The sequence below is a fragment of the Staphylococcus sp. CWZ226 genome (genome assembly GCF_018986355.1).
Taxonomy (GTDB): Bacteria; Bacillota; Bacilli; order Staphylococcales; family Staphylococcaceae; genus Staphylococcus; species Staphylococcus simulans.
Genome location: NZ_JAHMSB010000003.1, coordinates 115,344 through 173,014, shown reverse-complemented (window position 1 = coordinate 173,014; position 57,671 = coordinate 115,344). Strand labels below are relative to the sequence as shown.

The window sequence follows — 57,671 nt, the reverse complement described above, 5'->3', positions numbered from 1 at the left end:
CGACACAGTATATAGAGAAAATCCAGATTTACCTGCAGGTACACAAAATGAAATTCAAGCAGGTAGCGTTGGCACATCACAAACAACAACAACTTACCAAGTAAATGGTCAAACAGGTGCGTTAGAAAATCCAACGTCAGAAACAACAATTCTATCTGGTGCACAAACACGCATTATTGAAGTAGGTGTCGGCACAACTGTTACGACAACAGATGTGATTGAACCTAAGGCAAACTATGTCGCAAATCCAGATGCAGACCCAGGCACAGGTGATCAAACAGTCATCACACCAGGTAAGCCAGGTGAATCGACAACAACGAAAGCACCAGGTCAAGAGCCTGTCACTGAAACAACAACACCAGCTGTTGATGAAGTGATTGGTGTAGACAATGTGGATACGACAACACAAACAATTCCGTACGAAACCATCATCCGTTATAATCCGGATTTACCTGTCGGTACAGTGAATCAAGTGGTACAAGAAGGTCAAGACGGTACGACAACAACGACAACGACATATGATGTAGACAGCACAACAGGTACATTGTCTAATCCGCAAGTAACACAAAGCACAACAGCACCTATCAATAAAATTGTAGAATATGGTCCGGTTGAAGGTACGATTGTGTATCAACCAGATGCGAATCTGCCATATGGTGAAACAGAAACAATTCCAGGTACGCCAGGCGACCCGAATGATCCGAATAACCTACCGACTGAAACAGTAGTGAAAGTGGGTAACCAAGTTACAACAACGGATGCGTTGCCATATGACACCCAATATGTTCCAACAACTGAACCAGTAGGCTATGAAAATGTGAAAGTCGCAGGTCAAGATGGTACATCTACAACGACAACAGTGTATGATGTGGATCCAACAACAGGTACATTAAGCAATCCAGCAGTGACGACAAATACAACACCAGCTGTCACACAAGTTGTTGAAAAAGGCACAACTCAAGTCACAACAAGTGCTGTACCATATGAAACGGTTTATGTAGAAAATCCTAATTTACCTGAAGGTGCACAAAATGTGCTTCAAGAAGGTTCAGCAGGTCAAACACAAACAACGACAGTTTATTCACTCAATGCGGAAACAGGTGCTTTAGAAAACCCGGTTTCTTCTACAGTGACAACACAAGAAGCAATCAATCGTATTATTGAAGTCGGTACAGGCGTAACGACAACAACGACAACACCGATTGCGCCGACTACGTCATACGAAGCTAATCCAGATTATACGCAACCTGTCGGAACACAAACTGTGACAGTCCCTGGTCAAGCAGGCGAATCAACGACAACGAAAGCACCAGGACAAGAAGCGGTTACGGAAACAACGATTCCTGCAGTGAATGAAATTATTGGTGTGAATAACGTAGAACGTACAGAAACAACCATTCCATACGAAACAATCGTACGTTATAACCCAAGCCTTCCTGTAGGTACAACAGATTATGTCGCACAAGAAGGTACGAACGGTACAACGACAACAACAACAACGTATGAGGTAGATAATCAAACAGGTGCGTTAACAAATCCACAAACACAAACGACAACAGTAGATGCGGTGAATCGTATTGTGGAATATGGACCGGTAGAAGGCGGCATCATTTATCAACCAGATGCGACGTTGCCTGCAGGTCAAACATCTACAACACCAGGTACACCTGGAGATCCAAACGACCCAGATAACTTACCGACAGATACTATTGTGAAAGTCGGCAATACAACAACAGAAACAACTCAAGTACCTTATGAAACGAAATATGTAGGTGTTGATGCACCAACAACTTATACGAATGTACAAACACCAGGTCAAACAGGTACAGAAACAACAACAACAACGTATAGCGTGAATCCTTCAACGGGTGCTTTAAGTAACCCGCAAATCACAACAACATCAACACCAGCTGTTGATGAAGTGATTGAAAAAGGTACGACACAAGTCACAACAGCTGACGTTCCTTACAATGTGGTTTACAAAGATAATCCTAATCTACCTCAAGGTACAGAAAATGTACTGCAAACAGGTATCACAGGACAAACGCAAACAACAGTAACTTATACGGTGAATCCGCAAACAGGCGAGCTAGAAAATCCATTATCAACAGATCAAGTGCTAGTAGAAAAACAAGACTTGATTATTGAAGTGGGTGTCGGCACAACATCAACGACAACAACAGAAATTCCGCCAGAAACAACGTACGTTGCGAACCCTGATTCAGACGCAGGTACAGGTGATACACAAGTGGTGACACCAGGCGTACCGGGCGAGTCAACGACAACGAAAACACCTGGACAAGAAGCGGTGACAGAAGTTACTACACCAGCGGTTAATGAAGTGATTGGTGTAGACAATGTGGATACGACAACGCCAACGATTCCGTATGAAACAATCATCCGTTACAATCCAGACTTACCTGTCGGTACAACAGATTATGTTGCGCAAGAAGGTCAAAATGGAGTCACTACAACGACAACAACGTATGAGGTGGACAGTCAAACAGGCGCGTTGACGAATCCTCAGACTGAAACACAAACAACAAATCCAGTGCAACGTATTGTGGAATATGGACCAGTAGAAGGCGGTGTGGTCTACCAACCAGATTCAAGTGTGCCATATGGCGAAACAGTAACTGTTCCAGGTACACCAGGTGACCCGAATGATCCAAATAATCCACCGACAGAGACGGTCGTTAAAGTTGGTAATATGACAACAGATACAACACCAGTTGCGTATGACACGCAATATGTACCGACAACTCAACCGGTGGGCTACGAAAATATTACGACACCAGGTCAAGACGGAGTAGTAACGACAACAACGATTTATCAAGTGGACAAGACAACAGGTACATTGATTAATCCAGAAGTAACATCAATCAAGACACCACCTGTCACACAAATTGTGGAAAAAGGTACAACACAAACATCAACGAACGATGTACCATACGAAACTGTGTATATCGAGAATCCTAACTTGCCTCAAGGCACACAAAACGAGTTACAGGCAGGTGTTACAGGTCAAACGACAACGATTGTGACGTATACGTTGAACCCACAAACAGGTGCGTTAGAAAATCCGACAGAAGTGACAACTACTGATATTGCGAAACAAGACAGAATCATTGAAGTCGGTAGCGGTACAACAACATCTACGACAACACCGATTGCGCCGCAAACTTCATATGAAGCGAACCCAGATGTATCACAACCAATTGGTACTCAAACAGTGATTACAGAAGGGCAACCAGGTGAATCTACAACAACGAAAGAACCGGGTCAAGAAGCGGTAACAGAAGTGACAACACCAGCAGTGAATGAGGTTATCGGTGTCAACAACGTAGAACAAACAACAGAAACGATTCCGTATGACACGATTGTCAGATATAATCCGAATCTGCCAGTCGGCACAACGGACCATGTCGCACAAGAAGGTCAAAACGGTGTTACTACGAAGACAACAACGTATGAAGTAGATGCGACAACGGGTGCGTTGATTAACCCGATAACGAATACTGAGACAACCAACCCAGTGCAACGTATTGTGGAATATGGACCAGCTGCAGGCCAAGTGGTTTTCCAACCAGACCCGAACTTACCAGCAGGTGAAACAAGAACAGTGGAAGGTCAACCAGGAGATCCGAATGACCCAGATAATCCACCGACAAACACAGTCGTTTATGTAGGTAATGTCGTAACTGATTCAACATCAGTACCATACGATACGCAGTATATCAGTACAGATGAGCCTATCGGTTATGAAAGTGTCGTAACACCAGGTCAAGACGGTACGACAACTACAACGACAACGTATGAAGTGGATCCGACGACAGGTGCATTGGTGAATCCAGCAACATCAACTGAAACAACATCACCAACACCGCAAATTGTCGCAAAAGGTACAACTCAAACAACAACGAATGACGTACCATTCGAAACAATTTACCAAGAAAATCCTAACTTACCGCAAGGTACTCAAAATGAAGTACAAGCAGGTATCACAGGTCAAACTGAAACAACAACGACGTACACAGTTAATCAAGAAACTGGTGCACTTGAAAATCCATCAACTGTCACAACAACTGTGACACCGGCACAAAATAGAGTGATTGAAATCGGAGTCGGCACAACCGCAACGACAACAACAGAAATACCGCCGTCAACTTCATATGAAGCGAATCCGGATCCATCACAACCAATCGGTACACAGACAGTGACAACAGAAGGACAACCAGGTATTGAAACAACAACGAAAGTACCAGGGCAACCTGCGACATCAGAAATTACAACACCACCAGTCAATGAAGTGGTAGGTGTGAACAACGTTGAACAAACAACAACACCTATACCATTTGAAACAATTATCAGATACAATCCTGATTTACCAGTCGGTACAGTTAATCATGTGGCACAAGAAGGTCAAAACGGCGTAACTACAACGACGACAACGTACGAAGTAGACAAAACAACAGGCGCTTTATTGAATCCGACAACAACAGAATCTGTCACAACACCGCCAGTTGACCGTGTGATTGAATATGGACCTGTCGCACCATCTACAACGTACCGTCCAAATCCAGACTTGCCAGTTGGCGAGACACAAGTGATAGAAGAAGGTACGCCAGGAGATCCGAATGACCCGAATAATCTGCCGAAAGACAGAGTGATCAGTGTCGGCACAAAAGTGGTCACAACGACAGATATCCCATATGACACAATCTACCAAGATAACCCGAACTTACCAGCAGGTACAGAATATGAAGTACAGCCAGGTAAAACAGGTCAAACACAAACAACAACAGTTTACGGCGTAGATCCGAAAACAGGTGAACTCATCAATCCAGATACAACAACAATTACACTGGTTGAAAAGGTAGACAGAATTGTTGAAAGAGGAACTGGCACAGTACCAGTTGACCCAGAAGATCCGGGTACAACACCAGAAGAACCAGAACAACCTGAAGATCCGGGCACAACACCAGAAGAACCAGAACAACCTGAAGATCCGGGCACAACACCAGAGGAACCAGAACAACCTGAAGATCCGGGCACAACACCAGAAGATCCAGGTACAACACCGGAAGAGCCACAAGAGCCGGAAAATCCTGAGAAACCAACACCAGAAGTTCCAGAAACGCCAGGCACACCAGAACAGCCTGAAAATCCAACGCAACCAGAAAAACCAGAAGAGCCTGAAACAGAAGTGCCAAATGAACCAAGCGAACCAAATCAACCAGAACAACCAATAACACCAAGTACACCTGAGACACCAACACAACCAGAAAAACCATCACAACCGACATCACCAGAAGTTACTGTGCCATCTGAAGATAAAGATGGAGTAACGCCACCACATGTACCATCTGAACCTGAAACTAATGATGGTACAACAGTAACGACTGAAGGTGAACAAGATGTACCAGCTCAGTCAGAAGCTGAAGGTAAACAACCAACAAAAGCAGATAAGCAACAAACTGCTAAAGATAAAGACTTGCCTGATACAGGTCAAGATGATGTGAAGAAAACATTATTCGGCACATTGTTCGCTGGTTTAGGTGCTTGGTTACTCTTTGGTAAACGTCGTAAGAAAGATAATGAAGAGAAATAAGTATTAAATTTAAAAACTGAATAAGTAAGATGAGACGTCCTTTGAAAGTTCGAGGGGCGTCTTTTTTATGGTTTTTTATTTCTGAAATGGTAAAGGTGAGATTGTGTTAATTGTATGTAAAGAATGTTAAGTGAGTGTTGATTTTATAATTAGTTTATTAATGGTATGTAATTCTAAAATTAGGATTGTTAAATAATAATTTTAATTACGAATATTGATTGAATACTTTTTACTTAGTGGATTATACTGTTACTAAATTGGAACATAATATCTAATTAGAATATTTGCGATGTGTGATGAAATGGCAGAAATCTTTTCGGATGGAAGCGATAAACAAAAAAACATTTGGATATTTGGCAGATATTCTAAAGTATTATTTCTTGGCATCATAGTGAGAGATAATCGTTAAAGATAAAGGAGAAGATAGCTATGCAAATACCATTTAGTCCGCCTAAAATTTCTGAAGAGGCCATCGAAAGTGTTGTGGAAACTTTAAGATGCGGTTGGATTACGACAGGGCCTAAAACGAAAGCATTTGAGGAAGCGTTAACTGACTATATGGGGACAGAAGGCACAGTCGCAATGAACTCAGCAACGGCTGCTTTAGAAATGACATTACGTTTATTAGGTATCGGCGAAGGGGACGAAGTCATCACTTCTGCTTATACATACACCGCTTCAGCCTCAGTCATCGCCCATGTCGGCGCTAAAATTGTATTAGTAGACACGCAAAAAGACTCCTTAGAAATGGATTACACACAACTCGAAGATAAAATCACAGAAAACACAAAAGCCATTATTCCTGTGGATATTGCAGGTCAATTATGCGATTACGATCGATTATTTGAAATTGCACGTCGTAAACAAGCACTTTTCCACACGGAAAATCCTGTGCACGCTTTATTAAATCGTATAGCGATTATTAATGATGGTGCCCATTCATTCGGCGCGACCAAAGGGGAAAACAAAAGCGGCAGCTTCGCAGACTTTACCACATTCTCTTTCCATGCGGTAAAAAATCTGACGACTGCTGAAGGTGGGGCAGTTACATGGACGAAAGATTACGAAGCACATGGTTTTGATTTACAGAAACTATACAAAACTTCTATTCTGCACGGTCAAAGTAAAGATGCCTTATCTAAAATGCAGAAAGGGAACTGGGAATATGACATCTCAGAGTTAGGTTACAAATTCAATATGACAGATATCAATGCGGCCATTGGTTTGGATCAACTCAATCATTATGATGAAAACTTAGCACGCCGTAAAGAAGTGGTACGTTTATATGATGAAAATTTAAACTCAGATGTTATCAAGACGCTAAAACACTTTGATAATGATAAAGAATCCAGCTGTCACTTATATATCACGTGGATTAAAGGGGCAACAGAAGAACAACGTAATGCGATTATTGAACATTTGGCGGATGAAGGTATTGCGACAAATGTGCATTATAAACCGTTACCAATGTTTTCAGCGTACCAAGAATACGGCTTTGACATTAAAGATTTCCCGAATGCGTATGCGCATTATGTGAACGAATTGACATTACCGCTCTATCCGCAATTAACAGATGAACAAGTAGAATACATTATTAAACAAGTGAATGAAGCAGTCGGCGGGGTGCTGGTATGAAGAAGGTCTTAATTCTAGGTGTGGCACCTGTACAAGCTGAAGCTATAGAGAAATTAAAAGAGATGGGTTACGAAACACATGCGTTGGCCATGAAAAAAGATGGTCCTGGTGCTGACAGTGCAGATTATTTTGAAGAGATTAATATTATAGATGAAGCGGCAGTCACCGCTTATATCAAACAACATCATATTGATGCTGTTTATTCAGTAGGCTCAGATTTGGCTATGCCAGTTGCGAATAAAATCTCAGAAGTCTTAGATTTACCACACTTTGTCAGTTATGACACAGCATATGCATGTAATCACAAAGATGTAATGCGTGCACAAACCAAAGGGATTACAGGTTCTGTCCCTTTTGAAATCACAAAAGATGTGAACCATCAAACAGAAATTGACTACCCAGTCTTTGTGAAACCGACAGATGGTCAAGGACAACGTGGCATTACTTTAGTGACACAAGCTGCTGATTTACCAGAAGCGATTGCTTATGCGGTGGATCAGTCTAGAGAAGGCGCAGCAATTATTGAACGCTATATCGATGGTTATGAAATTTCAGTGAATGGCTATGTTGTAGATGGCGAACTGCAATTTACCTTGGTATCGATGCGCGAAACATGGCCTGAACACCCAGGTTTAATCCATAAACATATTATCGACCCTGATTATGATTATCCTATGGCTTCTATTGAAGCAGCGATTGCAGCACACTTAGAGACCCTGAAAATTCAAAACGGTCCTGTGTATGCGCAAGTAAAAGTAATGAATCACGAAGCATTTATTATTGAAATTACGCCACGCTTTGATGGTTGTCATATGCATAAATTGATTCAATATTATAATCATGATGACTTATTAGAGAAAACGTTCAAGCATCTTCTAGAAGAACAAGCCCCTACATTTACGGAAGCGACAACGACACAACCAGTAGTCTTAGAATTTATGTGTGAGACACCGAAACAACCGATTGATTATTATCAATTCAAAGTACCAGATCATACTTTAGAAAGCTATCGTTATTACCAACAAGGAGAATTCATCAGACCTGTTAACGGTGTGTATGACAAAGTGGGCTTTTATATTTATCCGCTGATGAAGGAGGAAGATTAAATGGCCTTTAGAATTACAGGCGGCACAGGATTGCTTGGTCGCTATCTGACTGCTTTATTAGAAGATAAAGCTATTGATTATACAGTTTTATCACGTCGTCAAAATACAGAAGATGCGCATCAAGTCCAAACCGATTACAGCGAGGCTTCTTTGGAGATGATATTTCAAGAAGATGATGTCATTGTTCATCTGGCAGGTAATAGAGGACCAAAGAAAGACATCAGCAGTTATACAGAAGAAGTACAGATGGCACAACATGTGTTTGAAGCGGCGCTTGAACAAAAATGTAAAAAAGTAATCGTGGCTTCTTCTATTTCTGTATATGATGATACTTCTACATTGCCTTGGCAGGAAGAAGACGCAGTGAGTGATGTGCCGAAGTCTTTATATGGTTTGAATAAACGTTATATTGAACAGCTGGCTGCGTATTATCGTAAGCATTATCAGTTGGATATAGTGTGTTTACGTTTCTCTCATTTATTTGGCGCACATGAGAAAAATAACTATATGATTAATTATTTTATGCGCTTAGCTTTGTTAGGGAAGCCCTTAACAGTAATGGGTGAGAGTGATGTATCACGTGAATTTTTATATGCGAAAGATGCGGCAAATGCGATTTGGCAAGCGTCACAGCATCCAAACACTTCCTTAATTCAAAACATTAAAGGCAGTGAAACGTTAACGAACCTAGAAGTGGCGCAACATATCAATCAAGTGTTCGGCAATCCGACTGACATTCAACGTCAAGATGAAGATGTGCCGGATTATTTTGAACCTTCTTATATGGATGGTGCACGAGCACAACAAGAAATTGATTTTGTCCCACAATATCAGTTTATAGATGCATTACAAGAAATTTATCGAGAAATGGAGGGGCTGCGTGATGAGTTACCGGAAAAATATTAAGCGTTTGTTAGATGTGTTGTTATTTGTAGCGTTGTTGCCGGTGTTATTAATTGTAGCTTTGCCTGTTAGTATAATGATTAAGAGAGAAGATAAAGGCAGTATCTTATATAATGGACAACGTTTAGGTGTCGGTATGTTGCCTTTTGAAATGCATAAGTTTCGTACAATGAAAGAAAACGCACAAGACATTCGTAATGCGGATGGCAGTACGTTCAATAGTGATCAAGACCCGCGTGTGACAAATATCGGTCGTGTGTTACGTCAAACAAGTATTGATGAATTACCGCAATTGCTGAACGTATTAAAAGGTGACATGAGCTTTGTTGGACCGCGTCCGAGTCCGCTTGGCAATACACATCGTTATCCTGATTACTATAAAACAAAGTTTCATGTGAAACCTGGTATTACGGGTTTAACACAAGCTTTGTTGCGAAATAGTGCTTCGATGGAAGAACGTATGCGTTTAGATGCTTTCTATGCGGCGAATGTCAGCTTTAAAATGGATGCATTTGTGATTTATAAAACGATTTCAACGGTGTTATTACGAAAAAATATTAATCAGAAGTAAGAGAGGAATAGCACTTATGAAGAAAGAACTGATTTTGTTGACGAATTACTTTCCTTACTATAAAGGAGAGGAATATTTAGAAGAAGAAATCAAATATTTGGCAGAAGCCTTTGATCACATTGTGATTGTTCCGACGATGGTCAGCCAGAAGATGAAAGTGACAAGAGAAGTACCGGATGTTGCGACAGTCATCGACTTGCCTTTCCCGCAAGGACTAAAAGATAAGGCCATCAACTTCTTAAAGACAGGGCCAAATATTTTATTGAGTCAACCGCGTTTACGCAGTATCGGTGAAAATGCAGGTTCCTTAAATCCTTATAAGTGGATGTACAACTTGTATTTTGAATCGAGAACAGATGCGATTTATCAAGACTTAGTACGCTCACATTTATTACCGGAAAATGATGGCTATACGCAGCTTTATATTTACAGCTATTGGTTTTATATCACTGCGAACCTCGGCAGAAAACTAAAATATGATTATTATGGTGATGATTCTATCCCATTTATTTCTAGAGGACATGGTTATGATGTCAATGATTATATTAAACCGTTTAGCTTCTTGCCGATGCGTCAAACGATGTTGAAACATGTGGATGCGTTATATCCAGTATCTGATACGAGCTCGAACTATTTAAGTAACAAGTTCCCGAAATATGCGAATAAAATTGAAACCAGACGTCTCGGTGTAGGTGAAGGCAATTATCAAGTTTCATTACGTCAGCCGCCTTTATTTGTCAGCTGTTCAACGATTCGTAAATTAAAGCGTTTAGATGTCATTATTGATGCGTTAGCACAATTGAATGAACAAGGTTATGATTTCAAATGGGTACATATCGGTGATGGTCCAGATGCGCAAAAAATTGAAGCATTGGCAAAAGAGAAATTAAAGCCGTCTCAATATGAATTGATTGGACGTTTGCCGAACAAAGACGTCAGAAAATGGTATCATGAGCATAACCCGACGTTATTTTTAAACACTTCTGAATCAGAGGGTGTACCAGTCTCTGTCATGGAAGCGATGGCGAATGCGATTCCTGTTGTAGCTTCAGATGTCGGAGGTACAGCTGAAATTGTACAAACAGATGTAAATGGTACTTTAATCAGTGACGCACTTAAGCCAGAAGAGGCAGCACGTGCGATTGAATATTTCATAAATCTTTCAGATGAAGCTTATCAAGGCTATGCGAAAGGTGCTTACCAAACTTGGCAGACGCTCTGTGATTCTGAAAGTCTTTATACTGAATTTGCGCATGAACTTGCACAACCTTAAGCGTTCAACTCAGTATATTGCTAGACACCTATGACACAACCAGACGAAAGCGTGTAATACGCAAGAAACGACAAATAAGTAACGAATGAGTAAGTAGGTGGAAGTTTGACCAAGTTATTAAGATGGTGTGTGCTGATGATTGCGGTGATATTGCTTACTATCGGCATTATCTTTTCGAATATTACCTTGTTATTTAGTGCACTCTTATTATTTTTCCTGAACAATCTGATATATGGACTAGAAGCGTTCAACCAGCGGGTCATCTTCTTTATGTTCAATGTGACTTTCTTTGTCTTTTTAATGGGCAGAATGGTTGTCAGCAAACTGTTCCATTATCATGAAAAGGATTTTAAACTGCTGGGAACGTATTTTACAGATCAAGCCACAATATTTAATATTTTAATCTTATTAAGTTTAAGTTTGTTTTGTCTCTTTTTAGGATTTGCGATGTTAGATCGCACGGTTCAACAAGGATTTAAACAGTTTCAGCCTATTGAGACGACATATAAACAAAATATCCGAATCATCAGTTTAGGTGTCTTTACGATTGCGATTATTTTTAAGCTGATGTATTTGGCAGAAGCGGTTCAAGCTTCACAATCACAAGGGTATTATGCCTATTTTTCTAGTTTTAAATCGAATTTACCAGGTGTGTTTGTGTTGATTAGTCGAATGTTCCCAGTCGCATTCTTTGTATATCTCGCAACATTGCCTGCACAAAAGAAAGCATGGCTGCCGATACTTGCTTATTTATTTGTAGATGGGCTTTCTGTATTAACCGGATCTCGTTCTGACTTTATGTTAGATGTGCTCATCTTGTTTATTTATTTCTGTTATCGCAATATTTTAGCGAAGCAGACAGGTACGCAAGCATGGTTCGGTAAAAAGACAATTATTGCGGGCATTATTTCAGCACCGATTTTATTAGCGTTGATGAATTTTGTCGGTAATAACCGAGGCGGAGAAAAGACTGACGGTGGTTTCTTTGATGCATTGTTATCATTTTTCTTCTCACAAGGTATCAGTGTCAATGTCATTGGTTATACCATCGAGAAGGCGAAAGAAATCCCGGATAAAATCTATTCTATTGGACCGTTAACAGAGTATGCCGTTTACAATATTTGGGGCAATTTAACTGGAGGGCAAGGCGGATGGTCTGGCCAATCGGTTGAACGTGCTTTAGAAGGTTATCAATACTCGCATACAATGTCTTATGTCATTATGAAAGACTTATATCTTAAAGGTGTGGGTTATGGTTCAAGTTTCGTTGCTGAAACTTATCATGATTTCGGTTATGTCGGCATGATGTTCGGCAGTATTGTCATTGGTTTACTAATTGCGTTATTTACGAGAATGTTGACCGCAAAACATATTTTAGTGATTGCGGCAGCTTTAATCATGGCACGAATGATGTTGTTTATTCCACGTGCTAGTACAATCGCGTTTATTATTGATACTTTTTCACCAGCGAATATTTTCACAGTGCTTGTGATTTTCGGATTAGAACGTGTGATGCGTTCTTACTTTGAACGCAAGCGCAACCAACATAAACAGGAGTTATGAGTATGAATCAAAGAAGAGCTGGCGCCATCTTATCCTACATATCCATATTTGGTAATATTCTAGTGGCGATTTTATATACACCGTTCTTCATCAGAACGCTCGGCACTTCTGAATATGGGTTGTATAATTTGGTTTTATCCTTTTTAGTTTATTTGAACATTATGGATTTAGCGTTCGGTAACACGATCGCCAAATATTTATCACAAAACAGAGTCAAAGGTTCAAAGGCACAAGAGGCACGTATCTTAGGTAATATCTTAAATATTTACTTTTTGTGTTCCTTATTAGTCGGTCTGATGGGCTTGGTTTTGTATTTGAATGCTGAAGCGGTATTCGGCAATGCATTAGCACCTCAACAATTATCAGAACTGAAATTGATGTTGATTTTTATCATTATCAATATCATGATTTCATTTTATCCAGGTATTTTTAACGGTATTTTACAAGCGTATGAATACTTTGTGATTGCGAAGAGTATGTTGCTGATCCGAGTGATTATGCCTTCTATCATTGCGACACCGTTCTTATTGATGGGATTTGGCGCAGTTACGATTATATTGATTACGTTAATTGTCAATTTTGCGTGTCTGTTCTTAGGCATGATTTTATGTCGACGTCATGTATCGATACGCTTTGATTGGAAAGGTGCATTATCGTTTAATCATTTAAAACAACAGAAACAATTGAACGTGTATTTAGGTTTAGTTTTGTTTTCTATTGCTATTGAACAATTGACGTTAAATTCTGGTCAAATGATTTTAGGTGCGATTAACGGAACGGTTGCGGTTGCGATTTATGTCATCGCTGTACAGTTCGTAAAAATCTTCCAACAGTTTGCGACTTCTATTAATAATGTGACCTTCCCAGGATTCTCAATGTTAGTGGTAGAAGGTGCAAGTAATGAACGTTTACTTCAACAGATGGTACGCATCAGTCGTATTCAATTGATTGTATTATCGTTTATCTTATCCGGTTTTGTGATTTTCGGTGAGAACTTTATTGTGATTTGGGCAGGACAAGATTTCAGACCTGCGTACCTTATGACAGTAATTTTAATGTTTACGATTACTTTCCAACTATCACAGTTGCCGGCAGTCAGCATTATTCAAGCACATAATCGCCAAACGTTTCGTTTTATGGCTTTAGCAATTACCTTAGTATTAGCCATGATCAGTGCGGTCATTTTAGCGCCGAAGTATAGTGGTTACGGTGTTTCACTTTCTATCGCAGCGTTCAGCTTTATCGGCTATACACTGATTATGAATGTATATTATCACCGTAAAATCGGTTTGAATATGTATCGTTTCTGGTTTGAGATGAGTAAAATATGGTTGCCGATGATAATCACTACAGTCGTTTACTATTTTATTTATCAATGGATTGCGCAACTCTTAGGTAAAGGGTTAGTCGTGCTAGGTATAAATATTATCGTTTATGTTATTTTGTATTCTGTCGTGTTGTGGACAGTCATTATGAACCAAAGCGAGCGACAAATGGGTATGCAAGTAATACAGCGCTTTAAACGTGCGTAAATATAACTGTGAAAATGTTAAAAAGAATAAATACAAACAAAGACGCTATTCAGTCAGAAAAACCTGAACAGCGTCTTTGTTTACTTTTTAAGTAAAGTGAGACATACATCTATTAAATGCAGGTGATACACACTATAAATCAGGCCAGAAATAAAGACAGCCAATGTTACAGCGAAGAGTGCAGTTTGAATCCATGAGCGCTTCATAATCGTAATAGCTTTAGTTTTAGCATTCCAAATAAAGTTGAAGCGATTGAAATAAATCATGAACAGCACAATTAAGGTATAAAAGATAGATGATATCAATACCATTTGAATTAAGCCGGGTAATATCATGCGATCGGATAATTGTATAAGACTTTGAATTTTAGAGATAAAATCTTGTGGTTTCGTTTCTCCGAATAAATCGAACCACCAATCTGTAAATTTGATTAAGAAACTGCCGAGAAACATAAGTAATAATAATGTACATGCATTCAAAGTAGTCAGCCAAGCACGACGACCTGGCACAGCAGTGAATGTTAAACGGTGCATTAAAATAGCGTGAACTACTAATAAAGCGATACCTATACCAGAGGCAAGCACACCATATTCTATTGCGAAAAATGTGTGGTACATATTCGTCTTTAAGGCATTAGGTTTTCCTAGAAATAGTAACAATAAGCCAATGATGAAGCCATTGATAAAGAGTGTATAAAAAACAAACGTACTCAAACAAACTAAAATACGTCGATTACGACGAATCAATATTAAATCTAATAGGGTAAATAACAGTCCAATTGTTAGATACAAGATGATTTGAGTCATGATGATAAGTGTTCTCCTTCTTAAAGGTGATAAATCACGTTGTGTTAATAATTAATAATTTTACTATTGAAGTCATAAATTGTCAGTAAAAAAATGAAGTGAGTGAAAATATTATTAAATGACGTATGTTTGACGAGGTATAAAATGGTATGTTTTCTAATTATAGATTATGATGACAATCATATAATTAAAGTGTATTATATGCTTAACACAACAAGGAGAACAACATCATGAGGATTATTAAGGAACACCCATATTGTTTTGTATATGGATTATTAGTGCTTTTTTATTTTGTATTTGCGGCGATTGTTCCGCTTGCGCAAGATGACTGGGGCTGGTATATACATGGCTACAACCAATGGTTCAATGAACATTTTAAAAATTTAAACGGTCGATATTTCGGTAATATTTTAGAAATTTTAGCAGTGAGAAGCCTATTATTACGCATGGTAGTGTATGCACTAGTTTCATTCTCCATACTTTGGATAGTATTGAAATTCGCAGATAAAACTAAAAGTACAGCTTATATATTAATCGCGTTTATAATGTTACTGCTAATGCCCGCTTCAATCTTCAAACAAACTTATGCGTGGTATGCAGGATTTAATAACTATGTCACAAGTGCCTTATGTGCATTAGTAGTTTTATTATTTGTTTTAAAAACACTGCATAATCAAGAAAGAAAAACACAATGGTCACAACGTATTGAATTAGTATGTTTCTATATCGCATGTATTGCCGGACAGTTATTTATGGAGAACGTCACACTTTATAATATTGCGATTACCGGTTTAGGCTTACTTGTATATTTAGTAATTTATCACAAAATTAATTTGAAATTATTGATAGGATTCTGTTTAACATGGATAGGTGCGATTATTATGTTTACAAATCCAAACTACTTGAATATTTTAGCGGGTAATAGTTCATATCAACAAGTCGGTTCTAATACCTCGATGTATGATAAAGTCATTCAAACGTTATTAAAAATCATTCCGTATTATGGCTACTTCCAATGCGCCATATTTTTAAGTGTTTTAGCTGTGGTTTTACTCATTGTTTTATATCGCAGTCCGAAATTTTTAAGTTTGTCACTAGTGTATAAAGTGATAATAACAGCAGCTTTAGCATTCTTTACTGTTTATAAATACTTTATCTATGAACCTTTTGATTTAGATGCGATGAAACACATTCCATGGATTGCTGGTCTGAATTTCTTAGCGTGTTTGATCTATTTCTGTGCAGTCGCAGTAGGTCTCTATTTTATTGGTTTATCTAAGAAGTCATTATTGACGACATACTTTAATTTAGCTTCGATTGTGATTGCGACCATGCCTTTATTAGTCGTTGCGCCTGTCGGACCAAGAAATTTCTACTTTATGTATGTGTTATGGTTGGTTATTTTATTAATTGTACTTAAACAGTTGCCTTTACCTGAAAGACGTACGAGTCTCATTGCGGGTAGTATCGCACTAGTCGCAGTAATCGTGTTTATGAGTGCTTTTTCATTTATGAGTTATGCGAATACACAACGGATTGCGAAAATAAAAGAAGAAGCAGCACATGCATCTAAAGATGACGTTATTATTGTAGAAATGTTGCCATTTGATGTGTATACCCAACATTCCTCACCATGGTCGGTAAGAACACAGAGAGTATTTAAACAATATTTTGGTATACCTCAAGAAGCACGATTAAAATTCGTACCTTATGGTCAAAAATATTTACAACCGAAAGTACAGAAGAAAAATAAATAAAATCACAAAAAAATCAGAACAACTTCCAATTGTGAAGCTGTTCTGATTTTTTTAGTTTTAAAGTATTTTCCATCGCTATTCTGACTTAACTTTAATGTTGAGTAATTGATTGAACATCTTGTCCAGCGAATCAGGATTATCAATCGCATTTGAATAGTCGGCACAAAGTTTATGTTCATCGTAAGTCCAATCACCGATAGCGGTAATTGCTGATTCAAAGACACGAGCAACTACTTTGATCGGAGGGTTGCCAGGGACTTCGATAATATCTGCATTGTCTATGATGTCTTGACGTATTTTTTGGATGAAGATTGCGGTCACAGTTTCCATAAATTGTTGATCATGACGTTGTTTGATATCAATTTTTTCAATAGGTTTATCAAAGAAAGAGCTTAAAGCTTTAAAAGGTGCTTCAATACGCTCTCGAATATCCTTTTCGAAATAATCTTTAGTCAAATTCGTAATTAAGTAAGATAACAAGTCATATTTATCGTAAAAGTGTTTATAGAATGTCGTACGGTGAACCAATGCTTTATCACATATCATATTGACTGTAATGGCAGAGAACAATTTTTCGCTTAATAAGTTGAACAAGGATTCGGATAAAGCACGTTTTGTTTTAATCACACGTAAATCATTGGGATTCATGTTTGGCACATCTCCTTTTGTTAAATATATATGATAACAACTCGATTTCAGTATAGAACTATCAGTATAAATAAACTACTATGTAGATTAAACTATACTGTATGTTTGGTGGAGAGGCAAATATTTTAACTTGAGTATGAATAAATTTAATTTTTCTGTTTTACTTATTGTTTAAAGTGTAAATATATAAATGATATAATTTTTTCTAACAAATTTTATGAAATGGGGTTTAGGGTTGATTTATACTGTTACATCAACTTTGCCTCCGAATCATGGAGGAAGAACGAAAGCATTGTTGAAGCGAATTCAATTTATTGACGACACATTAGGTATTAAACAAACTATTTTAACGACCAACTACAATATTGAGTACCCAGAAGTATTAGCTGATTTTAGAGAAAAAGGTATCTTAAACGAAGGTACACAAGTCATTAATCTCTATGATTGGCTTTCTGGCTATAATCTATTTAACATTCCAAAGTCGACTTTTAAGAAAGAAAAGAAATATAAAGCACAACCTGTGGCACTTTCTGATTACACAACACGTACGAATAAAAAAGGGGACGTTGTACGTTATTATGACAAGACTGATGAAACATATTTACTGTATCGTAAATTTTATGAGGATTCAGAAGTAGTCCACTTTGAAGATGTGATGACGCCTGGAGTTAAACATAAAGTCATCCGTTATGAATACAACCCTTATGGTTATCTGCATAAGAAGACTTACTATGCAGCACGTAAAAACATGAAGTTGAGTGAGACGATGTATGATTTAGAGGGAAATGTGTATTGTCAAAAATGGTTTGAAGAAAATAAGCAAGGCAAACCAGAAGCGACGTCCATTTTGATATATCGCGAGGGACGTGTGGTAAGAAGTTTTACGCACGATAAAGCATTGTTTGCGTATTTTTATAATGAGATATTTAAAGATGGAGATATTGTGTTTAATGATGCACGTTTATTAGATGAACCATTAATTGACAATCAACATGCGATTAAACCTGTCATTGTCTTCCATAGTTCTCACTTATCCGGTGATAATATTAAAGGTTCATATCGCTTTGCGATAGATCATCACAAGCAAGTTTCGGCGTATATTGTGCTGACAACTCAACAAAAACAAGATATTTTAGCACAATCAGATATTCCAGAACAAAAAATTCAAGTCATTCCGCATTTCATTAAACCCAGTACGTTACCTGAACAAGAACGTAAAAATCAGTTTGTGTATTTAGGCAGGTTCTCAAAAGAGAAACGTATTGATCACATTGTGAAGGCATTTAAGTTATTTAAAGCTAAAGATTATGAGACGAAACTGAAATTATATGGCGGTGTTTCTGACTCACAAGAAGATGAACTTAAAGATTTAATTTCTAAAGAAGGTCTGTCAGAAGATGTAGACATCGAATCCTTTACTAATCATCCACAAGAAGTTTTCCGTGAATCACGTGCTTCTATTTTAGCAAGTACACATGAAGGATTCGGATTATCTATGATGGAAAGTATCAATGAAGGTTGTCCGGTTCTTGCGTATGATATTCGTTATGGGCCAAATGAAATCATTGAAGCGGGTGAGAATGGGTATTTAATACCTACAGGTGATATCGAGGCTTTAGCACAGGCGATGGAGCGTATCATCAACCATCCATTGAAGCATGTGCACACACGTCAATCATTAACACCAAAAGCCGCACAACATCATTTCGAACAGTTATTTAAAACGTTAATATAAATAGAGTAATACACCTTTTATTATTTTTCCAAATTAGTAAGACGATGATAAAAAAGTAGATTTAGTATATAATTGTTACGGTTTCTTATTTGGTTTGCTGAGAAATTAGCAGTACAATAAGAAAATGTGGAAAACAGAGATATAAAAAGTAAGGAGATCACAATCATGAATGAATTAACAGTCATTATCACATACTACAACTCAGAAGATTATATTCAAGCTTGTATCGAAAGCTTGAAGCAACAACGCAATCAAGATTTTAATGTGATTATAGTCAACGATGGATCAACAGATGGTTCTCAAGCACTTTTAGAAGACACCTTAAAAAACTATGATAAGAAGGTTGAAGTGATTAACTTTGAACAAAACCAAGGGCATGCGCATGCGCGTAACGTCGCAATGTCACATGTAGAAACACCGTATTTTATGTTTTTAGATGCGGATGATGAATTAGCTTCTTATGCGATTCAATTCTATTTAAAAACAGTGAATGGTCTAGATGCCTTAATTGCACCGATTAATAAGTTTACACTCAATCAACCGCAATACATCGATCAGAATAAAATTAGATTGGAATATATGAACGCTGAGACAAACCCTAATTCATTCTTAAGAAAAAATACGGCTTGTAACATTTTATTTAAAACAGCAATCGTACACGCGCATCAACTTCAATTCGATGAGGCATTGAAAACGTATGTCGACAATTCTTTTGTAGTGGATTATCTGACATATGCAGAACGCTTTGTGCGTATTTTAGGTTTCCCGTTCTATTTCAGAGGAGAGGTTTATGATCCTTTTGAAACAGAACAACTGACACAACAAGCGTTCGACCAATTATTTGAAGATTACGCTGATGCTTATCTGCATACCGTGCAGAAAGTGAAAAATAAAAAAGTCCGTCAATTTATGACGCATAAAATGGCAAGTATGATTCGTAACGGCTTTGACCCTGCGAATAAACAAAATGCTTACCACTATGCACAACATCAAGACACACTTATTCAATTAGCTCAAAAATTGAAATGGCATCTCTTACAAGAAACAGATGGCGGTTCATTGTTTAAAGTAGAAATGTTGGCGTTAATGTTTAATCAACCTGACGCCGCAATTGCGATCAACAAATACAGAGGCATGTTACGTCATGTGAAGAATGTTGTGATGCGTAATAAAAATAAAAACCGTTCTATGTATCAGTTAACAGATGCGCCAGAAAATGTTTCTAACAAAACAATTGTTTTTGAGACATTCGGCGGTAAAAACTATAGTGATAGTCCAAAATACATTTATGAATATATGCAGAAATATTATCCGTACTATAACTATATCTGGGTATTAAAGAACCCGGCTAAAACTTATGTTCCAGGTAATGCGACTAAAGTGAAAAAAGGTTCGAAAGCTTATTATGAAGCTTATTCAAAAGCACATTACTGGGTTACGAACGCTCGCACGCCGCTTTATATCAATAAGAAAGAGAATCAAACGTATATTCAAACATGGCATGGTACGCCGTTGAAACGTTTGGCGAATGATATGAAAGTGGTACGTATGCCAGGGACAACAACGCCCGCATATAAACGTAATTTCAGAGAAGAGACAGAACGTTGGGATTATTTAGTATCACCGAACCGTTATTCTACTGAAATTTTTGAATCGGCCTTTTGGATGGATAGAGACCGTGTCTTAGAAATCGGTTATCCAAGAAATGATGTGCTTGTTAATCGTCAAAATGATACTGAGTATCTTAAAGATATTCGAGAGAAGCTTAATATTCCTAAAGATAAGAAAGTCATTACTTATGCACCGACATGGCGTGATGATGAGTTTATTAAAAAAGGACAATACTTATTCAATCTTAAAATCGACTTAGATAATTTATATAAACAATTAGGTGATGACTATGTCATTTTATTACGTATGCATTATCTGATTGCGAATGCTTTAGATTTATCTGGTTATGAAAACTTTGCGATAGATGTATCTGATTATGATGATGTCTCAGAAATCTTCTTGATTTCAGATGCATTGATTACAGATTATTCATCTGTGATGTTCGACTATGGTATTTTAAAACGTCCACAGTTCTTCTTTGCGTATGATATTGAGAAATACGGTAAAGGTTTACGTGGCTTCTATATGGATTACCATAATGATTTACCAGGACCTATTTTCACAGATGCGCACAAACTTGCTGAAAGCTTAAAAGACTTACCGAAAGTACAAGCAGAATATCAAGATAAGATTGATGCATTCTACAATCGTTTCTGCAGTATTGAAAACGGTAAAGCATCAGAATATATCGGTGAATTGATTCATCAAGGTATTGAAGAAAAAGAATAATACGTTAACACGCAAAAGTAGCCTTTAAAGAGACTGTTTTTGCGTGTTTTTCTTTTAACAGGCTATAGTAAGAGAGAGGTGAACATTATGGGACAAACCAAACAAAAGGTGATTTATACTATCGGTCATTCTGATCATGATAAAGAAACATTTCTTGAAATGTTGAAACAATATCATGTTGAAGTCTTAATGGATATCAGAGCCTTTACGAAGAGCCGTAAACATCCGCAATTTAAAGACGACAATATGAAGTCATGGTTGAAAGAAGCGGGGATTGAGTATCAAACTGACCAATTTCTAGGTGGGCGCAGACAACCCAGTGAAACAGTGGGACGTACTTTGAATAGTGGTTGGCAAAATGAATCTTTCCATAACTATGCGGACTATACTTTAACAGACGACTTCAAAGAAGGGATTAAAAGATTAACAGAAACAGCCCAAAACCAAACGACAGCCTACATGTGTTCAGAACATCATCCAGCACGTTGTCATCGTTTGATTGTCAGTAATTATTTAGCTGCACATGGTTGGGATGTGTATCATATTATGCAAAATAATAAAGGTGACATTATTGCACAACCACATAAGTTAGGACAATGGGGGGCGATGCCAATTATTGAAGATGATGGGGAAGTAGTATATCCGAAAAAAACAGATTGACATTTATATATATAAATGAATGAGGTGTTTCTATTATGAATCAGAACAACATATTGAATCAGCAACAAGTTAGAAGAAAATGAACAGACAGGTCGCGCCTGTCTATTTTTTATGAAAAAAATAAAAAATTGCTGCAATTGTGTGGCAATCTTTTATAAAAAATGAGATCCTGCTTATAAGTAATGAAATATTGATATGAGCGGAGGATACATATGAAAAAGTTAGTCAGAGTCGTAGGTGCAGTGATTGAACATCAAGGTAACATTTTATGTGCACAACGCAGTGAACAAATGAGCTTACCGTTATTATGGGAATTTCCGGGTGGTAAAATTGAACAAGGTGAAACAGATATTGAAGCGTTAAAACGTGAAATTCAAGAAGAAATGAAGTGTGATTTAGCAGTGGGTGAGAAAGTCACGACGACTACACATGAATATGATTTTGCGATTATCGAGCTGACAACGTATCGTTGTACTTTACAAGAAACGATGCCGACATTAACTGAACATAGTCAAATTAAATGGTTAGCCCCTAAAGCGTTACACCAATTAGAGTGGGCACCGGCAGATATTCCGGCAGTCGACTTGCTTGTTGAACAAGGGTAATGCCTATGGAACATTTAATTGAAGACTTAACCCAGTCGCTTCATAAAGGCTTTATTGATCGTTCTATTGTGCATCAAGGGCACCATGTGCCGAAATTGTTGCTGAATAATCAAGAAGAAAATGTGCTCGCAACGCTCATCGATGAACTAGAGAAATGTCAGTCCTTTATGATTTCGGTTGCTTTTATTACGCCGAGCGGTCTCCAAAGTCTGAAGTCACATTTATATGATATGGCACAACGTGGTGTTAAAGGTAAAATATTAACTTCCAATTATCTAGGTTTCAACTCTCCAAAAGTGTATGAAGAGCTGATGAAGTTAGACAATGTTGAAGTCCGTGTAACAGATGTCTCAGGCTTTCATGCGAAAGGTTATATTTTTGATCATGACGCCTATTCTACCTTAGTTGTGGGGAGTTCGAATTTAACTTCTAATGCTTTGAAAGTTAATTATGAACATAATATTTTATTATCTTCTCATCAAAATGGTGATTTAGTCCATAAAGTGAAAGACCAATTCAATGGGTTATGGGAAGAGAGCACTTCTTTAACAAAAGCTTGGATTGAGGCGTATCGTGAGGTTTATCAACCACAAATGACACAACGGTTGTTTGAAGAAAGTCAGAAACAAACGTTGTTGGAAAATAAAATACATGAAGCGGTTAAAATTGAACCGAATTTAATGCAGGTAGAAGCGTTAAAAGGTTTGGCAGAGATGCGTGCACAAGGTGAAAATAAAGCGTTGATTATTTCTGCGACAGGGACAGGTAAGACGATTATGTCTGCGTTAGATGTCCGTGCATTTAAACCTAAACGTTTTTTATTTGTTGTGCATAGTGAAACCATCTTAAATGATGCATTGGCAGCTTATCGTAAAGTATTGGCAGATGAAAATGAAGCGGACTTTGCGAAGTTGACGGGGGCTGAGAAGAATTTGGATGCGAAGTATCTATTCGCGACTGTACAAACAATGTCGAAGTCTGACATTTATCAACAGTTTGACCCAGCAACTTTTGATTATATTGTCTTTGATGAAGCACATCGTTCAGCAGCACAAAGTTATCAAAATATCTTCCATTACTTTCAACCGAAATTTATGTTAGGGATGACCGCAACACCTGAACGAAGTGATGATCTCAGTGTCTTCGCGCAATTTAATCATAATGTTGCTTATGAAATTCGACTTCAGAAGGCATTAGAAAGTGATATTTTATGTCCATTCCATTATTTTGGTGTCTCAGATTATATTCAAGAAGGCCAAGTTGTGGATGATAACACACAAGACTTAAAATTCTTAGCGTCTGATGACCGTGTGAAATATATTTTAGAGAAAACGGATTATTATGGTTATTCTGGTGATGAATTAAAAGGGCTAATCTTTGTCAGTCGTAAAAAAGAAGCACAAGCTTTAGCACAAAAGTTAAATGCCAAAGGCATACCGACACAAGCTTTAACAGGTTCAGATTCACAAAAACAGCGTAACGAAGTGATTCAACAGTTAAAAGACGGCAGGTTAAATTATATTATCACCGTAGATTTGTTTAACGAAGGAATTGATATTCCTGAAATCAATCAAGTGGTGATGTTACGGAGCACACAATCAAGTATTATCTTTGTACAACAATTAGGACGTGGTCTTCGTAAGAGTGCGAATAAAGATTTTGTGACAGTCATTGATTTCATTGGAAACTATAAAAATAACTATATGATTCCGATAGCACTGTCAGGTGACCATTCCCATAATAAAGATAGTTATCGAAAATTTATTTCAGACTATGCGCCATTAAAAGGCGTTTCAACAATTAATTTTGAAGAAGTTGCTCAAAAGAGAATTTTTGATTCGATTCAATCTGCGACTTTAAATAAGAAAGCTATGATTTTACAAGCATTCAATGAAGTGAAAGCACGCATTGGTCGCACGCCAAGTTTAATGGATTTCATTCATCAACATTCGATTGATCCAGAAGTGATTCTTTCGAAGTATGGGAATTATGAACAATTTCTAGTGGAGAAAACAGATATTACGACAAGAATCTCTGAAAATGCCTCTAAGAATTTGACGTTCATTTCTCAAGAATTAGCGAAAGGTTTGAAGAATACCGATTATTTAGCACTAGAGTTGTTGATGAGCCAAGATGAAAGTTTTGAACATTTAGTTGAAAAACTTCAACATAGAGATAGTGAAATTGAAGAAGCGGATGTGCGTACCAGTTTGAAGGTATTAGATGAAACTTTCTTCAGCAAGAATATAGATAAAAGATATGGCACACCGATGGTTGAATGGGATAAAGAGACTAATCTTATCGGTCTTACTGCACCGTTTAAAATGAACTTGAAAAATGAAGCCTTTCGTCATCACGTCCATGATTTGATCGAAGTAGCCCAATATAAACATAAGTATGTCTATCAAAATCAAAATGACTTTATCTTGTATGAACGTTATTCGAGAAAAGATTTTGTGAAAGTGATGAACTGGGGTAAAGATGAGTCTGCAGTTATTAACGGTTATAAACAAAAACATCATACATTGCCAATTTTCATTACGTATCACAAAAGTGAAGATATCAGCGACAATACAGCGTATGAAGATCAATTCATTAATCAAAATGAGCTGAAATGGTTCACGCGTTCACCAAGAAAGTTAAGTTCTGATGAAGTTCAAAAAGTAATGCGACACCAAGAACTCAATACACCAATGTATCTTTTCGTGAAGAAAGAAGACGGTGAAGGAACAGACTTCTATTATTTAGGTAAAGCTCGCTTTATGCCGGGTACTGCAGCACAAACGAAGATGCCGGATGGCAAAGATGTAGTCACAATGCATCTTGCTTTAGATACGCCAGTTCGAGATGATATTTACCGTTATTTAGTTGAGAAATAAATTGATTGCCTGACTCGAAAATGAGTCAGGTTTTTTGTGATATATAGGTCAGAATAGAGATGAATCAGTCTTTTTGACCATAGATTTGCTTGTATGCGCATAGATGCATATAATCTTGATTAAACACATGACAACGATTCACTATTAAGAGGAATGAGGCGGATAATATGGCGGAAAGGATTCTGGTGATTGGCAGCCCTGGCACAGGAAAATCAACATTTGCTAAACAGTTAAGTCAGAAAATGAATATTCCAGTCTTTCATTTAGATAAACTGTTTTGGAAAAATGATCATGAAACAATTAATCAAGAAGAGTTTATAAAACAAATCGAAAAAGTAATTGCTGAAAATGAATATTGGATTATAGATGGGAATTATAGAGACACTTTACCTTTGAGGTTAGAACAAGCAGAACTTGTCATTTGGTTGAAAGCACCACGTTGGAAATGTATTTTGAATGTCGTTAAACGTTATTTTAGATTATTAAAGAACGAAGATACTGGCGGCAATCCAAAGTCAATGCGACTTGAATTTGTAAAATATATTTGGGACTTCCCAATGAATCATTTTCCTTCTATTATTCAAGCTAAAACAAATAGTTTAAATCGAGCAAAATGGATTGAGTTAAATGGGTTTAAAGAAATGAAGCATTTTATGCGAGAAAGTGAATTTAAAATAAAACACTAGCCCAAATGATTATTTTGGACTAGTGGCGGTAGTTAACGCAAATAAAAAAGCGAACCTCAAAGAGAGATTCGCTTTCATCGAATACTTGTAATTATGCTTTGTTTACTGATGCGTCGTAGATTGTATCAATCGCATCTTGTAATTTATTGTTAAATTCTTCGTCTGATTGGTTAACGTTCAAGTCAGTTACTAATGCACGAGAGAAGCTTGCGATTAAGCCATCGTTTTCTTTTAAGATTTTGTTTGCTTCTTCACGGCTGTAACCACCAGATAATGCAACAACACGTACCACTTGAGGGTGTTCGATAAGTTCTTTATAAGTGTTTGCTTTTGTTGGAATTGTTAATTTCAACATAACATTTTGATCTTTATTTAAGTTGTCTAACTCAGCTTTGATTGCTGCTGCTAAGTTTTCTTCGATTGCTTCTTTATCTTCTGCGTGAATATTAACTTCTGGTTCGATAATTGGTACTAAACCAGCCGCAATGATTTCTTTAGCAACTTCGAATTGTTGTTTAACAACTTTTTCGATACCTTCTTTGTTGTTTTCTAAAATGTTAGAACGCATTTTTGTACCGAAGATATGACGTTCGTTTGCGCGTTTCAATAATTCATCTAAATCTGGAATAGGTTTCATTAATTGAACGCCTTCATTTTGGTCGGCTAATCCTTTGTCGACTTTCAAGAATGGTACGACACCTTTGCTTGCTAGGAAGTCACCAGTGTATTGTCCTTCAATTTCACGATCCATTGTTTGCTCGAATAGGATAGCTCCTAGGATTTTATCTCCGTTGAAAGCAGGTGAAGTAATGATGCGTGTACGCATTTCGTGTACAAGGTCAAACATTTCATCATCGTTTGAGTATTCATTTTCTTCAATTCCGTAAGCTTTAAGCGCTTTAGGAGTACTACCACCGCTTTGGTCTAATGCTGCGATAAATCCTTTACCATTTTTAATTTTGTCAAATTGTTCTTGGTTCATTTATTGACACTCCTCTTTCCGCATTTTGCTATATCTCTTTCATCTCTAGTATGGTAAAAATGAAGTGATTTCGCAAATAGTTTAACTCATAAATGTAAAATAAATCACAAACGGAATTTTAGATGGATTATTGGCTTGAAACTAGGACATTAAACGTCTTGTTAGTATTCATTTGAAACTAAAATACGTTACAATAGTGTGAAAGGGATTTGTTGAAAGGGTGAAGACGGTGAGCAGAATAGAAACGTTATTTGTAGGCGGTGTGGAAACAGTAGGGCATCCGCACGCCGTTAATAAACTGGATCAGCAGTGGATGACTGCTGCGTATAAGAAAGCCATGCCGATACCTGTCTTTCTGACTAAAAGCGGTTTGGAAGGTGATGATGTGGGAGATAAGAAACATCACGGCGGACCAGAAAAAGCATTATTTGCGTATAGTGTCATTCATTATGATAAATGGGCAGAAGAATATCCAGATGCAGAATTCAAAGCCGGGACAAATGGTGAAAATGTATCTGTCACAGATATGGATGAAACGACTGTATGTATCGGAGATATTTATCGAGTCGGTGAAGCGTTAGTACAAGTCTCACAACCACGCAGACCTTGTTGGAAACCAGGCAGACGGGTGAAATGGATTGACTTCGGACAACGTATTCAAGATACAGGGCGTACAGGTTGGTACTTCAGAGTGCTTGAGGAAGGTCGTATTCAACAAGGCGATGTGTTTGAGTTAGTAGAACGCCCATGTGAAACATGGACAATTGCGAAGATGAATGATGTATTATATCATCATACAGACCATCCGCAACTGATGCGTCAGCTAATGGATAATGACTATACACCGCCGTCTTGGAAAGAAGAGTTAAGTCAATTGCTTGAAGGAGAAGCGGTGGATCATACACCAAGACTCTATGGTCCGAACATTTAAAAAAATACTTATTGTAATAATAAGAAAAGACACATGCGCCGAAATAGCGACATGTGTCTTTCTTATTCATCTTATCTTATTGTCTGTCAGCCTCATGGCTGCGAAGGGGAGAAAACAGCCATGAGTGATTTATGACAGATTAACCTTTTACTTTTGTGGCAATGATTGGATAGGATTATTTAATCCAGTGTCGTTGCACGTTAACATCTTCAATATCGGTTTATTATTTTTATTATGTGCAACATTTCATATGCCAAGTGTTTGTATGGACATCAAGCATCATTCATTGAGGAGGGTATAACTCAACGTAGATGGATGTGCCTGGTTTAATTTTCAGTTGTAGGTTTATCGATCGCATGCAAATGGGCTGTATGTTTGTATGCGAATTTTATCATTTGTATGATGGGTATTCGATTTTTTAGTATTGATTAGACCATCCAAGGACGGTTATGCGTATTTTGTTGTTTCGGTTTGTTTGGGAGTTTATCGTGCGAAACAACTTTTGGTTCTTGACCAGATTCAATTCTTCTTTTTAATTTTGAATCAATCTTTGAAGTATTGAATGGGACGAAGACGCGTTTTGCGTCTTGATTGCAGTCAGGGCAAACTGCATAATCATGATTTTCATTCATAGATTGATTTAGCGTAAATTCACCGTGTTTTGTGCATGCATAAGTGTAATTGGGCATTACTCATCAGGCTCCAAATTCGGAATGATATCATCTCTGAAGATTTCACGAGGTATTGCAATTGTACAACAAGCGTTTGGAACATCCACGATACCAGCAACTGTACCTTGGACGGGCGCTGTTCCAAGTAACATATAAGCTTGTTCACCTGTAAAGCCTCGTGTTTTTAAGAATTCAATCGCGTTTAAACAAGCGTTGCGATAAGCGGTATTCGCATTTAAATACTCTTGTTTTCCGCTGAACTCATCTACTGAAATACCTTCGAATACAATATAATCTGTATAGTTCGGCATTACAGGTCCTGGTTTGAAGGCTGGGTTCTTTTTAATTTGATATTTTTCCATGCCATTTTTAATCACATTGACGCGTAAATCAATCCAACCAGGCATTTCGATACCGCCGCAGAATGTAATTTCACCATCACCTTGTGAGAAATGCAGATCGCCGACAGATAACTTTGCACCGTCGACAAAGACTGGGAAATAAATGCGGGAACCTTTCGATAAGTTTTTGATATCGCAGTTACCGCCGTTTTCTCTAGGAGGAACGGTTCTGGCACCTTCTTTAGCGACGCGGTCGAAATCTTTTCCTTCTAAAGTGCCAAGCACTACAGCATCCGTATCAGGTAAATTTGCTAATACCGGCTCTCTGTTCGGATCTGTATCTACCAATGCTTGTTCACGTCGGTTCCATTCATCCAACATTTCTTGGGAAGGCGCAACCCCAATCAATCCTGGGTGAATCAATCCGACAAATTCTACACCAGGTACATGACGACTTGTCGCATAAATACCATTGAAATCCCAAATCGATTTTTGGGCATTCGGATAATGGTCGACGAGGAAACTGCCACCGTTTGTCACGTCGAAAATTCCGTTAAAGCCCCATTCGTGTTCTGGGAATGCGCCGATATCTAAGATGTCGACGACGAGTAAGTCGCCAGGCTCAACACCGTTGACATATACGGGACCACTCAGTACATGTACACGGTTCAAGTTGACATACTTGATATCGCTTGGGTCGTCATTGTTTGAGACTTGACCATCGGTCCAGTCTAAACATTCCATCCTAAATGATTCCCCGGGTTCAACTGAAAATGCAGCCGGAATGTCCGGGTGCCATCGGTTGTGTCCGGGATGTGCTTGCTGATCCATTTTCTTATTCAAATCCACACTAAATAATTTCTTAGGCATATGCCTACCCCCTTGCCGAAATAATTTGTGACTGAAGATTCTGACTAGAAATAGTATTCCTCAAAAAGTTACATTTTAAACTCGTTCTCTGAATTTTTGTGAAAAATATTGATTTTTTGTTAAAAAGTTACAATTTGTGAAATAATAGAAAGGATGACTATAAAAAGAAGGTGACGAAATGCGTAAAGGATTACGTTTGGTTTTAGGAGCTCTATTCAGCCTAGCTGGAGTCATGCACTTTGTGCGTTCTGATGCTTTTACTCGCATCGTTCCGAAGTATTTACCCTTACGTAAAACAGCAGTAATTGTAACAGGTATTGTTGAACTAATCATTGGTGGCGTTCTATTCTGGAAACGCCCAAGCCAAGCATTTAAACGAGGTATCAATGCTTTTTTAATTTCGGTATTTCCAGCTAATATTTATATGGCACGCAAACAATTACCGTTAGGCGATTATCAACCACCTAAGTGGGCTTTATACAGCCGCTTGCCATTACAATTTGTCTTAATGGCATTCATTCGCAAACTATAAATAATATAAAAATAAAGCTTCTCCTTGTTTTGAAAATTAAACAAGAAGAAGCTTTTTTTAGTCTTTAATGATTCAATTAAAGAAGTCGACTGACTGCTTGTGCCACTTGTTTAGGTGACTGTGGATTTTGGCCTGTTACAAGTCGTCCATCTGTTTCAACTTCAGGTGTGAAAGGTAACATGGCTTTTTGATAATCTGCGCCACGACGTTTAATTTCATCTTCTAACATGAATGGAACAAGTTTTTTACGATTTGCGAGCAATTCTTCTGTATTAGAAAAGCCTGTCATTTGTTTTTGGTCAATGAAGTATCTGCCATTATTGTCTTTAACGTTTAATAACGCTGCGATACCATGACATACAGCTGCCACAATACCGTTGTGACCATAAACTTCATTAATCGCATTTTGAATGTATTTATTATTAGGGAAATCAAACATTACCCCATGGCCGCCAGTGAAGTAGATAACATCGTATTTTGATGGATCTGCTTCTTTAATCGATTTAGAGTATTTTAATTGTGTCATAAATTTTTCATCATCATAATAACGTTTTGTCACTTTATCTAAAAAGACAGGGTTCAAGCTAACTGGGTCTATTGGCGTTTCGCCGCCTTCAACACTGAAAATGTCGATTTCGTAGTTGCCGTCGTTAAAATAATCATAAAAGTGAACAAGTTCACCTAACCAAAGTCCTGTTGGTTTTGAAAATTCACCGAAATGATCTGTACTTGTGTTGACTATCATAATTTTTTTCATACTTTAACCTTCTTTCTATGGAAAAGCCCACTTCTTCTTAAATACCCTGTTTAAGCATTAAATACTGTTTTAATTCCTTCATCGTAAGAAGTGATGTGGAATTCTGGGAAACGTTGCTTAAATTTATCTGAATTGAAAATATTATTGTATTTATATCTTGGTAGTAATTCCATCAGTTCTTTGACTTGATCATTGAATAAGCTGCCAATTTTAAAGCCCCACATTGGTAAGACATGGTAGCCGATTTTTTGATTGAGTACTGCTTCTGTTTTTTTGATGAGCTTCTCATAAGTCAGACTGCCGGCTACTGGTAAATGCCATGTTTGGCCATAAGCGTCTGGTGTATTGCCAAGTAACGCTAGCGCACGACTTGCATCTGGTGTCCAAATTAAAGTACGCAACACTGAAGCACTGACAGGAATAATCGCTTTTTTGCCAGCTTTAATACGATTGAATACTAAAGTATTGGTAATACTTTGTGTTTTATCAGGACCATAGAATTCAGGTGCACGACCAATTACCACTTGTAAATTTTGTTCATTCATCGCTTTGAGGACCATTTCAGCCATCTGTGCACGGACCACTGATTTGCGTCCTACAGGTACAAATGGGCTAGATTCTGTTTGTACATTTGCGTTTTTTTCATACATGTATGTGTTATCGAAGAAAGCCAGTTTAGCATTGGTTTCAAGGCAAGCTTTAATAACATTTTTCATCATGACAGGGAAGCGTTGTTCCCACATTTCAGAATTGGCAGGCAAGCCGACTGCGAAATAAACAACATCACTGCCTTCAATCGCATGGTATGCTTCTGCGTAGTTCATTAAATCTGCGGCAACGAGTTCATCACTATCATGAATTTTTTTAGGTTTTCTGCCGACTAAACGAATGTCTTTTGTGTAATTTTTATAAAGTTCTCTTGCAATTTCGTGGCCGATTTGGCCATTACTTCCTAGAACAGTTTGCATGCTTTATCACTCCAAATTTGTGTGTTTATTTTACATTTTCCTTATGTTCAAGTTCGTAAACATAGTTGGTAAAAAATTAAGCAGTGACTTCTAAAATATCAACTGCTCCTTAAATGATCATCTAAGTAAAATTTATTTTACCTTGCTCAATGTGAAATAGGAATTGATATGCTCACAACAACTTAATTTTTTTCAGAACAATTAACAAGGGTAATGTAAGCGCTTAACTAATTGCGGTTCTAAGTCTTATATGAATTTGTTTAATTATGATGTTCACACAATCGTAACGAAATAAAATAAAAATATGTGTTTTTCATTTACTCCAAGTAAAAAATAGGATATTCTGTTTGTGAAATAATTCACAAAGTAATTCAGAAGCATTCATGTCGAGGAGGAAATAGAAATGACTACATCTACTCAAAATGAGAAACAACCAACAGAAGTACAACCTGAAATTAATCCCACGCAACAAATGATTGATGCACTTGCAGAAAATGGACAACATGCATTACGTGAATTAGCAAAGCTTGATCAAACACAAATTGATCACATTGTTCATGCGATGGCAATGGCAGCTGTAGACAAACATATGGAACTTGCGAAAGCTGCCTATGAAGAAACAGGCCGTGGTATTTATGAAGATAAAGCTATCAAGAATCTATATGCATCAGAATATATCTGGCAATCTATCAAATACAATAAAACGATTGGTGTCATTGATGAAGATGAACAACGTGGTTTGACGTATGTAGCTTCACCTGTCGGTGTAGTATGTGGTGTAACACCGACAACGAACCCGACTTCTACAACAATTTTCAAAGCAATTATCGCAATTAAAACAGGTAACCCGATTATCTTCGCTTTCCATCCAAGTGCACAACAATCTTCTGCACTTGCGGCGAAAGTCATTTATGAAGCAGCACTCAAAGCAGGAGCACCAGAACATATTATTCAATGGATTGAACATCCATCATTAGAAGCAACTAAATTATTAATGAACCATGACAAAGTGGCATTAGTACTTGCGACAGGTGGTGCAGGTATGGTGAAATCTGCGTATTCAACAGGTAAGCCAGCATTAGGTGTAGGACCAGGTAACGTACCGGCATATATCGAAAAGTCTGCGAAAATCAAACGTGCAGTCAATGATGTCATTGTATCTAAGACTTTTGATAACGGCATGATTTGTGCTTCTGAACAAGGTGTCATTGTAGATAAAGAAATCTATGATGAAGTGAAAAAAGAATTTGAAGCACATCAATGTTATGTAGTGAAGAAAAAAGAATTATCTAAATTAGAAAGTATCGTGATGCGTGAAGACCGTTGTGCAGTCAATGCAGATATCGTAGGTAAACCAGCCACTGAAATTGCGGCATCAGTCGGAATCAAAGTGCCTGAAGGTACGAAAATGTTAATTGCGGAACTTGAAGGTGTAGGACCAGATTATCCGTTATCCCGTGAAAAATTATCTCCAGTACTCGCAATGGTGAAAGCAGAAAACCGTGAACATGGCTTAGAATTATGTGAAGGTATGCTTAATTTAGGCGGCTTAGGTCATACTGCAGTCGTGCATACAGAAGATGAAGCTTTACAAAGAGAATTCGGTATTCGCATGAATGCTTGTCGTGTGTTAGTCAACTCTCCATCAGCTGAAGGTGGTATCGGTAATATCTATAATGAAATGATTCCATCATTGACGTTAGGTTGCGGCTCTTATGGACATAACTCAGTTTCTCATAACGTTTCAGCTGTCGATTTAATCAATATAAAAACAATCGCTAAAAGGAGAAATAATATGCAATGGTTCAAACTTCCACCTAAAATTTTCTTTGAGAAAAACTCACTTATGTATTTAACGCAAATGAAAGAAGTTGAACGTGTTGTAATCGTGACAGACGAAGGCATGGTAAATCTTGGTTATGCGAAACGTGTACAAGAAGTACTAGCACGACGTAATGATGCACCTGATGTGCGTATCTTTAGCGATGTTGAACCCAACCCATCAACTAACACTGTCTATAAAGGTTTAGAGTTAATGGTTGAATTCCAACCGGATACAATTATCGCAATCGGCGGCGGATCTGTTATGGATGCGGCGAAAGGTATGTGGGCATTCTTCGAACACCCAGATTTATCATTCTTTGGTGCGAAACAAAAATTCTTAGACATTCGTAAACGTGCTTATAAAATTATGCCAGCACAACGTGCGAAAATGGTTTGTATTCCAACCACTTCAGGTACAGGTTCAGAAGTTACACCATTTGCGGTTATCACAGATAGTGATACGCATGTCAAATATCCATTAGCAGATTATGCCTTGACGCCAGATGTAGCTATCGTAGATTCACAATTTGTATTAAGTGTGCCGAGAGGGGTCACTGCTGATACAGGTATGGATGTGTTAACACACGCAATTGAATCTTATGTATCCGTAATGGCGAGTGATTATACACGTGGCTTGAGCTTACAAGCGATTAAAATTGTTTTCGATGATTTAAAAGCTTCAGCGAATGATGGAGATCCAGATGCAAGAGAACGTATGCATAATGCTTCAACACTTGCAGGTATGGCGTTTGCTAATGCATTCTTAGGAATCAGTCACTCAATCGCACATAAAATCGGTGGAGAATACAACATTCCGCATGGTCGTACGAATGCGATTTTATTACCGCATGTCATCAGATATAATGCGAAAGATCCGCAAAAACATGCGATGTTCCCTAAATATGATTACTTCAGAGCGGATCAAGATTATGCAGATATTGCGAAATTCTTAGGCTTAAAAGGTAAAACAACAGAAGATTTAGTGGAAGCTTTGGCAGATGCTGTTTATGAATTAGGTCAAAGCGTAGGTATCGAAATGAATCTTAAAGCACAAGGTTTAACACAAGAAGTATTAGATAAAACAGTAGACCGTATGGCTGAACTTGCATACGAAGACCAATGTACAACTGCTAACCCTAAAGAACCATTAATCAGTGAACTAAAAGATATTATCATCACTGCTTATGATTATCAAAAATAAGTCGCTATGACTTTTCCAAATGACTAAAATTCAATCATCCATTCAAAACACGTCCTTGATGTAAGGGGCGTGTTTTTTGATACATAGAAAAAGACCGATGCTTTTGACATCGGTCTTAAAGTGAATACTTTATTGTTCGTTTTGTTTGTTAATCCAGTCTGTAGATAAATCCATTGCTGCACGTGTCGCATTTGTTTTGTCTAAATCGTTAACCATCACAAAGTCATGGATTGTACCTTGCATACGTGCATGTGTCACATCATTACCAGCTTCTCTTAATTTGTGCGCATAAGCTTCGCCTTCATCGCGTAAGACATCTGCTTCTGCGTTAATAATCATCGCTTTTGGTAAGTCTTTTAATTCTTCTAATGATGCACGTAATGGTGAAGCAGTAATTTCTGCGCGTTCATTTTCATCTGTTGTATATTGATCCCAGAACCACTGCATACCTTCTTTAGTTAAATAGTAACCTTCCGCAAATTCATTATAAGAATCTGTGTCAAACGAAGCGTTTGTTACAGGGTAATAAAGTAATTGTTGATGGATTGGTAAGCCATTACGTTGTTTTGTCATTAAAGTCATTACAGCTGACATATTACCGCCGACTGAATCACCCGCAACTGTTAAACGGTTTAAGTCTAAGTTTTTATCCTCTGCGACATCTTTTAATTGTTGTAAGACATCGTAGTTTTGTTCAATTGCTGTCGGATATTTCGCTTCAGGTGATAAATCATAATCAGGGAATACAACGACTGAATTTGTACGTACCGCAAGTTCTCTGACAAGTTTATCATGTGTATGCGGGCTTCCGAATACCCAACCTGCACCATGAATATAATAAATCACTGGTAATTTTTCTTGGTTTCCTTTTGGACGAATGAATCGAACAGGAACTTCGCCATAAGATTTTGTTTCAAATGTTGTATCTTCAATATCTACATCATATTTTTTAATATCTGATGATTGTACATCTTCTAATAATTTTCGACCTTCTTCTGGAGGTAACTCATATATACGTGGATGTGGGTCATTGGCTTTCGCAAAGTCAAGTGCTGCTTGTTCTAAAATAATTTTTTGAGTCATAATCAAGCTCCTTCATATATAGAATGTCTCTTTCTCTGGTAAAAGTATACCACTATGTTTACGAACTTAAACATAGATATGCTCAAAAAATGTTATTTTTGTAAATCATCTTCAAGAGAAGCAGTTAAAGCCTTTAACCAATCCAGTGTCGGACCTAGGTCAGAGCGATAGTAACGTTCAAGTCCTTTTTGTTCAACAGAAAGTATTCCTGCATCTAACATCAACTTTAAATGATGTGAAACTGCAGGGCGTGAGATGGTTACTAGTTCAGTTAATTGATTTACAGTTAAAGGTCCTTTTTTACATAACAGTACTAATAGTTCTTGGCGTCTTCCATCTTGTAAGATGTTTAAAATCGGTGTGCCTTCATTAAAAAGTTGAAGTGTTTCTTTAATCATAGTCGGCCTCTTTTCTAGCATTAATGTGATATTACTGCCTATTGTAGCACGTCTATAAGGTGTAGTGGAGGTTTGAAAAGAAAATTATTTTTGAACTCTAGTTACAAAAATACATATATTCGAGATTGATATTGTAATAGTATTACAACTGTGTGATAATGTAAGCGATTACACATAATTGATTGCTTGATTTGATTCTCAGTCTTACATACTAAAAAGCAGTTGATTTAAATGAAAATAAAACTTTTAAAAGAGGTGGTTGGATTGGACTTAGGGTTTTCTGTCTATTTAGGAGAAGCATTTGACGAAACATATATCGACAAAATGTTGAATCATGGATTTCGATATATATTTACATCACTTCAAATTCCAGAAGATGACCAAGATACGTATTTGACGCGGTTAAAACAGTTAGCCGTAATAAATGGGAACCGTGCACAAATTATTGCTGATGTGAATGGACAAACACTGCATCAACTGGGTTTGTCTTTGAGTGAACCAGAATCGATTCGTGATGTGGGCATTGATATTGTTCGTTTGGATGAAGCGGTCGATATAAATAGTTTGGCAGAGTATGTAGAAGCAAAATATTCAGTGATGTTGAATGCGAGCACAGATGCATTTCAAATTCTACGTGAGTTGAGTGATCGCGCAATTTCTCAAGAGAATATCTTAGTTGCACATAATTATTATCCTAGACCTGATACAGGCTTGGAACGTACTTTCTTTCAACATATAAACGAGCGATTAAAAGGAGCATTTCCTGAAATTCAAATCATGGCGTTTGTCCCTGGTACTCAATTAAGAGGACCTATCTATCGCGGTTTACCAACACTAGAAGACCATCGTCAGTATCATCCATTAGCCGCAGCAGTCGAGCTGGAAGAGGATTTGTGTGATATTGCTTGTGTGGGAGACAGTCAAATTGACGATTTTATGATTCATCAATTCGATACGTATTTCAGATTAAACCGTGTTGTTTTACGAACAAATTTAAGCTCAGACAGTAAATATTTAGGGACTTATCATAATCGACCAGATGTCGCACGTGATGTTGTGAGAGCCATTGAGGCAAGAAAAACATTTACTGAAGAAGTATCGCCGCATAATGTAGTAGAACGTCGAAAAGGTGCTGTGACGATAGACAATGCATTATATGGTCGTTATATGAATGAACTTCAAATTGTAAGGTGTGATTTACCTAAGGATGAAGCGGTCAATGTATTAGGTTATGTCGATGCCCGTGATTTAGATTGTATAAATATGATTGGGTCGAATACCGCATTTGAATTCGTTTCAGTTGAGGAGGAAAGTCATGGACATTAATAAAATGACAACTGAGCAACGTAATGAGAAAACGATGCATCTAGATGAATTAAGTACTGAAGATTTTGTTGCTTTGATGAACCAAGAAGATCAAACCGTAGCACAAGCGATTGCGAAAGAAAATACGTCTATTGCACGTGTGATTGATACTGTTATTGAAGGATTTAAGCAAGGTGGCAGATTGATTTATATGGGTGCAGGTACGAGCGGCAGGCTAGGTGTGTTAGATGCTGCTGAGTGTGTACCGACTTTCGGTGTAACTCGAGATGATGTGATTGGTTTAATCGCAGGTGGTGCTAAAGCAATGACTGAAGCTGTAGAAGGTGCTGAAGATAGTAAAACACTTGGCGAACAAGATTTAAAGCACCTTAAACTTAATGAAACTGATACAGTGATCGGATTAGCAGCGAGTGGCAGAACGCCTTATGTCATTGGCGGGCTAGAGTACGCGAATACGATAGGTGCGAACACAGCAGCGATTGCTTGTAATAAAAATACAGCGATTGGTGCAGTTGCGGATATTGCGATTGAAATAGAGGTGGGTCCTGAAATTCTGACAGGTTCTACACGCTTGAAGTCTGGAACAGCACAAAAGTTAGTGTTGAATATGATATCAACTGGCGCAATGGTCGGTATCGGTAAAGTTTATGAAAACTTAATGGTAGATGTTCAACCGACAAATGAAAAATTGAGAAGACGTGCGTTAAATATCATTTCAGAAGTGGTTAATACTTCAGAATCTGAGAGTAAAAAGTTATTTCATGACAGTAACGGTCATGTGAAAGCGGCAATTGTTATGGGATTACATGATATTACGTATGAAGAAGCTGTTGAACGTTTAGAAAAAGCGAATGGTTTTATCAGAAAAACATGAGGAGCTGAACAACAATGTCAAAAGAAAAAAAGATTGCCCAGGAAATATTAAATAATGTTGGCGGCAAAGCAAATTTAGAACGTGTGATTCATTGTATGACACGTGTACGTATGGATATTATTGATTACTCTAAAGTGAATCTAGAAGGACTCAAAGCAATAGACGGTGTCATGGGAGTAGTAGAAGACGAAACACTACAAGTTATTGTAGGTCCAGGTACTGTCAATAAGGTCGCACATGAAATGAGCGAAATGATTGGCACACCTTTAGGTGAAAAAATCGTTCATCATGAACCTTCGCATCAAACAGATAAAGAACATGTAGAATCAGAAGCACAACTCTTTAAAAGTCAGATGAAGGAAAAACAGAAAAAGTCTAAATGGAAAAAAGTACTGAGAGTAATCGCAAATATTTTTGTACCTTTAATTCCGGCATTTGTTGGTGCAGGATTAATCGGTGGTATAGCGGCAGTGCTGACGAACCTATTGTCTGCTGGTTATATTGAAGGTGCGATGTGGAAGCAGTTGACTTTAGTCTTTGATATTATCAAAAGTGGTTTGCTAGCATACTTAGTCATCTATGTAGGGATTAATGCGGCTAGAGAATTTGGCGCAACTCCAGGACTCGGCGGTGTGATTGGTGGTACTACCATGTTGACAGGCATGACACCTGAACAACCATTGCATAATATCTTTAACGGTGAAGCATTAGCGCCTGGACAAGGTGGGGTCATCGGTGTCATCTTTGCGGTTTGGTTACTATCAATTGTTGAAAAACGTCTGCATAAAATTATTCCGAATGCGGTGGATATTATTGTGACACCTACGATTACCTTATTAATTATGGGACTTGCGACGATATTCTTAATTATGCCGATAGCGGGTGTAATTTCAGAAGGTCTATTAGGTATTATTAACTGGGTGCTAGATATCGGCGGCGCATTTAGCGGCTTTATCCTTGGTGCGACATTCTTGCCATTAGTTATGTTTGGTTTACATCAAGTTTTAACACCGATTCATATAGAAATGATCAACCAAGATCATGCAACTTTCTTATTACCGATTCTTGCGATGGCAGGTGCAGGCCAAGTCGGTGCGGCATTAGCGCTTTGGGTAAGATGCCGTAAGAACAAAAAGATTATTCGTTTATTAAAAGGTGCGTTACCTGCAGGAATATTAGGTATTGGAGAACCTTTAATTTATGGTGTGACTTTACCATTAGGCCGTCCATTCATTACAGCATGTATTGGTGGAGGTATCGGCGGTGCTGTTATCGGTGGTATCGGACACATTGGTGCTGTTGCGATTGGACCGAGTGGTTTATCATTGATTCCTTTAATTTATGACAATATGTATTTAGGCTACATTGCAGGAATATTAGCTGCATATGCGGGAGGATTTATCGCAACATACTTCTTCGGAACAACAAAAGAAATGACTGCACCTCAAGATGTTGAAGAAGAGCTGTAAAACATATGGGAAATGAACAACTATTAATTTATATTGAAGAACAGATGGAACAACTGACTAAAAACGAACAACAAGTGGCACGATATTTGATTGAAGCACCGGAAGCGGTATTAGAAATGAGTGCACAAGCGTTAGGTAAAGAAACGCAAACAAGTTCAGCTACTGTTATCCGTTGTGTGCATAAATTAGGATTCAAAGGGCTAGTGGATTTGAAGTTAGCCATTTCGAGTTATTTACCTAATCATCAGGCTAGTGTGTATCAAGAAATGGAGCAAGATGAACCTGCTAATGAAATTAAAAGTAAACTGTTCAATCGAGCAGCGTATACTCTGAAAACAACAGAAACTTTATTAGATGATCAAACGTTAGAAACGATTGCTGAAAAATTAAGACAATGTAAGAAGTTAGTTGTGTTTGGAGTAGGCGCAAGTCATATTGTGGCAGAAGATATCTTTCAAAAATTTACAAGAGCTGGCATGAATGTTGTTCATAGTTCGGATGCACACATTATCGCTACAACGCTAGCTGGAAGTAACAATGAAGGTACTTTAATGATAGGTATCTCAAATTCAGGCCAAAACCGAGAAACATTAAAGTTAGCGCAAGTCGCGCGCCATTATCATGTTCCGGTTATCGGTATGACCAGTCGAAAAGATTCAGAACTCGCCAATGAAGCGGATGAGTGTTTGTTCCATGACGCAAGCTCAGATCGTAGTTTGCGATTAGCCGCAACAAGTTCGTTAATCGCACAGCTCATCACTGTAGACACTTTATTCTACACATATCTTGCGAAAGACTATACAAATCATATCGCACATTTAAGTCAGACAAGAGATGCAGTTGATTTATATGTTGATGAAGATTGAGGTATGATGATAGTAATGATGGAGTTAAAGGAATGAGAGAAATGTATGCTTTAGAAACAAATAATGCAATCATTCGTTATGACATGATGGGACATGGACCGATTTTGTTATGTATTACTGGCGCTAGCGGAATCAATGATAGTTATTTGGATTTAGCACATAAGCTAGAAGATCATTTTACTGTTGTCTTACCTGATAGACGAGGTTATGGAGCAAGTGAATTGTTAACGGCTTTACCAAGTTCTATCGCAAACACCAAAGATACGTATTGTTTAACCATGGATGTCGAAGATATTAAAACATTAATACAAACGCTTAGTAATCATCCTGTTTATCTTTTTGCGACAGACACAGGTGCTGTGCCTGCATTAGAATTTGCGTGTATGTATCCAGAATTGGTTAAGACATTACTTGTTCATGAGCCTTTAAATACTTCTGTACTTCCAAACAGAGAAGATTATGTGCCGCAAACTGAACAAATCGCACGTACTGCAATGATTGAAGGAGTGCCGGCTGCAATGCGTCAGTATGAACGTTTGATTAATCCTTCGCACTCAGATATGCAGGTGTTAGTAGAGAATACGATTGCTCCTTGTGCGGTTTGTTCACCGAGCACTTCACAAATACGCAGTGGTGAATCAACAAACATTTGGCTTCAATATGAACTCCGGCAATATTTGAATTATCAAATTGATATAGAAACTTTGAAGGCCGAAGATGTTTCAATCAAGTTCTTGCAAGGTGAACAATCGAAAGAATCGCTAGGATATGAAGCGGCTAAATATTTTGCGCATAGCTTAAATGCAAATCTGTTTCAAGTTACAGGTGGACATTACGGTTATGCACAACAACCTAAACAATTTGCGAAAGCTGTTAAAAAGATACTGCGTTCATAATGATAGAGTTCAAGACCTTCGTTATATGAAGGTCTTTTTATTATGACCTGTGATTTTAACTTTTAGAGTGTTATAATATATTCAAATTTATTTTTGAATGAGGTGACAAAGTGATACAGACCGCTTTGACTGCAGTTATACTTTATACAGCGACTGCTTTAGATTTATTAGTGATTTTGTTGATTTATTTCGCACGTGCACAAACCAAACGTGAGTATCGTGATATTTATATTGGACAGTTTTTAGGTTCAGGTGCCTTAATTGTCATCAGTTTGTTTTTTGCGTTTGTCTTACACTATGTACCTGAGAAATGGATGTTAGGTTTATTAGGTATCATCCCTCTATATTTAGGAATCAAAGTTGCATTATTTGATGATTGTGAAGGGGAAGCACGTGCCAAGAGAGAGTTGGATAAAAAAGGACTGTCCAAATTAGTTGGCATTGTTGCGCTTGTTACCCTAGCAAGCTGTGGAGCAGATAATATCGGTTTATTTGTACCGTACTTTGTCAGTTTGACTTTAGCGCAAGTTATTGTGACATTAATTGTATTTGTAATCATGATTTTCTTATTGGTATTCTCTGCACAAAAATTAGCAAAAGTCCCAGGTATTGGTGAAACTGTGGAGAAATATAATCGATGGATTATGGCAATTATCTATATTGGCTTAGGTTTATACATTTTGATTGAAAACAAAACCATACAAACATTGTTAAGCTTTGTTTCATAGAAAGGATGGGAGATAGGTGTCTAATGAACAATGTGACATCATGTATGTGCATGAAGATAAAGTGAAAAATGCTTCTGACTTTTTAAGTGAAACACACACTATTAAGGCAATGAATACTTTAAACGCAATAGGTGATAAAAAGAAATTAACGATTTTATTTGCGTTGCTTGAAGAAGAGAAACTGTGTGTTTGCGACATTGCGAAATTGCTTCAAATGAGTATTGCCTCTACTTCTCATCATTTACGCATACTCTATAAAAAAGAAGTTATAGATTTCCGCAAAGAAGGGAAAATGGCGTATTATTTCATCAAAGATCCTCAAGTTGATAAATTGCTGCGCTTTATGCTGACAGAAGTAGAAAACGAAAATAGTTAAATATATAAATAACTGTTGTGAATCAATTTTGCAGAATGATAGCACAACAGTTATTTAAAAATATACAACGCTATTTATTTTGTCTTTTACGATTAGTGTTATAAATGATAGAAGCAATTGCCACATAAATTAATGGACCGACAATTAAAATAATAGAAGCCATGTTTGCTTGGATATAAAATTTAAATAATAGAAAACCTAAAAAGGCAACCATTAAATACACAGGTATCATGAAAGGTTTCCAGAACATTGAGTCATTCATATTTAATGTACACACCTTTCTATTAGGGAGTATGTAGAAAAAAGAGGCGGATTTAACTCTGCCTCTTGTTTATGTTTTCAAGTTATAGCCCTAATTGCAACCAACGTTTTCGCGCAAAGAAAAGTACGACGAAGTTGATCGCAAAGAGTAAAAAGAAATAAACAATCAGTAATGTAATATCGTAAGAAGTCAGTGCTAAGGTATCTCCATTCAATGTAGCATCGACGTTAGGGTACATGACATTGCTTGCTTCAAAAGGCGCAAGGATGCCGAAGATGGTTGGATTAAGCATTACTAAGACAATAGAAATAACCCAATAGATTAGACTGACAATAACACTGATTAAAATTTTGGAAATTAAAATACTGATTGTTCCAATGATTAAGATATACTGCAAGATTAATAAAGAAAACATGATGATTAAAAAGAAATAATGCGAGAAATTACCAAACATCAAAGAAATGACAGTGATGCCAATACATACAAATACAAAGCATTCTAAGAAAATGACAAACATCTTTTTGTAAAAGAAGGTGAAGTCTGTATTTCCTAATAACTTATAAAATAAGATGTTTTGATCTGCATACTCTTTATTGAAGTAATAAGCGATGATGAATGAAAAGAGTATGAATCCAGTTTCTACCGCAATCGTATATGTGTTGAAGAAATATTCACCATATGACAAGCTTTGACCATCATTCATAAAGGTGGTAAAGCCATAACCTAAAACGAATAGTAATAAAAAAAGCGAACCAAGAATCAGTGTTATTTTGTTAAACGCTGTTTTTCTTAACTCTAACCTCATTTTGTACACCTCAAGTTTTTAGAAACAAATGTATTCATCGACAACTGCTTCTTTAGAATCATATTCTTCAATCGTCAGGTCTTTAAATAAAAAGTACTTACCAGGTAGGTATGTTAAATCTTTTGCGCTATGTGTAATATTGATAATTACTTTTTCAGGATTATCCGAAATATAGTTATTAAAGAAAGTATAGAAGTCGTGAACTGTTTTTTCATCTAAGTCTTTTGTGATCTCATCTAAAATGATGATAGGTTTGTCTTCTGATAGAAAACTTAATAGCTTCAGCTTTTCTTGTTGTCCTTTGTTTAATTTTCGAATAGGGATGTGATCAGGAATAGTTTCAATCCCTAACAAGTCACCCAAGTAATCGATTTTGACGGTACAAATAAAATAACTCTTGAGTAATTGAATGAGAAAATCTTTAGTGATATCTCTTGGAATACATGATGCATTACTAATCAAAGTTGTGTTTTCTGTAATCTCTGGGCGCATATGACCGCTGTAATTGAGTACGAAATCTTTAGCTAATTGAGACTTGCCAACTTCATTTCTGCCAATAATATGATTGATTTCACCTTTGTGAAATACCAAGTCAGTCGGCTGTAATAGGATTTTGCTTTTGATACGCAATACATACTGTTTGATTTCCATTTAACTCGGCTCCCTCGCTAAAATTGTAAAGTTTTCGAGTGATACTATTTAACAAGTTTTAACAAAATTTTTAGGAATTCTTAAATATAGCGTATCATAAATATCAAATCATTATAATTTGTCTTTTGGTAATAATTTGTGAATTTTTTGTCATGCGTGAGAAAATTACAAAAAATAATTCGCTTACAAGACAAACTGCTTATTTCTTTGATACTTAATTGGAGGTTAAAGTATTATGTATAGAAGTGCTGATATTAAGCGGTTTTAAGAGGTTGGGATGTCTGAACTCAGACAACCGTGAGGCTACCGCGCTATAAAAAGAGTAGTAAATAAAAAAAGAAACCAAGATGTCATTGCATCTTGATTTCAATAGTTAGTTATTATCAGAACGTTCTTTGATTAAGGCTTTTCTCATTTGTTGTCTAGAACCATACGTACTTTCTCGTACCAGTTCTTCGTTACGCATACCTGCACCAATGGCACCCGCAATTGTTGAAAGAGAAGCTGCGAACCATGCGATAGACACATAAAGAGTAAATGTGGCAGGATGTCCGAGTTCTAAAGTCTTTCCTAAGAAAGGCGCTGGTAATAATACAGAAGCCGCAATCAAATATATTGTAAAGAGTGTTACATAATAAATAATGACTGACGTTGTCAGTGTGGTCAGAGTTGTTAAATTATACAACCGCGTAATACGTTTATTAATACTGAAGCGTTCACTTTCCCATAAGTTATGCGCTAAGATAATCCATAAAATCATACCGAAAATCGCAAAGAGGGACATGACTGTTAATCTCCATGTGGTAAAGGTATTACTTAAAGACCACATGGTGGAGAAGATTAAACCGGATGCGCCGGTTGTAAATGCGATTGCGATTACACTATTCATACTTTGCATTAATCTTAATGGGTTATTCGCAAAGGTCATTCCACTGAGTAAACGGAAGTAACCAGATGTTTTAGATGCGACAATATAACGAATATGCATCGTATGTGTATCATCAGTGTAAGTACGGATTTTTCTTAGTTTAGAGAAAGGGAATATTTCTCGATAGGTTGCTTGATGATTTTCATCTTCATTGTTTTGATTTGGGTTGTCACTGAAAAATAGATTGATTTCATGAATAATCGTCAGCACTGTTCTTTCTAGACGTTTGGTAACAGGACGCCAACCATAAGCGGGAATTGAAATAATACTAGCCCCGTTTTCTTCGTTGATATCAACAGCGATGACTGACTCATTATCATGAAGTAATGGTAAGTCAGTTAAACTGATAATATAGTTCCAGTTATAACGATCTAAGTAGTCTTCAGTTTTTTGATAGGCTTGGTCTGCATCTTCTGCAGATCCTGTTAACGCATCAACAATGACTTCAATTTTCCATTCGTATTGAGATGAAATGTAGTCATTTAATAAACCGGGTAATGTGTCTACTAATTTATGCGAAAGTTTATTCGCAATACCAGGTGAAGCGATAATGCCTACGACAAGTTGTTCCATAAATTTACAGCCTCCTTTCTTTAATTGTTTTGATCGTTATCATCATTATCTTTTTGGTGTGATTCTGATGAATAGTAATTGGAAGCTTCCCATTCTTTTGCTTCTTCATAGCGTGCACGTTGACGATAAGAGTAAGTCATAGCACGAATTTTCTTTTCGTTTTCGACAGATGCGCCTAAAGCACCTGCTAAGAAACCAAGTGATGTCACAAACCATACAAGGTACAAGAACTGTCCGAGTGTACGCTGGCCTTCATTAATCGTCTGCATGTTATATAAATCATTCGGCACGAATAAAGCGACACTGATTATAAGCAGTAAGAATAAGATGAGATAGCTGAATACAATAATAATCAATAGAGTTAAGACAGTTGTTACATTGTAAACTGTTCGATAAGTTTTAGTTGTTAACGAAGTTTCATGTTCCCATAACGAGTGTGCATACATAATCCAAAGGGTCATTCCGCCAATGGCTAGTGTCGTCATAAAGATAAATCTTAAGTTAGTATATTCAATACTTAATTGCCATGGGGTAGAGAAAATGGTTAAGTATGTAGCTGTCGCAAAGGAAATAGAAATAATCTTTTTGAAGTTTGGAATTTCTTTAAGCGGTTGATTGGCTCTGGTCATTCCAGCTAATAATAAAATCCAACTTATAATAAGTGGGTTTAAAATAAACTTGGTTGTTGTTTTGGAGTGTGAAGTATCATCTCCGGCTTCTTGATCATCTTTCGTTTCCATATCATTCTCTTGTTTATCATCGAATATATTTCTAATGGGCTTTACACGTGTAAATAATGAAAGATTTAATTTTTTCGTTTGATAATCCTCATTCGATTGATGTAAATATATAATTTCCGCAAAATAAAGCAGACATTGTTTCAATTTACGTTTCACACCAAATAAACCTAAAGCCGGAATTGAGATTAATCCAGTAGCCATAGGTTCATCTAAATTACCTACTATTACTTTACGTTGTTCGACAATGGGTAAGTCTGTCACAACAATCGCATAGTCCCATTTATGATGGGTTTTAAGAGATTGAGCTGCGTCTAAACTTTTGTTGACGTCTTCAGCAGAACCAATTAATGGGTCAGAAACACATTCGAAAGTCCATTTGATATCTTCTTTCAATTTACTATTTAGTGAAGTAGGCATTTGTTCAGCTAGTGTCTCTGATAAATCCATAGGAAACCCTGGAGCAGCAATGATTCCTACTTTAATCTCACTCATAAATTGCCTCCTTTCTCTCTACAAAGTTATGAACAAAATTAATTTTGAATTCATTTATAATTACATAATTAATAAGTTCCCGCAATGACAAGAAACAAAACTTATTAAAAAGACGAATTTGATAAGGATTACATAGTGGAAAAGTAGCTTCTAATGTATAATATATATAAAGAATAAAGTATCGGGAGGTATACATCATGAAACGACATCATTTATTGCTTGGACTGCTTTGTTCAACTCTACTTTTAGCAAGTTGTGGCCATAAAGACAACAATGAAAAACAAGCAGACCAAAAACAAGAAGAAACAACCGACACTCAATCACAAGACCAATCACCTAAAGAGAAAAAACAAACACATACGACGTACCACACTAAACAAGATATAAAAATAGAAGTGCATGAAGCGGAGAAAAAAGACAAAGCACATGCTGACACTGATACAAATAAGAATGCACAAACTAAACAAACACAACAAGAAACTGATAAAACAACACAAGCCACTGAAAAAGATGCTCAATCCTCAGATTCATCAAAGAAAAATGAAGAACCAAATTTAGAAAGAGATGGCGGTAAAGTCAAAGGGCCTGAGGCTCTTGCACCTGGTCCTGAAGCAGATATGGATAGAAAACATATCGCGATGATGTTGTTAGACCCTAAATTAAACAAAACTTACGTTAATGCTAAAGATTTAAAACAAAAAACTTATAAAACAGATGACGGTCAACAAGTGCGCATTCCAAACTATGTACTTTTCCAATCTCTAGAAGTACCGCAAGTTGAAAATGGTCCTGAAGGCATGCAGTATTATTTTGTAACACATACAAAAGATCCTGACAAGAAAACAGTAATCGGTGTATCTGATAATGAAATCGTTATTGGTAAATCAACAATCAGTTCTGAAGATGCAGTATCTCAAAAAGTAAAATTAGATTATAATCAATTCATTCAAGAAGAAGAGACACAAGTCTTTAAAGTGAAAGAACTTGAACAGTTGAAACTCGATTCAAATGAAATCAATGCGCTAACACGACATATCTATCAAGCAACACCGCACACATTACAGTTTGTCCCTGAGAATTGAGGCGTAAAAGATGAAACAACTTAGAATGATACTCACAATGATCTTGAGTCTACTTTTATTAGCCGCATGTGGAACACAATCACAAGAAGATAAACAAACTTCTAAGTCATCAGAACAGAAAACAGAGACAAAAGAAACAAACGCTAAACAAGACAAAGTAACATCAGAAACAAAAAATAATAATCAAACCAATACTTCAAAAGAAAGTACAGAGAATCAAAAAGAAGAACCGCAAACACAAAAAGGACCTTTAACAGAACAAGAGATTAAACACAATGTAGCATTGATGATATTGAACCCGAATTTTGATCAAAAATATATCACAGGGCAAGAAGTGTTAGAAGGTAAATATTCGGCTATAGTTCAAGATCAAATACACCACTTCAAAGTAAATGAAGTGCGCTTATTACAAGGGAGATTTGAACCTACTGTGATTCAAGCACCTGAAGGCATGAAGTTTTATACATTTGATCCGCAATCGGGTCCATATGCAGTTTATATTGGTGTGTCTCGCGATAAAGTTGCGGTTTGGCGTTCACAAGCAGCCTATGAAAATTATCCTGAAAAATTAGCTGATGGCAGTATTACTGAATATAATATTTCTGATTTAAAGAAAATGAACATATCATCAGCACAAATACAAGCAGTCGCAAATAAAATCGTAATTGGGAATAATGAAAATCAAAAACCTATTCGATTAGACTAATAGTAAGAAGTGAGCTTTGGCTCGCTTCTTTTTTATGCTTTTTAACAAATAAACGATTTTAAATTTTTTGAAAAAATGAGACTTCGTTACTTTAATGTTACTTAAATATGAATTATAATGATTAAGTATCATTAATTTAATGTGGCAATATTTTGTTAATTAGAAAGGAGTGGGCTTTTCATGGAATGTGTGTTGCCGATTAAAGATAAATCGGACATTGAAGCGATGTATGAAACGTTACGTGAACATAACCAGCGTGATTATTTGTTGTTTCGTTTAGCGATACATACAGGTTTAAGAATTAGTACGTTAATTCATTTAAAAGGACTAGATGTTTTAACACAAGATGAGCATTGTCAGGCTGTGATTAATGTTTGGCGACAACCTGGGATATCTGAAATTAATGTGCCGTTGCCTCAATCGTTATGTGAGGAATTGGATGAATTTATGAAAGATAAAGGAATTGGTCATGACGATTATCTATTTCGTTCTATGAAAACAAAGCGTCCGCTCTCTCGCCAACAAGCGTATCGTATTATTCATGATGCTGCTGTTCAAAATGGACTCTCTCAAGTCGGTCTTCAATCTTTACGTAAAACTTTTGCTTATCATGCGTACCAATCGGGTACACCGCTTACAGTGATACAAAAATACCTCGGTCATCAGACTTTATCTGAGACCCTCAAATTTATAGATGTTCCGCAACAAAACCGCACGATTACGATTCAATTAGATCTTTAATTTTTATTTTTTAGATATGACTTTAACTCAACTATAGAAAGGAGTCTCACTTCTTATGAGCCTTATTTGGCTGTTTGTCTTTATTATTGTTGTGATGTTGTTCGTACTCATGACAAACCTGCCGAATCGTTCTGCACGACCAGCGTCAGCATCAGAACAAGCACAACAAGAAATTACGCATAACACGGGTCGGTACAGAACAACTTTAAGCAGACAAGCTGGATGGATAGCGTTAAGTGCGCCCGTTATCAGCGCAATTTATTTTATAACCATGATTCCACGCATCGCCGCCAATCAACTGGTTATGGTTTCATTGCCGTGGATGCCGTCAATCGATGTAAATTTTGCGTTCAGATTAGATGGCTTGTCTTTAATCTTTGCCTTGTTAATCACTTTAATTGGTACAGGTGTTGTATTATATGCGAATGCATACCTATCAAAAGCACATGATGATTTGCCAAGGTTCTACGTGTATTTATTAATGTTCATGTTTGCGATGTTAGGCGTTGTGCTAGCAAATAATACCATACTGCTGTACGTATTTTGGGAGTTAACGAGTATTGCGTCTTTCTTATTAATTGCTTATTGGTATAACCGACCAACAAGTCAGGCAGGCGCAATGAAATCATTCTTAATCACTGTCTTTGGCGGCATGTTTATGATGGTTGGGTTTGTTATTTTATTTAACATTACCGGTACAAATACTATTTCTGAATTAGTGCAAATTCCCGTTCGCCAAACGATGTATGAATCTCCTTGGTTCCCACTTGCGGTTGTCTTTATTTTATTAGGTGCCTTTACGAAATCGGCACAATTTCCATTTCATATCTGGTTGCCAGATGCGATGGAAGCACCGACACCTGTCAGTGCTTACCTGCACTCTGCGACAATGGTTAAAGCCGGATTATACTTACTATTTCGTTTTACACCGATATTAGGTTATGAGCCATGGGTAGCTTATATTGTTATCACAATCGGTATTATCACTTTAATGGTCGGTTCCTTTGTGGCAGTTGGACAACGTGATTTAAAAGGATTGCTTGCTTATTCCACAATCAGTCAACTCGGCATGATTATGTCGATGGTCGGCTTTGGATTTTTAGCATATAGTCACCAAGCACAAGGGTTCCAAGCCTTTTATGTTACGAGTTTATTTGCGGGACTGTTTCATTTAATCAACCATGCGCTCTTTAAGAGTGTGCTCTTTATGGGTGTTGGTATTGTAGATCATGAAACAGGCACACGTGATTTATCGCGTTTAGGCGGTTTACGTAAACTCTTGCCAGTCACAACTGTGATGATGACCATCAGCGCAATGGCGATGGCAGGTCTCCCGTTATTTAATGGTTTCTTATCAAAGGAAATGTTCTTTGCGACATTGGTCAGCGCGAAAAAACTTACGATGTATGACCAAGTCTTTGTTTCTGTGATGTTGATTGTTGGTGTGGTTGCCAGTCTCTTTACGTTCATTTACAGCTTACGTTTAGTCAAAGATACTTTCTTTGGCCCGTTACACAAAGAGGGCTTACCGCAAGTACCTGAACATGAGCCAGTAGGACTGTATATTGCGCCGGCAGTGATTACACTCGGTATGCCATTATTCTTTATTATCCCGAACGTCTTAGGGCGATATTTAATCGGTCCTGCCTTACGTGATATCGGACATTCAGATAAAGTGGCACCATTTATTCCGCACATTGCCGCATGGCACGGTTTAAGCCCTGAGTTATGGATTACCTTAACGATTTATGTCGTGGGTATTTTACTCTTATGGCGTTCACGTTGGATGAATGTTTACAACAAGTTACCAGAGTTTCTATCCATCAACAGTATCTATCGCGGTATGTTAAGCGGAAGTGAGCGTTTTAGTAGAAGCGGGATGCAGTTGATGATGAATAACCGATTAAATCAATACTTACATGTGATTTATTTCTTATTCTTCGGTATGTTGGCTTATGGTTTTATTCGCGTCGGTTGGATACCTGTTGAAGGTTTCAAAGTGAAGCCGATTACGTGGTTTGAAATTTTAGTCACTGCCAATATTGCTTTCTTATCTGTTGCATTAGTGTTCTTACGTGAACGTATGGCGATGATTATTATTAACGGTGTTATCGGTTATACGATTGCGATTGTCTTTGTCTTAATGAGAGCGCCAGACTTGGCGATGACACAGTTAGTGATTGAAACGATTACGACTATCTTATTCTTATTAGTCTTTTACCATTTACCAAACGTACGACGAGATAAAGTACATGTCGGGAAAGAAGCGGTCAAGCTATCTATTGCTTTATTAATGTCGCTCTTTGTCGTGACGTTTGTGATTATTGCACAACAAGAACAAGCGTTTAATAAGATTTCAAGTTTCTATGAACATAGTGATAAATTGGCAGGTTCTAAAAATATTGTCAACGCAATTCTCGGAGACTTCAGAGCACTAGATACCATGTTAGAAGGCATTGTCATTATGATAGTGGGTCTCGGTATCTATTCCTTAATTAAATTCAAAATCAGAAAGGGTGATTCAGATGCACGAAAATGACATTGTATTAGAAACGATTTCTAAAGTAGCAGTTTTCATTATTTTGACCTTCGGTTCTTATATTTTCTTAGCAGGTCATGATAATCCAGGTGGCGGCTTTATCGGCGGTTTAGTTTTCAGTTCAGCGTTTATCCTGATGTTTCTAGCCTTTGATGTTGAAAAGGTCATTCGTTCACTGCCGCTGGATTTCAGAGCAGTTACGATTACAGGTTCTTTATTATCCATTGCTACCGCAATCGTGCCAATGTTTTTTGGACACCCTTTATTGTCACATGAGGATGTTTACGTCACATTGCCTTACTTAGAGAAAGTGCATCTTTCAAGTGTGACATTGTTTGAATTCGGTATTTTATTAACAGTCGTCGGTTCAGTGACGACAATTATGCTTGCGATAAGTGGTGATAAAAGTTGAACGTCATACTTATTATAATTATTGGTATTTTAACTTTTGCAGGCACGTATATGATTTTATCGAAAAACTTAATTCGTATCGTTTTAGGTACTGCCATTTATACACATGTCGCAAACCTAGTCATTTTAGCGATGAGCGGCTTTGATGGTACAAAAGTACCGATTATTAACGATGAAGGCAGTAATTATGTAGATCCCTTACCACAAGCGTTGATTTTAACCGCAATTGTCATCGGATTTGCGGTTTCCGCATTCTTACTTGTCTTAGTCTATCGTACTTATAAAGTGACACGGGTAAACCGAATTGAAGCGTTACGCGGTGAGGATGATGATGTCGATGAATAATATGATGTTAATCCCACTGTTGTTGCCTTTAGTCACAGGATTAATTTTGTTCTTCTTTAAAGAACGTTTAATGGTTACGAGACGTATTGCGATTACGATCCAAATCATCAACACAGCAGTCTCAGCTTATTTATTAGCGTATGTCTATCAACATCAACCGTTAGTAATCAATTTTGGTGATTGGCAGCCGCCATTCGGCATTCAATTTGTCGGCGATACTTTAAGTATTTTCTTTGTCACAATTGCCAACTTAGTGGTTACTTGTGTTATTTATTTTGGTTTTGGTAAGCGTGAACATCTTGCGAACCGCTATTTCTTACCATCATTTATTCTATTTATGCTGACAGGTGTCAACGGCAGTTTCTTAACTGCTGATATTTTCAACTTGTACGTGATGTTTGAAATTATGTTGATTGCGTCGTTCGTCTTATTAACACTTGGTCAAACACTAGAACAATTACGTGCGAGTGTCATTTATGTCGTAATGAACGTTGTCAGTTCTTGGTTCTTCCTTATCGGTGTCGCTTATTTATATGGCACACTCGGCACATTGAACTTCGGTCATTTAGCGATGCGGATAAGTGAAAGTGACCAACCGCCGATGATGACAATGATTGCGATTATTATGATCTTCGTGTTCGGCGGTAAAGCAGCTTTAGTCATGTTTATGTGGCTGCCTAAAGCCTATGCCGCATTAAATACTGAATTAGCTGCGTTATTTGCGGGATTGATGACAAAGGTCGGTGTGTATGCGTTAATCCGTGTCATGGTGTTGTTATTTGATCAACAGCCTGATATTACACATCAACTCATGTATTATATGGCAATCATTACGATGATTATTGGTGCTATCGGTGTACTGGGTTATGAAGATGTGAAAAAAATAGCTGCTTATCAAGTTATCTTGTCTATCGGCTTCTCAGTCATGGGTATCAGTACCTTGAATCAAGCAGGTGTGACAGGTGCGATTTTCTATGCCGGTCATGACATGATCATTAAGACCTTATTATTCTTAGTCATGGGCGTCTTTGTTGTCTTAACAGGTTACCGAAGTTATAAACAAATGGGCGGTTTGATTCATACGCATCCGTCATTAGGTATTATTTTATTTATTGTCACATTATCTATTGGCGGCGTACCGCCATTCAGTGGATTTCCTGGGAAATTACTGATTATACAAGGTGCACTCGCTGAAGGGTATGTGGTCGGTGTCGCACTGATGATTATCACCAGCTTGATTGCGATGTATAGTTTATTGAAAGTCTTTTTCTATATGTATTTCGGTAGAGAAGAGATGCCTGTAGTCCAACGACAACCAATCTTGCCGCATAAGTTGATCGCGATGATTTTATTAACAGTTGCGACTATCCTGATGGGGCTTTGTGCCGAATGGATTTTAGATGTCGCACATCATGCGGCGGAATTTAATATAAACCCTAGTGACTATATCAAATCAGTTATCCCAAATGTGGAGGTGGAATAATGTTAGCCCAACTAACCCTGAATATTTTAATTGCTGTACTATGGACGCTCTTTCAAGACGAAGATAAATTCTACTTGTCTACATTTATTGCGGGATATCTGATTGGTATTGCGATTGTATATTTAATCCATCGATTCTTCTTTAAACGTGTCTTCTACTTAAAGAAAGTCTGGATTATTTCTAAATTCATTTTGATTTATAATATGCAGCTGTTGATATCGAGTTTATCAACCATCAACTATATCTTATTTAAATCACATGACATGAACCCAGGTTTATTAATTTATGAAACGTCATTGAAAAGAGACTGGGCGATTACTTTATTGACCTTGTTAATCATGTTGACACCAGGCTCACTTGTACTCAGGGTATCACCTGATGGCAGTCGTTTCTTTATTCATGCGATCGATGTTTCTGAAAAAGATAAAGCCGTTTTAACCAAGCAGATTAAGAAATATGAACGTTTGATATGGGAGGTGCTCAAATGATTGAAATGGTCATAGATTGGATGATACGGAGTGCTTTAGTCATTTACGGTATTGCGGTGATTATCGCTTTGATACGTGTGATTAAAGGACCGACAACACCTAACAGGGTGGTCGCATTTGATAGTATTGGTGCGATGATTATCTCTATTGTAGGCTTACTCAGTATCGTCTTAAACACCTTAACTTTCTTAGATGCGAGCTTAATTATCGCTATCCTCGCATTCTTGAGTACCATTGGTATCTCACGCTTCGTAGAAGGAGGACGAATCTTTGATAATAAACGAAATCGTTAGTTTATTCGCAGCTGTCCTTATCTTGTTGGGATCTATTGTCGCTCTCATTAGTGCCATCGGTATTTTAAAGTTTGATGATATCTTCTTGCGTGCACACGCCGCAACGAAAAGTTCAACCTTATCTGTGTTGTTTTCATTAATTGGTGTATTTATTTATTTCTGGTTTACACGTGATTACTTCAGTGTCAGAACGCTATTAACGATCTTATTCTTATACATGACGTCACCAGTCGCTGGGCAAATGATTGTACGTACGGCTTATAACGTTGGTTCGTATATGTATATGAAAGACAACACCCAAAAAGGGGCTTCTTTGAATATTGCTTATAATAAAAGAGAAGCTAAGAAAAACAGAAAGTTACGGGCTGAACGCAGACGAAAAGCAACTGAAGCGTTCACAAAAGGTGAGCATCAGCCGACAATTCGTTATAAAAAGAAAGATGACTAATCTAATACGCACGCTATAGTGAATTTCTAAACTATGGCGTGCGTATTTTTAGTTCAGCCAACCTCAATAATGCTTTGTCATATGTTATAAAACCGAAAGTATCTAGATGTTTATAATCCAATAATTGTTCCAGAATCATGGTATATAGACATCACTTTGTACAATGTTATTTAAAATTTTAAAAGTATTGAACAATCATATATGCAAACGTACGCAAATGGAGTATAATCAGTTTGACAGATTATTCAGATTAATTTATAACCTATTGACTTTGTGAATGTATTCACATAATATATTAGATAGGATATGAATTACTCTACTATACAACTTTTAGAATTGAGGGAGTAATTATGACAAAAATTAAATTTTTTGGTACACGTGATTATGAAAAAGATGTAGCTTTGAACTGGGCTAAAGAGAATGATGTTGAAGTTTCATTCTCAAATGACTTCTTAAGCTATGATACTTTGGATCAGCTTGAAGGGTTTGACGGCGTTACAACAATGCAATTCGGCAAACTTGAAAAAGAAGCTTACCCTAAATTAGAAGCAATGGGCATCAAACAAGTCGCACAACGTACTGCAGGTTTTGACATGTATGATTTAGAATTAGCGAAAAAACACGGTATTATTATCTCAAACGTGCCTAGCTATTCTCCTGAAACAATTGCGGAATACTCAGTAGCTGCTGCATTAAATCTTGTACGTAGATTCCCACGTATTGAAAAACGTGTTCAAGACTATGACTTTACTTGGGATGCGACAATTATGGCAAGACCAGTAAAAGACATGACAGTCGCAATTATCGGTACAGGACGTATCGGCGCATTAACTGGTAACCTTTTCGCAGGCTTCGGTGCTAAAATTGTAGGTTATGATTTATATCCAAATGATTCATTAGATTTCTTAGAATATAAAGATACGATTGAAGAAGCAGTTAAAGATGCGGACATCGTTTCTTTACACATGCCAGGTTCTGCAGACAACCACCACATTTTCAATAAAGAAATGTTTGCGAAATTCAAAGATGGCGCAATCTTAGTTAACGCAGCACGTGGTGCAGTTGTAGATACAGAAGCATTAATCGATGCGGTCAATGAAGGTAAATTAACAGGCGCAGCTGTCGACACTTACGAGTTCGAAATGCCTTACTTCACATTTGACTTTACTGGTAAAGAACTTGAAGATGAAACATTCAAAAAATTAATCGAAAATGACAGAATTCAATTAACACCACATATCGCATTCTTCTCTGATGAAGCGGTACGTAACTTAGTTGAAG

General features: G+C 37.2%; 50 protein-coding genes (2 of these 50 cut by a window edge). 36 read left to right on the top strand and 14 right to left on the bottom strand.

The window, feature by feature from the left end:
- The 8 genes from KRR19_RS04020 to KRR19_RS03985 form a co-directional block, all read left to right on the top strand.
- A protein-coding gene (locus tag KRR19_RS04020; RefSeq protein ID WP_216733451.1) for a G5 domain-containing protein crosses the window boundary here: on the top strand, positions 1-5,611 show its 3' end. It extends 10,259 nt beyond the left edge of the window; the window shows 5,611 of its 15,870 coding nt (coding positions 10,260-15,870); the start codon falls outside the window, past its left edge; the stop codon is at positions 5,609-5,611.
- Between the two features lie 429 nt (positions 5,612-6,040).
- Positions 6,041-7,246, top strand: coding sequence for a DegT/DnrJ/EryC1/StrS family aminotransferase (locus tag KRR19_RS04015; protein WP_002480007.1), 1,206 nt, complete (start codon positions 6,041-6,043; stop codon positions 7,244-7,246).
- Positions 7,243-8,352, top strand: coding sequence for an ATP-grasp domain-containing protein (locus KRR19_RS04010; protein ID WP_156666829.1), 1,110 nt, complete (start codon positions 7,243-7,245; stop codon positions 8,350-8,352). Before KRR19_RS04015 ends, KRR19_RS04010 begins: the two co-directional genes overlap by 4 nt.
- Positions 8,353-9,258 (top strand): NAD-dependent epimerase/dehydratase family protein, encoded by a 906-nt coding sequence (locus tag KRR19_RS04005; protein WP_002480005.1) that lies wholly within the window; start codon positions 8,353-8,355, stop codon positions 9,256-9,258. It abuts the gene before it with no gap.
- On the top strand, positions 9,236-9,826 hold the full coding sequence (locus KRR19_RS04000) for a sugar transferase (RefSeq protein ID WP_002480004.1): 591 nt from the start codon (positions 9,236-9,238) through the stop codon (positions 9,824-9,826). Before KRR19_RS04005 ends, KRR19_RS04000 begins: the two co-directional genes overlap by 23 nt.
- 16 nt (positions 9,827-9,842) lie before the next feature.
- The gene (locus tag KRR19_RS03995; protein WP_002480003.1) at positions 9,843-11,099 is read left to right on the top strand and encodes a glycosyltransferase; all 1,257 of its coding nucleotides are present in this window, start codon (positions 9,843-9,845) and stop codon (positions 11,097-11,099) included.
- Positions 11,100-11,204: 105 nt separating this feature from the next.
- Positions 11,205-12,662: an O-antigen polysaccharide polymerase Wzy family protein gene (locus KRR19_RS03990; protein ID WP_002480002.1), complete on the top strand. Its 1,458-nt coding sequence runs from the start codon at positions 11,205-11,207 to the stop codon at positions 12,660-12,662.
- 2 nt (positions 12,663-12,664) lie between these two features.
- On the top strand, positions 12,665-14,194 hold the full coding sequence (locus KRR19_RS03985; RefSeq protein ID WP_002480001.1) for an oligosaccharide flippase family protein: 1,530 nt from the start codon (positions 12,665-12,667) through the stop codon (positions 14,192-14,194).
- 80 nt (positions 14,195-14,274) lie between these two features.
- Here the strand turns inward: KRR19_RS03985 and KRR19_RS03980 are convergent, their stop codons facing one another.
- Entirely contained in the window at positions 14,275-15,000 is a 726-nt protein-coding gene (locus KRR19_RS03980) for a hypothetical protein (protein ID WP_207021366.1), read from the bottom strand.
- A 230-nt stretch (positions 15,001-15,230) separates the two neighbouring features.
- Between KRR19_RS03980 and KRR19_RS03975 the strand changes: the two genes are divergently transcribed.
- Positions 15,231-16,757 carry a DUF6056 family protein gene (locus KRR19_RS03975; protein WP_002479999.1) on the top strand — a complete coding sequence of 509 codons (1,527 nt, stop codon included), beginning with the start codon at positions 15,231-15,233 and terminating at the stop codon, positions 16,755-16,757.
- A gap of 75 nt (positions 16,758-16,832) precedes the next feature.
- Here the strand turns inward: KRR19_RS03975 and KRR19_RS03970 are convergent, their stop codons facing one another.
- Positions 16,833-17,405 carry a TetR/AcrR family transcriptional regulator gene (locus tag KRR19_RS03970; RefSeq protein ID WP_002479998.1) on the bottom strand — a complete coding sequence of 191 codons (573 nt, stop codon included), beginning with the start codon at positions 17,403-17,405 and terminating at the stop codon, positions 16,833-16,835.
- Between the two features lie 217 nt (positions 17,406-17,622).
- Here KRR19_RS03970 and KRR19_RS03965 point away from each other — a divergent pair, with 217 nt between their 5' ends.
- The 6 genes from KRR19_RS03965 (at position 17,623) to KRR19_RS03940 (ending at position 26,310) form a co-directional block, all read left to right on the top strand.
- Entirely contained in the window at positions 17,623-19,140 is a 1,518-nt protein-coding gene (locus tag KRR19_RS03965; protein ID WP_083315778.1) for a glycosyltransferase, read from the top strand.
- A gap of 165 nt (positions 19,141-19,305) precedes the next feature.
- A complete protein-coding gene (locus tag KRR19_RS03960; protein ID WP_002479996.1) occupies positions 19,306-21,480 on the top strand; it encodes a bifunctional glycosyltransferase/CDP-glycerol:glycerophosphate glycerophosphotransferase in 2,175 nt (724 codons plus the stop codon).
- An 87-nt stretch (positions 21,481-21,567) separates the two neighbouring features.
- Positions 21,568-22,140 (top strand): DUF488 domain-containing protein, encoded by a 573-nt coding sequence (locus KRR19_RS03955; protein ID WP_023015597.1) that lies wholly within the window; start codon positions 21,568-21,570, stop codon positions 22,138-22,140.
- A gap of 212 nt (positions 22,141-22,352) precedes the next feature.
- Positions 22,353-22,745, top strand: coding sequence for a (deoxy)nucleoside triphosphate pyrophosphohydrolase (locus tag KRR19_RS03950; RefSeq protein WP_002479994.1), 393 nt, complete (start codon positions 22,353-22,355; stop codon positions 22,743-22,745).
- Positions 22,746-22,750: 5 nt separating this feature from the next.
- Positions 22,751-25,624, top strand: coding sequence for a DEAD/DEAH box helicase (locus tag KRR19_RS03945; RefSeq protein WP_037556086.1), 2,874 nt, complete (start codon positions 22,751-22,753; stop codon positions 25,622-25,624).
- A 167-nt stretch (positions 25,625-25,791) separates the two neighbouring features.
- Entirely contained in the window at positions 25,792-26,310 is a 519-nt protein-coding gene (locus KRR19_RS03940) for an AAA family ATPase (protein WP_002479992.1), read from the top strand.
- Between the two features lie 91 nt (positions 26,311-26,401).
- On the opposite strand, the gene KRR19_RS03935 is transcribed toward KRR19_RS03940, so the two are convergent.
- Positions 26,402-27,292 carry a fructose bisphosphate aldolase gene (locus KRR19_RS03935; protein ID WP_002479991.1) on the bottom strand — a complete coding sequence of 297 codons (891 nt, stop codon included), beginning with the start codon at positions 27,290-27,292 and terminating at the stop codon, positions 26,402-26,404.
- 229 nt (positions 27,293-27,521) lie between these two features.
- Here KRR19_RS03935 and KRR19_RS03930 point away from each other — a divergent pair, with 229 nt between their 5' ends.
- Positions 27,522-28,223, top strand: coding sequence for an MOSC domain-containing protein (locus tag KRR19_RS03930; RefSeq protein WP_023015593.1), 702 nt, complete (start codon positions 27,522-27,524; stop codon positions 28,221-28,223).
- Positions 28,224-28,651: 428 nt separating this feature from the next.
- On the opposite strand, the gene KRR19_RS03925 is transcribed toward KRR19_RS03930, so the two are convergent.
- Together KRR19_RS03925 and fmdA are read right to left on the bottom strand one after the other, a co-directional pair.
- Positions 28,652-28,912, bottom strand: a complete 261-nt coding sequence (locus KRR19_RS03925) for a zinc ribbon domain-containing protein (RefSeq protein ID WP_002479989.1) — start codon at positions 28,910-28,912, stop codon at positions 28,652-28,654.
- Positions 28,912-30,105 (bottom strand): formamidase, encoded by a 1,194-nt coding sequence (gene fmdA / locus KRR19_RS03920; RefSeq protein WP_002479988.1) that lies wholly within the window; start codon positions 30,103-30,105, stop codon positions 28,912-28,914. The genes KRR19_RS03925 and fmdA overlap by 1 nt, the downstream gene beginning before the upstream one ends.
- 178 nt (positions 30,106-30,283) lie before the next feature.
- Between fmdA and KRR19_RS03915 the strand changes: the two genes are divergently transcribed.
- On the top strand, positions 30,284-30,637 hold the full coding sequence (locus KRR19_RS03915; RefSeq protein WP_002479987.1) for a DoxX family protein: 354 nt from the start codon (positions 30,284-30,286) through the stop codon (positions 30,635-30,637).
- A gap of 76 nt (positions 30,638-30,713) precedes the next feature.
- Here KRR19_RS03915 and KRR19_RS03910 read toward each other — a convergent pair whose 3' ends face one another.
- Together KRR19_RS03910 and KRR19_RS03905 are read right to left on the bottom strand one after the other, a co-directional pair.
- A complete protein-coding gene (locus KRR19_RS03910; protein WP_002479986.1) occupies positions 30,714-31,394 on the bottom strand; it encodes a type 1 glutamine amidotransferase domain-containing protein in 681 nt (226 codons plus the stop codon).
- Positions 31,395-31,444: 50 nt separating this feature from the next.
- Positions 31,445-32,362, bottom strand: a complete 918-nt coding sequence (locus tag KRR19_RS03905; RefSeq protein ID WP_002479985.1) for an NAD-dependent epimerase/dehydratase family protein — start codon at positions 32,360-32,362, stop codon at positions 31,445-31,447.
- A 403-nt stretch (positions 32,363-32,765) separates the two neighbouring features.
- Here KRR19_RS03905 and adhE point away from each other — a divergent pair, with 403 nt between their 5' ends.
- On the top strand, positions 32,766-35,387 hold the full coding sequence (gene adhE / locus KRR19_RS03900) for a bifunctional acetaldehyde-CoA/alcohol dehydrogenase (RefSeq protein ID WP_082732263.1): 2,622 nt from the start codon (positions 32,766-32,768) through the stop codon (positions 35,385-35,387).
- A 129-nt stretch (positions 35,388-35,516) separates the two neighbouring features.
- On the opposite strand, the gene KRR19_RS03895 is transcribed toward adhE, so the two are convergent.
- Positions 35,517-36,470, bottom strand: coding sequence for an alpha/beta hydrolase (locus KRR19_RS03895; protein WP_002479983.1), 954 nt, complete (start codon positions 36,468-36,470; stop codon positions 35,517-35,519).
- Positions 36,471-36,562: 92 nt separating this feature from the next.
- Positions 36,563-36,868 carry an ArsR/SmtB family transcription factor gene (locus KRR19_RS03890; protein WP_002479982.1) on the bottom strand — a complete coding sequence of 102 codons (306 nt, stop codon included), beginning with the start codon at positions 36,866-36,868 and terminating at the stop codon, positions 36,563-36,565.
- A gap of 231 nt (positions 36,869-37,099) precedes the next feature.
- Here KRR19_RS03890 and KRR19_RS03885 point away from each other — a divergent pair, with 231 nt between their 5' ends.
- From KRR19_RS03885 to KRR19_RS03855, 7 genes are all read left to right on the top strand, one after another.
- On the top strand, positions 37,100-38,194 hold the full coding sequence (locus KRR19_RS03885; RefSeq protein WP_070684182.1) for a MupG family TIM beta-alpha barrel fold protein: 1,095 nt from the start codon (positions 37,100-37,102) through the stop codon (positions 38,192-38,194).
- Positions 38,184-39,068, top strand: a complete 885-nt coding sequence (murQ, locus tag KRR19_RS03880; protein ID WP_002479980.1) for an N-acetylmuramic acid 6-phosphate etherase — start codon at positions 38,184-38,186, stop codon at positions 39,066-39,068. The genes KRR19_RS03885 and murQ overlap by 11 nt, the downstream gene beginning before the upstream one ends.
- Positions 39,069-39,082: 14 nt before the next feature.
- Complete coding sequence (locus tag KRR19_RS03875) at positions 39,083-40,537, top strand: PTS transporter subunit EIIC (protein WP_002479979.1); 1,455 nt, start codon at positions 39,083-39,085, stop codon at positions 40,535-40,537.
- A gap of 5 nt (positions 40,538-40,542) precedes the next feature.
- Positions 40,543-41,403, top strand: a complete 861-nt coding sequence (locus KRR19_RS03870; RefSeq protein ID WP_002479978.1) for a MurR/RpiR family transcriptional regulator — start codon at positions 40,543-40,545, stop codon at positions 41,401-41,403.
- A 32-nt stretch (positions 41,404-41,435) separates the two neighbouring features.
- Entirely contained in the window at positions 41,436-42,299 is an 864-nt protein-coding gene (locus KRR19_RS03865) for an alpha/beta fold hydrolase (RefSeq protein WP_002479977.1), read from the top strand.
- Between the two features lie 110 nt (positions 42,300-42,409).
- Positions 42,410-43,027, top strand: coding sequence for a CadD family cadmium resistance transporter (locus tag KRR19_RS03860; protein WP_002479976.1), 618 nt, complete (start codon positions 42,410-42,412; stop codon positions 43,025-43,027).
- A 40-nt stretch (positions 43,028-43,067) separates the two neighbouring features.
- The gene (locus KRR19_RS03855; protein ID WP_242543498.1) at positions 43,068-43,403 is read left to right on the top strand and encodes an ArsR/SmtB family transcription factor; all 336 of its coding nucleotides are present in this window, start codon (positions 43,068-43,070) and stop codon (positions 43,401-43,403) included.
- Positions 43,404-43,473: 70 nt separating this feature from the next.
- Here the strand turns inward: KRR19_RS03855 and KRR19_RS03850 are convergent, their stop codons facing one another.
- The 5 genes from KRR19_RS03850 to KRR19_RS03830 all read right to left on the bottom strand — a co-directional run bounded on the left by KRR19_RS03850 (position 43,474) and on the right by KRR19_RS03830 (position 47,854).
- Positions 43,474-43,653, bottom strand: a complete 180-nt coding sequence (locus tag KRR19_RS03850; RefSeq protein ID WP_241966236.1) for a hypothetical protein — start codon at positions 43,651-43,653, stop codon at positions 43,474-43,476.
- A gap of 94 nt (positions 43,654-43,747) precedes the next feature.
- A complete protein-coding gene (locus KRR19_RS03845) occupies positions 43,748-44,470 on the bottom strand; it encodes a hypothetical protein (protein ID WP_002479973.1) in 723 nt (240 codons plus the stop codon).
- 18 nt (positions 44,471-44,488) lie between these two features.
- Complete coding sequence (locus tag KRR19_RS03840) at positions 44,489-45,121, bottom strand: ATP-binding cassette domain-containing protein (RefSeq protein ID WP_002479972.1); 633 nt, start codon at positions 45,119-45,121, stop codon at positions 44,489-44,491.
- A 373-nt stretch (positions 45,122-45,494) separates the two neighbouring features.
- Positions 45,495-46,622, bottom strand: a complete 1,128-nt coding sequence (locus KRR19_RS03835; RefSeq protein ID WP_002479971.1) for a hypothetical protein — start codon at positions 46,620-46,622, stop codon at positions 45,495-45,497.
- A 20-nt stretch (positions 46,623-46,642) separates the two neighbouring features.
- Positions 46,643-47,854, bottom strand: coding sequence for a hypothetical protein (locus tag KRR19_RS03830; protein ID WP_070684186.1), 1,212 nt, complete (start codon positions 47,852-47,854; stop codon positions 46,643-46,645).
- 197 nt (positions 47,855-48,051) lie between these two features.
- On the opposite strand from KRR19_RS03830, the gene KRR19_RS03825 reads away from it, so the two are divergent.
- The 11 genes from KRR19_RS03825 to KRR19_RS03775 all read left to right on the top strand — a co-directional run.
- Positions 48,052-48,936 (top strand): hypothetical protein, encoded by an 885-nt coding sequence (locus KRR19_RS03825; RefSeq protein WP_002479969.1) that lies wholly within the window; start codon positions 48,052-48,054, stop codon positions 48,934-48,936.
- Between the two features lie 10 nt (positions 48,937-48,946).
- Positions 48,947-49,642 (top strand): hypothetical protein, encoded by a 696-nt coding sequence (locus tag KRR19_RS03820; RefSeq protein WP_002479968.1) that lies wholly within the window; start codon positions 48,947-48,949, stop codon positions 49,640-49,642.
- Positions 49,643-49,822: 180 nt separating this feature from the next.
- Positions 49,823-50,383, top strand: a complete 561-nt coding sequence (locus KRR19_RS03815; protein WP_002479967.1) for a tyrosine-type recombinase/integrase — start codon at positions 49,823-49,825, stop codon at positions 50,381-50,383.
- A gap of 55 nt (positions 50,384-50,438) precedes the next feature.
- Complete coding sequence (locus KRR19_RS03810; protein ID WP_216733450.1) at positions 50,439-52,922, top strand: DUF4040 family protein; 2,484 nt, start codon at positions 50,439-50,441, stop codon at positions 52,920-52,922.
- Positions 52,909-53,334, top strand: a complete 426-nt coding sequence (locus KRR19_RS03805; protein ID WP_002479965.1) for a monovalent cation/H+ antiporter subunit B — start codon at positions 52,909-52,911, stop codon at positions 53,332-53,334. The genes KRR19_RS03810 and KRR19_RS03805 overlap by 14 nt, the downstream gene beginning before the upstream one ends.
- The gene (locus tag KRR19_RS03800; protein WP_023015572.1) at positions 53,331-53,678 is read left to right on the top strand and encodes a Na(+)/H(+) antiporter subunit C; all 348 of its coding nucleotides are present in this window, start codon (positions 53,331-53,333) and stop codon (positions 53,676-53,678) included. The genes KRR19_RS03805 and KRR19_RS03800 overlap by 4 nt, the downstream gene beginning before the upstream one ends.
- Positions 53,659-55,161, top strand: a complete 1,503-nt coding sequence (locus tag KRR19_RS03795; RefSeq protein ID WP_483316482.1) for a Na+/H+ antiporter subunit D — start codon at positions 53,659-53,661, stop codon at positions 55,159-55,161. The genes KRR19_RS03800 and KRR19_RS03795 overlap by 20 nt, the downstream gene beginning before the upstream one ends.
- Complete coding sequence (locus tag KRR19_RS03790) at positions 55,161-55,649, top strand: Na+/H+ antiporter subunit E (RefSeq protein ID WP_216733449.1); 489 nt, start codon at positions 55,161-55,163, stop codon at positions 55,647-55,649. The genes KRR19_RS03795 and KRR19_RS03790 overlap by 1 nt, the downstream gene beginning before the upstream one ends.
- Positions 55,646-55,942: a Na(+)/H(+) antiporter subunit F1 gene (locus tag KRR19_RS03785; RefSeq protein WP_023015570.1), complete on the top strand. Its 297-nt coding sequence runs from the start codon at positions 55,646-55,648 to the stop codon at positions 55,940-55,942. The genes KRR19_RS03790 and KRR19_RS03785 overlap by 4 nt, the downstream gene beginning before the upstream one ends.
- Positions 55,920-56,390, top strand: coding sequence for a Na+/H+ antiporter subunit G (locus KRR19_RS03780; RefSeq protein WP_002479960.1), 471 nt, complete (start codon positions 55,920-55,922; stop codon positions 56,388-56,390). The genes KRR19_RS03785 and KRR19_RS03780 overlap by 23 nt, the downstream gene beginning before the upstream one ends.
- A gap of 350 nt (positions 56,391-56,740) precedes the next feature.
- A protein-coding gene (locus tag KRR19_RS03775; protein ID WP_002479959.1) for a D-lactate dehydrogenase crosses the window boundary here: on the top strand, positions 56,741-57,671 show its 5' portion. 62 nt of this gene lie beyond the right edge of the window; 931 of the gene's 993 nt are visible here — the first part of the coding sequence; it begins with the start codon at positions 56,741-56,743; its stop codon lies beyond the right edge, outside the window.

Bases quoted from the DNA above. Each gene is read 5' to 3' on its own strand.
- KRR19_RS03825 (WP_002479969.1), top strand. From the start codon at position 48,052: ATGAAACGACATCATTTATTGCTTGGACTGCTTTGTTCAACTCTACTT.
- KRR19_RS03870 (WP_002479978.1), top strand. From the start codon at position 40,543: ATGGGAAATGAACAACTATTAATTTATATTGAAGAACAGATGGAACAA.
- KRR19_RS03925 (WP_002479989.1), bottom strand. From the start codon at position 28,912: ATGCCCAATTACACTTATGCATGCACAAAACACGGTGAATTTACGCTA.
- KRR19_RS03890 (WP_002479982.1), bottom strand. From the start codon at position 36,868: ATGATTAAAGAAACACTTCAACTTTTTAATGAAGGCACACCGATTTTA.
- KRR19_RS03785 (WP_023015570.1), top strand. From the start codon at position 55,646: ATGATTGAAATGGTCATAGATTGGATGATACGGAGTGCTTTAGTCATT.
- adhE (WP_082732263.1), top strand. From the start codon at position 32,766: ATGACTACATCTACTCAAAATGAGAAACAACCAACAGAAGTACAACCT.
- KRR19_RS03795 (WP_483316482.1), top strand. From the start codon at position 53,659: ATGATGATGTCGATGAATAATATGATGTTAATCCCACTGTTGTTGCCT.
- KRR19_RS03905 (WP_002479985.1), bottom strand. From the start codon at position 32,362: ATGCAAACTGTTCTAGGAAGTAATGGCCAAATCGGCCACGAAATTGCA.
- KRR19_RS04000 (WP_002480004.1), top strand. From the start codon at position 9,236: ATGAGTTACCGGAAAAATATTAAGCGTTTGTTAGATGTGTTGTTATTT.
- KRR19_RS03850 (WP_241966236.1), bottom strand. From the start codon at position 43,653: ATGTTCTGGAAACCTTTCATGATACCTGTGTATTTAATGGTTGCCTTT.
- KRR19_RS03970 (WP_002479998.1), bottom strand. From the start codon at position 17,405: ATGAATCCCAATGATTTACGTGTGATTAAAACAAAACGTGCTTTATCC.
- KRR19_RS03965 (WP_083315778.1), top strand. From the start codon at position 17,623: ATGAAATGGGGTTTAGGGTTGATTTATACTGTTACATCAACTTTGCCT.
- KRR19_RS03945 (WP_037556086.1), top strand. From the start codon at position 22,751: ATGGAACATTTAATTGAAGACTTAACCCAGTCGCTTCATAAAGGCTTT.
- KRR19_RS03815 (WP_002479967.1), top strand. From the start codon at position 49,823: ATGGAATGTGTGTTGCCGATTAAAGATAAATCGGACATTGAAGCGATG.
- KRR19_RS03835 (WP_002479971.1), bottom strand. From the start codon at position 46,622: ATGGAACAACTTGTCGTAGGCATTATCGCTTCACCTGGTATTGCGAAT.
- fmdA (WP_002479988.1), bottom strand. From the start codon at position 30,105: ATGCCTAAGAAATTATTTAGTGTGGATTTGAATAAGAAAATGGATCAG.
- KRR19_RS03840 (WP_002479972.1), bottom strand. From the start codon at position 45,121: ATGGAAATCAAACAGTATGTATTGCGTATCAAAAGCAAAATCCTATTA.
- KRR19_RS04010 (WP_156666829.1), top strand. From the start codon at position 7,243: ATGAAGAAGGTCTTAATTCTAGGTGTGGCACCTGTACAAGCTGAAGCT.
- KRR19_RS04015 (WP_002480007.1), top strand. From the start codon at position 6,041: ATGCAAATACCATTTAGTCCGCCTAAAATTTCTGAAGAGGCCATCGAA.
- KRR19_RS03980 (WP_207021366.1), bottom strand. From the start codon at position 15,000: ATGACTCAAATCATCTTGTATCTAACAATTGGACTGTTATTTACCCTA.
- KRR19_RS03820 (WP_002479968.1), top strand. From the start codon at position 48,947: ATGAAACAACTTAGAATGATACTCACAATGATCTTGAGTCTACTTTTA.
- KRR19_RS04005 (WP_002480005.1), top strand. From the start codon at position 8,353: ATGGCCTTTAGAATTACAGGCGGCACAGGATTGCTTGGTCGCTATCTG.
- KRR19_RS03895 (WP_002479983.1), bottom strand. From the start codon at position 36,470: ATGACTCAAAAAATTATTTTAGAACAAGCAGCACTTGACTTTGCGAAA.
- KRR19_RS03805 (WP_002479965.1), top strand. From the start codon at position 52,909: ATGCACGAAAATGACATTGTATTAGAAACGATTTCTAAAGTAGCAGTT.
- KRR19_RS03810 (WP_216733450.1), top strand. From the start codon at position 50,439: ATGAGCCTTATTTGGCTGTTTGTCTTTATTATTGTTGTGATGTTGTTC.
- murQ (WP_002479980.1), top strand. From the start codon at position 38,184: ATGGACATTAATAAAATGACAACTGAGCAACGTAATGAGAAAACGATG.
- KRR19_RS03865 (WP_002479977.1), top strand. From the start codon at position 41,436: ATGAGAGAAATGTATGCTTTAGAAACAAATAATGCAATCATTCGTTAT.
- KRR19_RS03935 (WP_002479991.1), bottom strand. From the start codon at position 27,292: ATGAACCAAGAACAATTTGACAAAATTAAAAATGGTAAAGGATTTATC.
- KRR19_RS03855 (WP_242543498.1), top strand. From the start codon at position 43,068: ATGTATGTGCATGAAGATAAAGTGAAAAATGCTTCTGACTTTTTAAGT.
- KRR19_RS03845 (WP_002479973.1), bottom strand. From the start codon at position 44,470: ATGAGGTTAGAGTTAAGAAAAACAGCGTTTAACAAAATAACACTGATT.
- KRR19_RS03875 (WP_002479979.1), top strand. From the start codon at position 39,083: ATGTCAAAAGAAAAAAAGATTGCCCAGGAAATATTAAATAATGTTGGC.
- KRR19_RS03995 (WP_002480003.1), top strand. From the start codon at position 9,843: ATGAAGAAAGAACTGATTTTGTTGACGAATTACTTTCCTTACTATAAA.
- KRR19_RS03985 (WP_002480001.1), top strand. From the start codon at position 12,665: ATGAATCAAAGAAGAGCTGGCGCCATCTTATCCTACATATCCATATTT.
- KRR19_RS03830 (WP_070684186.1), bottom strand. From the start codon at position 47,854: ATGAGTGAGATTAAAGTAGGAATCATTGCTGCTCCAGGGTTTCCTATG.
- KRR19_RS03955 (WP_023015597.1), top strand. From the start codon at position 21,568: ATGGGACAAACCAAACAAAAGGTGATTTATACTATCGGTCATTCTGAT.
- KRR19_RS03950 (WP_002479994.1), top strand. From the start codon at position 22,353: ATGAAAAAGTTAGTCAGAGTCGTAGGTGCAGTGATTGAACATCAAGGT.
- KRR19_RS03885 (WP_070684182.1), top strand. From the start codon at position 37,100: ATGAAAATAAAACTTTTAAAAGAGGTGGTTGGATTGGACTTAGGGTTT.
- KRR19_RS03940 (WP_002479992.1), top strand. From the start codon at position 25,792: ATGGCGGAAAGGATTCTGGTGATTGGCAGCCCTGGCACAGGAAAATCA.
- KRR19_RS03910 (WP_002479986.1), bottom strand. From the start codon at position 31,394: ATGAAAAAAATTATGATAGTCAACACAAGTACAGATCATTTCGGTGAA.
- KRR19_RS03790 (WP_216733449.1), top strand. From the start codon at position 55,161: ATGTTAGCCCAACTAACCCTGAATATTTTAATTGCTGTACTATGGACG.
- KRR19_RS03960 (WP_002479996.1), top strand. From the start codon at position 19,306: ATGAATGAATTAACAGTCATTATCACATACTACAACTCAGAAGATTAT.
- KRR19_RS03915 (WP_002479987.1), top strand. From the start codon at position 30,284: ATGCGTAAAGGATTACGTTTGGTTTTAGGAGCTCTATTCAGCCTAGCT.
- KRR19_RS03975 (WP_002479999.1), top strand. From the start codon at position 15,231: ATGAGGATTATTAAGGAACACCCATATTGTTTTGTATATGGATTATTA.